This window comes from Vibrio coralliirubri, from assembly GCF_024347375.1.
Taxonomy (GTDB): Bacteria; Pseudomonadota; Gammaproteobacteria; order Enterobacterales; family Vibrionaceae; genus Vibrio; species Vibrio coralliirubri.
In genome coordinates this window covers 748,550-806,220 of record NZ_AP025470.1, presented here as the reverse complement: position 1 = coordinate 806,220, position 57,671 = coordinate 748,550, and the positions used below count along the sequence as shown (strand labels likewise).

Below are 57,671 nucleotides of genomic sequence, written 5' to 3'. Positions count from 1 at the left end.
TGAAGTCGGGCGCGTCGATGCCGACAAAGACATCGGGTGGATTTTGAGTGAAATACTTAACCAGCTCTGCTTTTACTTTTAACAAGCGAGGTAAACGGCCAAGCACTTCAACTAAGCCCATAACGGCCAGCTCTTCCATCTCGAAAAGAGACTCACAATCCAGGGCTTTCATTTTCGGCCCGCCAATGCCAACGAACTCAGCATTCGGGTATTGTGATTTGATCGCTTTGATAAAGCCTTCACCAAGCGTATCGCCAGACAGTTCGCCGACAACAATGCCTACGCGCAATGGTTCATTCGAAACGAAGTCCGAGCTATTGGTTGCTGCTTCTTGCTGTGCCATAGTTTTTCAATTCCCTTGTTGCCTAAAACAAAAAAGACCGCCTAACGAGTAGCGATCTTTTTGTTATACCATTCTGATGAAGTAATTATTGTCATACTCACATTGATTGGTACATAACCACATCGAGTATTAACGAATAATACCGCGCTCAGAGTTCTCTAGCATTTCAAGCATAGGCGCTACCGAAGTAAACTCTTTTGCCATTTCAACTAAAGCCGCTTTCGCTTCTTCAAGTGTTTTACCTGAACGGTATAACTCTTTGTACGCCTTCTGTAGTGCACGAATTTCAGGTTTTTCAAATCCGTTACGCTTCAAACCTACTAGGTTAAGACCGAATGGAGCCGCGTGGTTACCCTGTGCAAGTACGTACGGCAGTACATCTTGAACAACTGCAGAACAGCCACCAATGTATGCGTAAGCACCAATCGAACAGAACGGGTGAATCGCAGAAAGTGCCATAACACCAGCGTAGTCGCCAACCGTTACGTGACCGCCAAGAATAGCGTTGTTACCAATGTGAGTGTGGTTACCAACAATAACATCGTGCGCTACGTGAGCATTAACACAAAGTAAGTTGTCATCACCAATCACTGTGGTTGCTTTATCTTGAACCGTACCACGATGGATTTGAACCGCTTCACGAATTACGTTGCGATCACCGATCACAACTGTTGTGTCTTCGCCGCCGTATTTCTTATCTTGGTTTTCTTCACCGATAACAGCGTGTGGGAAGATACGGTTTTCTTTGCCAATGGTTGTGTGACCTTTGATCACAACGTGCGACATCACTTCAGTGTCGTCACCAATTGTCACGTTACCAGCAATGTAAGTGAAAGGCCCAACCGTCACGTTAGCACCGATAGTTACATCACCTTCGATTACTGCTGCCGGGTGAATTTTCGCTGTTTCATGAATCATATTAAAACTCTCTACGAGCACATTTAAGTTCAGCTGAACATACAACTACGCCGTCAACTTTAGCAACACCGTTAAACGATGCGATGCCGCGACGTTCTTTTAAGAATTCAACTTCGATAACCAGTTGGTCACCTGGTACTACTGGCTTACGGAATTTAGCTTTATCTACGCTAGCAAAGTAGTACAACTCGTTGCCAGAAGGCGCACCGAAAGATTTGAATGCTAGAAGGCCTGTTGCTTGTGCCATTGCTTCTAAGATCAACACGCCTGGGAATACAGGAAGCTGAGGGAAGTGGCCTGTGAACTGAGGTTCGTTAACAGAAACATTCTTAATTGCGGTCAGTGTTTTTTCTTTTTCAAAGCTAGTCACACGATCAACCATTAAGAATGGGTAGCGATGAGGTAATAGTTCCTGAATTTCAGTAATGTTCATCGTTGTCTGTTCAGTAGTCAAAGTCGTATTCCTATGTATATTCTTTATTTAATTAGAAGGATTATAAACGAAAAAGACTCGCTGTACGCGAGCCTTTTATTAGAAATGCTGGAATTATGATTCCGCGCTCTTCTCAATAAGTTTTTCAACGGTTTTCAAACGCTTGTTCATTTCATCAATACGATGAACACGCGTTGCTGTTTTACGCCAATCTTTGTTTGGCTGTAAAGGAATACCCGAAGAGTACATGCCTTTCTCAGTGATGCTGCGCATTACCATTCCCATTCCGGTAATCGTAACGCCGTCAGTAATTTCAATGTGACCATTAATCACACTACCACCACCAATAATACAGTACTTACCTATCGTCGTGCTGCCTGCAATGATAGTACCACCTGCAAGAGCTGAACCATATCCGATGTGAACATTGTGAGCAATCTGAAGTTGGTTATCTAGGATAACGTTGTCTTCAATGATTGTGTCATCTAATGCGCCGCGGTCGATGGTAGTACACGCGCCAATTTCTACGCGGTTACCGATGCGAACCGAGCCGACTTGCGGGATCTTAACCCATTCGCCTTTCTCGTTCGCATAGCCAAAGCCATCAGAGCCAATAACAGTACTTGATTGGATCAGACATGCTTCACCAATCACAACTTCATGGTAAACACTGACGTTAGCCCACAGCTTAGTGCCTGCGCCAATTTTTGCATTTTTACCAATAAAGCAACCAGCACCGATGACCACATCGTCACTAAGTACTACACCAGACTCAATCACAGCGTTCGCGCCAATAGACACATTTTGTCCAATGGTTGCATCGCTAGAGATTGAAGCAGAATCAGCAATAGCCGCTGCGGGAGCAGGAGTAGTATCAAGCGCTTGAGCAACCTTAGCAAAAGCAACGTAAGGGTCACTAACCACAATAACGTTGGTCTTACACAGTTCGCGCTCACTCTCTTTAACCATAATAGCGGATGCTTTACAGTCACCTAGGTGCTTGCTGTACTTCACGTTAGAAAGGAACGTAATGTGACCTTCTTGCGCTTTATCCATAGGAGCGACTGCTGAGACGGTAATCGTACCGTCTCCGTGTAGCTCTCCCCCAGTAATCGTTGCCAATTCGGCTAAAGTCAGGTTCTTCATAAAACTTATTTCAGTGATTTAATTACTTGCTCAGAGATGTTGTATTCAGGCTTACCGTATTGTAGAGCTTGAATATCAACGATCATGTCGTAGCCTTCTTTCTCTGCAACTTTAGTTACAGCATCTTGAATCACTTTGAACAGCTTCTGCTTCTCTTGTGCTTCACGACGTTGACTTGCTTTTTCTAGTGCTTGAGCCTTGATTTTGTACTTGCTGTCTAGTTGGCCTACTTCGATGCGAAGCTTCTCAACTTCTTCAGGACCTAGTAGCTCGCCATCACGCTTAAGCTTTTCAATCTTCGTTTTCGCTTCAGCTTGAATGCTCTGTAGCTCAGCCGCTTTATCTTTGAACTCTTCCTGCATTTTTTGAAGAACAACTTCACGCTGAGGTAGAGCCTGGAATACTTGTGCAGTGTTTACATAACCCACTTTTTGCGCAGCTTCAGCAGCTGTTGCAAAGAAAGAAGAGCTAAGAACTACAAGGCCTAAACCTGCTGCTTTAATCATATTTTTCAAAATATTGTCCTTTAAATATTAGAAAGTTCTACCAATGGTAAATGTGAAGAACTCTTCATCATCACCTTCGTAAACTTTAATTGGTTTCGCTAGAGAGAAAACCAGTGGGCCCATCGGTGACATCCATTGAAGAGCGGCACCATAAGATGAACGGTAATTTGTTGGATCAGAGTAATCGTAATAGTACTGGCTGCCACTGTTAGGTGCGCCGCGGTCTACGAATTCGGTATCCCATACACTCGCCATGTCAAAGAAGACACTGGTACGAATCTGGCTACGCGCTTCATCAGAAGCAAACGGCGTTGGTACAATTAACTCTAAGCTTGCCAAAGCAACCGCGTTACCACCTACTGAGTCATCAGTAGCTGAATCGTATGTAGGGTTGTTACCTGTGCTGCTTCCGTAAACAGCTTTCGGACCTGCCGAGTTAGAGCCAAAACCACGTAGGGTTGTAAAACCACCTGCGTAGTAGTTCTCGTAGAATGGGAACAAATTATCGTTACCATCCGTTTGACCATAACCATTACCATAGCCTAAACGGCCACGCATCAATAGTGTGAACTCATGCTTTTTAGTCAGCGGGATGTAATGTTTTACATCGTACTGCATTTTGAAGTACTGAGCATCAGAACCGGGTACCGTCACCTTAGCAAAAGCACGTTGATGGTTACCTTCAGTAGGGAAGAAACCGCGGTTAAGATTGTTACGAGTCCAAGATATATTGATATCGAAGTCATCAGTTAGGATGTGTTCGTCACCATATTGGTCAATACTTCTCGCGAACTGTTCCACTTGGATATAGGTCGGAACGTTACCGATCTTGTTGTGCGTATAACCAACACCAAACTCAAGACGGTTCAGCTCATCCACAGGGAAACCCCATGTTAGGCTGGTACCATAACTTTGGTTGGTATAGTCGACGATACCCGCTTCAGAGGCTTCAAATTCGTTGTAGAAGATCTTACCGCCTAAGCTCACACCATCCAGGTTCCAGTATGGGTCACGGTAGTCTAAGCTCACGTTCTTTTGGTAATCATTCATCATGGCACTTACGCCAACACGGTTACCAGAGCCCGCAAAGTTGTCTTGCTGTAAACCAACTTGGAAACTAACACCTGATTCAGTACCATAACCAACACCAAAGTTGATGCTGCCTGAGTTAGCTTCCTTAACGTTGTAAACCAAATCAACTTGGTCTTCACTGCCAGGAACACGCACTGTTTGTACATCAACCGTTTCAAAGAAACCTAAACGGTTAAGACGGCTCTTACCAGTATCAATTGACTTAGAGTTAAGCCAGCTGCCTTCCATTTGACGCATTTCACGACGCAGTACTTCGTCTTTCGTTGAGTTGTTACCCGTGAATCGAATATCACGAACATAGATACGGCTGCCCGCTTCTACATTGATAACCAACGACACCTCTTTGGTCTCATCGTCAAATTCAGGAATCGTACGAACTTGTGGGTACGCGTAGCCAGATTCACCAAGAATTCGTTTTACGTTCTCTTCCAAAGACGTTACCGAAGAACCGTTGTACGTATCGCCGTCTTCGAATGGCACTAACGCTTCGAAGTCAGCCTCACGACCGATTAATTCACCACGGAAAGAGACATCTTTAACCGTATAAGCTTCGCCTTCATCAAGACCAAGCGTGATGTAAACACCTTTCTTGTCTGGAGAGATCGCCACCTGCGTAGAGTCGACCTTAAACTTAAGGTAACCACGGTCAAGGTAGTAAGATTTCAGCGCTTCGATATCACCGGCTAATACTTGCTTTTGGTATTTTTCATCCGCAAGGAAATTCCACCATGCAACATCTACATTCAGATTGAAACGACTAAGCAGTTCAGAGTCTGAGAAGACTTCATTACCGATAAAGTTGATTTGCTGAATCTTAGCGGATACGCCCTCAGTAAACACAAACTTAAGGTCAGAACGGTTACGTGGCAGAGGCGTCACAACCGCTTTTACTGTCGCGTTGTACTTACCCACGCTGTAGTAAAAATCTTCAAGGCCTTTCTCAATGTTACTCAGCGTAGTACGGTCAAGAGCTTCACCTTCACGAACACCAGACGCATCTAGGTTCTGCTGAAGCTGCTCTTCTTTGATCGCTTTGTTACCCGAGAATGAAATGCTCGCGATGGTCGGTCGTTCTTTCACTTGAACAACTAAAACACCTTCATCGCGAAGGACTTTAACGTCCTCAAAGTTACCTGAAGCATACAGTGCACGAATGATCTCAGATACATCGCTTTCATCCACTTCATCGCCAATACGCACTGGCATTTTCAGTAGAGCAGCACCAAGTGCAACACGCTGTAAACCTTCGACCTTGATATCTTGAACCACAAAGTTTTGTGCTCCGTTCGCAGCCACACTAGTGGCCAATAGACTTGCGAACAGAATTTGCTTAATCGCCATACTTATTCTAATTATTCCTTGCTACTACCAATGCCTGTGAGAAACCATTCACAGACGAGTAAAATCATTAAATATTGCCAGAGCCATCAAAGAGAAGAGGATTGCACCTCCCACTCTGTATCCCATTTCCTGAACTTTTTCAGGCACCGGTTTACGAGTAACGGCCTCAATAGCGAAAAAGAGCAAATGTCCGCCATCAAGCATAGGCAGCGGAACCAAATTAATAATCCCCAAGTTAACACTAATCAGAGCCAAAAAGCCTAAGAAGTAAACCAAACCGTAATCGGCGGTTGTCCCTGCGCCTTTAGCTATTGAAATCGGGCCACTCAAGTTATTTAAGCCAACATCACCAACGATGAGCTTCTTAAGCATTGTCAGCGTCAAACCAATGATTTGACCTGTTTTATCAAATGCTTTTCCTACAGACTCAATTACACCAAATTGTAACTCAAAGCGATAATCTTCTGGCCATTCTGCGACTTCTGGAGCAATACCTGCATAGCCGATTGTGGAACCATCAGAAAGCTCGCGGCTTTTTGGCGTCATAATTAATGACTGTTCAGTACCATTTCGCAGGACTACAAGGTCCAAGGATGTCATCGGGTTTGAACGGATTAACTCAACAACCGACTGCCACTGTTCAATAGGCTGCCCATAAATCTCAACAATTTTGTCGCCAGCTTCTACCCCTGCATCGTATGCCGCACCGTCATCAATGACTTGAGCGAGCACTGTCGATATCTCTGGAGAATATGGTCTAAAGCCCAGCGTTGTCATTGCAGATTCAGTTTCTGGGTTGAATGACCAGTCTGAAATATCCAATGTCATCTGTTGTTCAAAGCCGATATCGTCTTGAGAAGCAACCGTTACAGTCATGGACTGATCACCAATATGCGATATCAAACCCATATTGACTGATTCCCAATCTGCGGTTTTGATTCCCGAAATAGATTTAAGTTCCATTCCAGTTTCAATTCCGGCTTGTGCAGCAATAGATTGCGGAGTAACTTCACCAATTACGGGTTTAACCGCCGGTACGCCAATCAAAAATACAAGCCAATACGCAAAGACGGCAAAGATAAAGTTAAACGCAGGACCTGCGCCAACTATCGCCGTTCTTTTCCACAATGGCTTCTTATCAAAAGCGTATTGTTGTTCGTCTTCAGAAAGGTCGTCTACACGACCATCAAGCATCTTAACGTAGCCGCCCAATGGAATGACAGACAAGCTGTACTCTGTGCCATCACGGCCAACTTTGCTCCAGATTGATTTACCAAAACCAATCGAGAATTTCTCAACTTTCACACCACAGCGACGAGCAACCCAGAAGTGTCCAAACTCATGAACAGCGACCAGAATACCAAGCGCTACAATAAAGGATGCGAAGTTCCACAGAATTCCACTCATGCTAGCTGCTCTTTAATAAATTGATTGGCTAATTGACGAGACATATTATCGAGCTCGAGGAGGCTTTCCAAGCTATCTAAGCCCTCAGAGTTATGTTGTTCACATACTTTGCTCATAACATGCTCGTTAATGACGGCAATATCGGTAAATTTCACTCGATTGTTCAAGAAAGCATCGACTGCAATTTCGTTTGCTGCATTAATTGCGGTTGTTGCATGCTGACCTAGGTAGCAAGCTTCAATCGCTAATCTTAAACATGGGTAACGGCTAAAGTCTGGTTCTAGGAAAGTAAGCTCGCCCACTTTGGTGAAATCCAGAGGCTTAACACCCGCTTCTGTACGCTCAGGGTAAGACATCGTCAAAGCGATTGGCGTCGCCATATCAGGTTCACCCATTTGAGCAAGCACAGAGCCATCTTTGTACTGGACCATAGAATGAATCACAGACTGAGGATGAATAATCACTTTCAACTGCTCTTGAGAGGCATTAAATAACCATTTCGCCTCAATGTACTCTAATCCCTTATTCATCATAGTCGCTGAATCGACCGAGATCTTAGGACCCATAGACCAGTTAGGGTGTGCGATAGCTTGTTCTGGTGTTACCGACTCTAGCTCAGCAACGTCCGTATAACGGAAAGGACCACCCGAACCAGTCAAAAGAATATGGTTGATACCGTTCTCTTCTAAATCACAACGGCCTAGGTTAGTTTGTACGTTTTGAGGCAAGCATTGAAAGATAGCATTATGTTCACTATCAACTGGAAGTAGTTCAGCACCGTACTTTTCCACGGCGTCTATAAACAACTGTCCAGACATCACCAAGGCTTCTTTATTAGCAAGCAAGATACGCTTACCAGCCTTAACCGCAGACATAGTAGGAAGTAAACCAGCGGCACCAACAATCGCGGCCATTACCGTGTCCACTTCCTCTAGAGAAGCAACCTGACACATGCCTTCAGTGCCTGAAAGAACTTTTACGTTAGAGTAACTCGCGGACAACACTTCAGTCAGTTGAGACGCTGCATCAGGGCAAGCCATAGCAACATAGCTTGGTTGCCACTTTTCAACTAGCGCCAGCATCTTTTCAACATTCGAGCCTGCAGCCAGTGCAACCACTGAATAGAGATCTGGGTTTTGCTCGACGACTTTTAGTGTACTTGCACCAATTGAGCCGGTGGCGCCAAGGATAGTTAGATTTCGCATCACATATGACCGTAGAAATGTAATAAAGGGCAGAATCACTGCCCTTTTTTATTAGAATGCTAAATAAAGCAGAGCAAAGACAGGGAATGCAGCCGTTAAGCTATCTATTCTATCTAGTATACCACCATGACCAGGAATCAGATTACTGCTGTCTTTCACCCCAGAAACACGCTTAAACATGCTTTCAACAAGGTCACCTAGAACAGAAATAACAACGGTCACAAGGGTAATAACAATCATGTGAAGTGGGCTTGTGAATTGGATGTCAAACAAGTCAGCAAAGATCCAAGCCACGATCACTGCAGTAATAATGCCACCAATAAGACCTTCAATCGTCTTATTCGGACTTACCGCTGGTGCCATTTTACGCTTACCAAAACTCTTTCCTGAAAAATAAGCACCGCTGTCCGCCGCCCAAACAAGCAAGCAAACAAACATCACCAGTTTTGCGCCGTGGTAAGGATCAGCATCGATACCGTTAGCACGCAGGATAACCACACTCCAAAAGAATGGCAGCAGAGTCAGCACACCAAAGACGTGACGAAGAAGAGAAGAGTCTTTCCATGCAGGCATAGACTTAGGATAAGTCACCGCCATGCCACTCGCGATTACCCACCAAATCGAGCCAATCGTTAGAATGGCGTAGTGAGCAGTAGACAAGTTATTAAGGCTAAATGCATCAAAAGGGATAAAAGCAAAACTTGCAGCACTAACCACAACCGTTGGAATCAACGCTAAATAACGCGATTTGCTTTCAACAAACTGAGTCCACTCCCAAAAACCCAATAGCGAGATTACCGCTAGTGAAAGAATAAATGTAGGAAGTGATAACTCGAAAATACCTAGAATAACTAGGGGAGCTAAAATCAACGCCGTAATAATTCGTTGTTTCAAACCAAAAAATCCTTATTAACTGTCCATCAGAGCTTTAATTTGCTCACCGGTGCATCCAAAACGACGCTCACGGTTTACAAACCAAGTCACAGCTTCTACTAAGCTGTCTTCATTAAAGTCTGGCCAGAATTGTTCAGTGAAATACATTTCGGCGTAAGCCAACTGCCAAAGCATAAAATTACTAATGCGGCATTCGCCACTGGTACGGATAAGTAGATCGACTTCAGGAATATCTGCCATTGTCAGGTGCTGTGTAATCATAGCTTCATCAATATCATCTACATTAATATCACCAGACTTTACCTGTTGAGCAATAGAGGTCATTGCTTGCTGAATATCCCACTTACCGCCGTAGTTAGCTGCAATATTAATAACCATACCCGTATTGGTGCTAGTCAAAGCTTCCGCTTCTTCTATCTTCTTTTGTAGTCGATCATTGAAACGACTTTTATCACCAATAACACGAAGTTGTAGATTATTTTTATGAAGCTTTTTAACTTCACTCGACAGCACTGAAATAAACAGTTCCATCAAGATACCGACTTCTTCTTCAGGACGACGCCAGTTTTCGCTACTAAATGCAAAAAGAGTAACGGCTTTAATGCCAAGTCTGGCTGCAGAAGAGATGGTTTTACGAACGGCTTGAACACCGTTTTTATGGCCAAAGACGCGAGGCTTGCCCTGAGCTTTTGCCCAGCGACCATTACCATCCATAATGATAGCAATGTGTTTAGGAAGAGAGTCTGTGAACGCTTGAGAATTATGCATAAAAGAGTGAATCAAATTCTAATAGTCGAACAGAGTAGCATAAAAAAACGCTGCACCGTGAGTACAGCGTTTTTCCGGAAAGAAAAGAATATGGAAAATTAAACTTCCATCAACTCTTTTTCTTTAACAGCTAGAACTTCGTCTACGTTCTTAACCGCAGCGTCAGTTAGCTTTTGAATTTCGTCTTGTGCTTTACGATCTTCATCTTCCGAGATTTCTTTATCTTTAAGAAGTGCTTTTAGATCGCCATTCGCGTCACGACGGATATTACGGATAGCAACACGGCCACCTTCAGCTTCGCCACGAACGATTTTAACTAGGTCTTTACGACGCTCTTCCGTTAGCGGTGGAAGTGGAACACGGATAACTGTACCCGCAGACATAGGGTTTAGGCCTAGGTCAGATGTCAGAATTGCTTTTTCAACTAGAGGAGTCAGTGTTTTATCAAACACTGTAATAGCTAGTGTACGTGCATCTTCAGCGATAACGTTAGCTACTTGAGTCAAAGGCGTTGGAGCACCGTAGTACTCAACAGTAAGACCAGAAAGTAGGCTCGGGTGCGCACGGCCTGTACGAATCTTTTGCAGGCTGTTTTTTAGTGCATCAACACTTTTTACCATGCGCTCTTGAGCGTCTTTTTTGATTTCGTTAATCACAATTTCACCTTGATTATGTTCTTTCTTCAAGAAAGCTTTTTATTTGGAGTGATAAGGATAAGCTTACCAAGGTACAACACCTCAGTAAGCCCGAAAAATTAGTCAGCGTCGCTGATTAATGTACCTTCAGTTTCACCCATAACCACGCGACGTAGTGCGCCTGGTTTATTCATGTTAAATACACGGATTGGCATTTTGTGATCACGTGCTAGCGTAAATGCAGCCAAGTCCATTACTTTAAGTTCTTTATCAAGAACCGTGTTGTAAGACAACGTATCATACAACTCTGCGTCTGGGTTTGCTACAGGGTCAGAAGTAAATACACCATCTACTTTTGTCGCTTTTAGAACTACGTCAGCTTCGATTTCGATACCACGTAGACATGCAGCAGAATCCGTAGTGAAGAATGGGTTACCAGTACCAGCAGAGAAGATCACAACGCGACCTTGACGTAGTTGGCTGATTGCGTCTGCCCAGTTGTAGTCGTCACACACACCTTTAAGAGGGATTGCAGACATTACACGTGCGTTTACGTAAGCACGGTGAAGAGCGTCACGCATTGCAAGGCCGTTCATTACCGTTGCAAGCATACCCATGTGGTCACCAACAACGCGGTTCATACCTGCTTCAGCAAGGCCTGCACCACGGAAAAGGTTACCACCACCGATAACAACGCCTACTTGAACACCTAGTTCAACCAATTCTTTCACTTCTTGAGCCATACGATCAAGGATCGTCGGGTCAATACCAAAACCTTCTTCGCCTTGTAGTGCTTCACCGCTAAGTTTTAACAGAATACGTTGATACGCCGGTTTAGGGTTCGTAGTCATGGAGTTTACCTTCCAAAGAGTTGATGATTAACAGTCATGGATAAAAACTGAATAGCTCAGTTTGCATTCATAACAGCTAAAAAATAATTCACTATTCATAAAAAGACCGCAGCATTTGCCACGGTCTCTTTTCAAACAATACGCTAAGGATTAACCTTTTTGTACCGCTGCAACTTCGTCAGCAAAGCTCATTTCAGCTGCTTTCTCGATGCCTTCACCAACTTCTAGACGTACGAAGTTAGATACTGAAGCGCCTTTCTCTTTAAGGATAGCACCAACAGTTTGCTTAGGCTCCATGATGAAAGCTTGACCAGTTAGAGAGATTTCGCCTGTGAATTTCTTCATACGGCCAACAACCATTTTCTCTGCGATTTCAGCTGGTTTGCCTTCGTTCATAGCGATTTCAACTTGAACTGCTTTCTCTTTAGCAACTACGTCTGCTGGTACGTCTTCTGGGTTTAGGAACTCAGGACGTGATGCAGCAACGTGCATTGCAACGTGCTTAAGAGTTTCAGCTTCGCCTTCACCAGCAACAACAACACCGATTTTCTCACCGTGACGGTAAGAAGCTAGTGCAACACCAGAAACGTATTGTACGCGACGGATGTTGATGTTTTCGCCGATTTTTGCAACTAGAGCAACACGAGTCTCTTCGAACTGTGCTTGTAGCTCTTCAACAGTAGCTTGAGAAGCTACTGCAGCAGCTGCAACTTCTTCTGCGAATGCAGTGAAGTTAGCATCTTTTGCTACGAAGTCAGTTTGGCAGTTAACTTCAAGAAGAGCAGCTACGCCGTTCTCTTCTTTGATGATGATTGCGCCTTCAGCAGCAACGTTACCAGCTTTCTTAGCTGCTTTCGCTGCGCCAGACTTACGCATGTTTTCAATTGCTAGTTCGATGTCAGCGTTTGCTTCTACAAGCGCTTTCTTACATTCCATCATGCCAGCGCCAGTGCGCTCGCGAAGTTCTTTAACTAGAGCTGCAGTTACAGTTGCCATTCTCTATTCCTCAGTAAATTCTAAAAAAGATAAAAAACAGGGGCCTAATTAATTGGCCCCTGATATTGACTGTATTCAGTCCGTTAAGCCACCGATTATGACCGCTTAATATGAACTAAATATGGCTCAGAGCCGCTATTATTCAGCTTCTACAAAACCGTCTTTTTCAGCAGCTACAGCAGCAACATCTTTGTTGCGACCTTCTTTAACCGCGTCTGCAGCAGCGTTTAGGTAAAGCTGTACTGCACGGATTGCATCGTCGTTACCTGGGATAACGAAGTCAACACCGTCTGGGTTAGAGTTAGTATCAACTACAGCGTAAACTGGGATACCTAGGTTGTTTGCTTCTTTAACTGCGATGTGTTCGTGATCAGCATCGATTACGAATAGAGCGTCTGGAAGGCCGCCCATGTTCTTGATACCACCAAGAGATTTCTCTAGCTTCTCCATTTCACGAGTACGCATTAGAGCTTCTTTCTTAGTAAGCTTGTCGAAAGTACCGTCTTGAGCTTGCGCTTCAAGTTCTTTCAGACGCTTGATAGACTGACGAACAGTTTTGTAGTTCGTTAGCATACCGCCTAACCAGCGGTTGTTAACGTAGAACTGGTTGCTGTTGATAGCAGCTTCTTTAACAGCTTCAGATGCAGCGCGCTTAGTACCAACAAAAAGAACTTTACCTTTCTTCTCGCCAACTTTAGCGATTTCAGCTAGAGCTTCGTTGAACATTGGTACAGTTTTTTCTAGGTTGATGATATGTACTTTGTTACGAGCACCAAAGATGAATGGCTTCATTTTTGGGTTCCAGTAACGAGTTTGGTGACCGAAGTGAACACCAGCTTTAAGCATATCGCGCATTGATACAGTTGCCATTTTAAAATCCTCTATGGGGTTAGGCCTCCACATCCCCCATGAATCCGACCCCTAACAACTAACCACTTTTCAGCCGTTATCTGTGTTGTTGAGGCACCCCGGAACATGTGTCGGAATGTGTGTGATTTAAAGAAATAAGTTAGTGGACATAAAGCTTGTTTCGCCAATTGGAGAAAACAGTCCTGATGTCCGGCGCGCTTTATACCATATTTTGTCTATCTATGGCTAGAAAAAATTCTAAAAATGGCGACTGCTATACTGATCCCTATCGGCGAATTTCACCTATAAATAGTGTCGCTATTCATTCACTTCAGGCTCAATAAATCGATCACGATTCACTCACGTTGAGCAGTATCCACCAGCAATGTATGGACATGGGAATGTTGCGCTAAAATGCTGCACTGATAGAATAGCCCCAATATGCACACTTAGGTGCTACCAAATTAAGAGATATGCAATGGCTGTAAAAATTAAAACTGCTGAAGAAATTGAAAAAATGCGCGTCGCCGGCAAGCTGGCTTCTGAAATTCTAGAGATGATTGAACCTCATATCCAAGTAGGTACAACGACAGAAGAGCTAAACCAAATCTGTCACGAGTACGCTCTAGAAAGAGGCGCATACTCAGCACCACTTGATTACCACGGTTTCCCTAAGTCAATCTGTACGTCTATCAACCACATTGTGTGTCACGGTATTCCAGCATCACAAGATGAGACTGGCAGCACAGGTCAATTCAAACCGGCTGTATTAAAAGATGGCGACATTCTTAACGTTGATATCACGGTAATCATTCCTGATGACAAAAATGCAGATCTAAGCGTTCGTCCACAAGGTTACCACGGTGACACATCTAAGATGTTCCTAGTGGGTGAGGTTTCACCAGCAAACAAGCGTCTGTGCATGGTTGCTCAAGAAGCACTTTACGAAGGCATGCGCCAAGTTAAGCCAGGTGTTCAACTTGGTCAAATCGGCACTGCTATCGAGAAGTACATCAAAACAAACAACAAGAACAACCCACGCGCTAAGTTCTCTATTGTTAAAGATTACTGTGGTCACGGTATTGGTTCTGAGTTCCACGAAGATCCACAAGTGGTTCACTACAAGAACAGCGATCGCACCGTGCTAAAAGCAGGTATGTGTTTCACTATCGAGCCAATGATCAACGCGGGTAAGTTTGGCTGTCGTCTTGATGACGAAGATAGTTGGACAGTATACACGGCAGACAGCAAGAACTCGGCTCAATGGGAGCACACTCTGGTTGTAACTGATACTGGTTGTGAAGTACTAACACTGCGCAGCGATGATACAATCCCACGTATCATGAAGAACGCTTAGTTCACCGAACTGAACGCATCAGCCTTTTAAAAATATCCTCGCATTGTCGAGGATATTTTTTTATCCGCTCAATTTCGATTTTCCATCAGCTTCTGTTAAATTGTTTACTATTCTCATTTGCTTGCACGGATAGCAGACTATGCCTTATCAATGCCCTCTTACGTTCAATGACGAACAAATTGAAATCTGCGAATTAAAAAATCAGCTCGAAATCTTCACGCAGTATCAAAAAAATGAATTTCTGAACCACCACCCCGTCACCGATTTGGTTCTACTGCGCTCCGAATACATGGATTTACTTCTCAATCGTTTGTGGGAAAATTTCGGATTCAACAAACTGCCTCATATTTCACTTGTCGCAGTGGGTGGTTATGGTCGTGGCGAACTGCACCCTTTGTCTGACATTGATATTCTCATCGTCTCGCAAAAAACATTGCCACCAGCGCTCGGCGAGAAGGTCAGCCAATTCATCACCCTACTCTGGGATCTAAGATTAGAAGTCGGCCACGCCGTGCGCACCATTGCCGAATGTCTTGAGATCGGCATTGATGATTTAACCGTTGCGACCAACCTACAAGAGTCTCGATTGTTGTGTGGCAGTGAAGACACCTTCCAAGAACTAAAACTGAAGATTCACTCCGATTCGTTTTGGCCAAGTGAAACCTTCTACAAGGCTAAGATTCAAGAACAGAGAGAGCGTCACGCTCGCTACCACGACACCACTTACAACCTAGAGCCGGACATTAAATCGACTCCAGGCGGACTCAGAGACATCCATACCCTGAGCTGGGTTGCGCGTCGCCACTTCGGCGCGACCTCTTTGTTAGAGATGAGCAAATACGGCTTTCTAACCGATGCGGAGTATCGTGAATTAGTTGAGTGCCAAGATTTCCTATGGCGAGTTCGTTTTGCACTGCACATTGAACTGCGCCGTTATGACAACCGCCTCACCTTTGCCCATCAAGCTCAAGTCGCTGAACATCTGGGTTATACGGGCGAAGGCAACCGTGGTGTTGAGATGATGATGAAAGAGTTCTACCGAACCCTTCGTCGTGTTGCTGAACTGAATAAGATGCTGCTTAAACTGTTCGATCAAGCGATCATCAATGGCGGTCAGACCCAGGACGCTGAGATTCTCGACGATGACTTCCAACGCCGAGGTTCGTTGATCGAAGCACGCAAGCCAGCACTATTCCAAGCAAGACCAGAAACCATTCTCGATATGTTTATCCATATCGCCAATGACTCGACTATCGAAGGGGTTAGTCCCCCAACATTGCGACAGTTGCGAACGGCACGTCGCCGATTGAACCGATTCCTGCATACCATTCCTGAAGCTCGTGACAAGTTCATGGATCTAATTCGCCACCCAAATGCTCTGCACAAGGCCTTTAGCTTAATGCACAAGTTGGGCGTACTCTCGGCATACTTACCGCAGTGGAGCCAGATCGTTGGTCAGATGCAGTTTGACCTATTCCATGTTTACACTGTGGATGAGCACAGTATCCGCCTTCTCAAGCACATCAACCGCTTTGGTCAAATTGAAAACCACGATAAGCACCCTATCTGCTGTGAAGTGTACCCGCGCGTACAGAAGAAAGAGTTGCTGATCCTTGCCGCTATCTTCCATGACATCGGCAAAGGCCGCGGCGGAGACCACTCTGAGATAGGTGCAGTTGAGGCTTACTCTTTCTGTATTGAACACGGGTTATCGAAACCTGAAGCTAAACAAGTCGCGTGGTTGGTACAAAATCATCTGTTGATGTCAGTAACGGCTCAGCGCCGTGATATCTACGATCCAGATGTGATCACCGAATTCGCCAAAAAAGTGCGTGATGAAGAATCACTCGAGCTACTGGTTTGCTTAACCGTTGCCGATATCTGTGCGACGAACCCTGAGCTATGGAACAGTTGGAAACGCACCCTGTTAGCTGAGCTATTCCACTCTACGCAGCGCGCACTGCGCCGCGGATTGGAAAACCCAGTCGATGTCAGAGACCGTATTCGTCACAACCAACAAATGGCATCAGCACTGCTGCGTAAAGAAGGCTTCACCGCTCGTGAGATTGAACTGTTATGGCAACGCTTTAAGGCCGATTATTTCTTGCGTCACACACATAAACAAATCGCTTGGCACTGTGAGCACTTACTTCGCCTAGAAGACCCAAGCCAACCACTCGTGCTGATCAGCAAAAAAGCGACACGTGGTGGTACTGAGGTGTTCGTTTACTGTAAAGACCAAGCGGCACTGTTTGCGACCGTGGTTGCCGAACTCGACAGACGTAACTTTAACGTTCATGACGCCCAAGTCATGGTCAGCAAAGATGGTCATGTTTTGGATACCTTTATCGTACTAGACCAGCACGGTGAAGCGATTGATGAAGCAAGACACAAAGCCGTTGCTAAGCATCTGACTCATGTATTGGCTGATGGCCGACCAACTAAGATTAAGACACGTCGCACGCCACGTAACTTGCAACACTTTAAGGTCAAAACCTTAGTTGAGTTCCTACCAACCAAGAGCAAGAAACGCACCTTGATGGAGTTAAGAGCCCTTGATACGCCGGGGTTATTGGCTCAAGTCGGTGCAACCTTTGCGGAGCTAGACATCAACTTACACGGTGCCAAAATCACCACCATAGGTGAGCGAGCAGAGGATCTGTTTATTCTGACCAGTGAAGCAGGTGGAAGGCTGTCTGAAGAACAAGAACAGGCACTAAGAGAGCGATTAACCGAGCACGTTTCTGAACTCGCACCTTAGAAAGCGAATTCAGTCTAAAAGCAGGTTTAATAACCAAATAAGTGTGGGTAAAGATAGAGAGCGATCTTGCCCACAACTTACAATCAATTCACAGATATCAACTATCTAGCTCGTCGTTAGGCTGCTACATTGATCAAGTCAATTACATAAAAGTATTACATTCATAACCTAGAGGTCGCTTATGTATCCAAACCTCACTGGCTTAGGTATCCACGAACCTAAACAGATTGAACGTTACTCCCTTCGCCAAGAAGCGCACAAAGATATCCTGAAGATTTACTTTCGTAAGCAGAAAGGTGAACTGTTCGCGAAAAGCGTTAAGTTTAAGTACCCACGACAAGTAAAAAGTGTGCTTGTTAGCGGTGGCAATAATCAATACAAAGAAGTGACTGAGATTAACCGCAACCTCACTCTTGTGATTGATGAGCTCAACAAGATCACCAAACCGACGCCAACGGCTGAGGTGGATGTGAAGCAGAAGATCCTTACCGACTTACGCCATCTAGAGAAAGTGGTATCAAGTAAGATCGCTGAGATCGAAGCCGATCTAGAAAAGCTAAAATGATCCCGCGACTAACTAATAACTAACCAACATTAGTTATGCCGTTAAGGTTATACAGATACAAAAAGGGCTGATATCACTATCAGCCCTTTGTTTTTTATTCTATTTTCTCTATTCACTTAGACTCGCGATTGCTTAAAACACGCGAGACTTACTTAGACAAGCAAGTTTGAGCATCGATTAAGTTAGTATCCCACTCAAAGGTTTCAAACAACCTTAGCCAAGTTTCATCAAGGTTGGCCTTCATAACCAACTCTTCTTTTGTGAAAGGGTGAATAAAGCGAAGCTCTGAAGCGTGCAACAACAAACGGTGCGAATCTAAATCATCACGGAACAGTCGATTGTGCTTACCATCACCATGCGAGGTATCACCCACTATCGGATGTCTTAGGTGAGCCATGTGACGACGCAGCTGATGTTTGCGACCTGTCTTTGGCATCATCTCAACCAAGCAGTAGCGGCTCGTAGGAAAACGCCCTGTTGAATATGGCACTTCTACTTTTGCTAGCGGTTCATAGACTGTCACCGCCTCTTGCGCTTCTTTGTCTTCTTTCGCGAACTTATCTGCGATCTTATCCAGCTCAACCTTAAGTGCATAATCGAGCGTATCGCCCTCTTCTATCCAACCACGAACAATCGCATGATAGGTTTTTTGCATCTCATGATTAGCGAACATTGGCATCACCTGTGAAGCAACCTCACTCGACAACGCAAACACCAACACACCCGATGTCGGTCTGTCTAAACGATGCAATGGAAATACATGCTGACCAATTTGATCACGCAGTGTCTGCATAACAAATTGCGTTTCGTGTTTATCCAGCCATGAACGATGCACTAGCATGCCAGCGGGCTTATTCACCGCGACAAAATACTCATCTTGATAAATGATCTCTAACATTACGCGCATACCTCATCAATGCTCTGAATTGTCACTAGCAGTTCGACCTTGTCTGCCTCATTTTTCCACACTTCACCAAAATAAGGATGGATAGCAAAGCCCTTCGGTAGCGCCATTTTCGCATCCATCATTGCGTTGATCTTAACGATAAAGATCCACTGCAACCACTCTTCTGGCTGTAGAGAATCAATAGCAAAAGGCTCTACGCTCGCCAGAGCTTCATCCGAAGGCGGAAGCGCACTCCATAGGGAACATTGGCGCATTTGTTGTTCTAATTGTTGAAGTAAAAGAGGTAACTTTGTGGCTGCTGTCATTTTTCACCAAGTTATTTATCTAGTGACCTTGAAATTGGGGCATAGAGTACCATCTATTTAGGAAAGAAAGTTAGGAGCTTTATTACTATGGAAACGATTCACACGCTCACTCAGTTACTAAAGAATAGCGGTTGCCAATACGATATCTACGACCTAGGTCGCCGTATTCAGAAGATCGACAACACCTTATTCTCTGATGTTGAGCAAGGGAAACAGCCGTACCCATTTCCACTTCAGAAACAAGCTCACTTAGCGATTAGTTACTGGAACGAACACAAACAACCGTGGATCTGGTTCCTAAAATTCAAACTGGACGAAAGAGGCCTATTACATCAAGGTGATGTCGGCAATTTCCTTAAGTTTGTTATCGAAGCGATGGGCACACGTTTGAACGGTGAGATCAGCGAAGAGCAACAACAAAAGCTGTCTAACAACCCATATACTTTCAAGCCTTCAGAAGACAAAATGGCCGTGTTCCATAGCCAAGTAAGAGCAGGTTTAGACCTTGCAACGAGCCAATACTACGAACACGCTCAACACTATTTCACAGGCGAACTCGGTTGGGACAACTGGAAAACCGTTGGCCTACAAGGCATCACTGATATGTGTGCTCGCTTAGGCAGCCAACAAAATGGTGTCGCGATTCGCAAAGCATTGAACAAACTGCCATCAGAACCTCTATACGCAACACTAGGGGCGCTTGAGCACACGCAAATCAATGACAAGCTGGCTCAACGCTTACAAGAGATGGCAGAAAATGAGATTAACAGCCAAGAGCCGGATCTGTTCTTACTGTCGGCACTGGTACGTGCCCTTTCTGGCGCAGAGCAAAGCACAACGAATTCCGTAATTAACCAAGTACTGGCGAGCCCACGCTTAAGCCATCAAGAGGTGTTAATTGGTTTGGCTGGTCGTAGCTGGCACGCACTGCAAGATCCATCGATTGCTGAGCAATTCTTGTTACGCCTCGCACAAACAGGCAACCAGAACCTGTTCAATCAGTTATTTGCAGATTTAGTGATGATTCCGACACTAAGAATGGTATTTTTGCCGTTGTTGAATTCGAACCCATCACCAGAACTTGCCAATGCACTTGTTGAATTACAACAAGCGGCTAAGTCGCAATAGATACCAGACATAACAGCTCAGTAGCTCATAAGAAAAAGCTCAAATCACGAACGGAATAGAGAGATAAAAGGAAGTATGGATTAAATGATAGATAACTTATTGGCTATTTTGATGCTGTGCTTCTTTTGCTTTCTGTTTTGGCAGCAGCGCAGGCAATCCGAGCTTGCGAAAGCTGCCATTGCGAGAAAATGTAAAGAGCTCGACCTACAGCTATTAAGTGTTGCCTTTAATGGTCATAAACTTAAGATGCGCCATGAGCTCACCACCATTTGGCGCTGGCACACCGTGTATCAATTTGAGTTTTCAGCGTTGGGTGATGACCTGTACCAAGGGAAACTGACCATGGTGGGTTTCCGTTCTATGCGGTTTGAGCTACAGCCTCATAGAATGTAACGTCGCAATACTCGGTATAACGATATTCATGATAAGGGCCAAACTGATCTTGTTTGGTCTCTTTAAATGCAAAGCCTAATTTTTCTAATAGCTTAATCGATGGGTTGTGGCCGACATTCACAGTCGCAACAACATTCGTTAGGCGCTCTTCAAAACGCACTAAACTAAAGAAAGGCTTTAGTACCTCACTAGCAAAACCTTGATTCCAATATTCTTTATCCAAAATAAAGCCAAATTCATGCTTACCCTTTTCCGATGAAACAAAGACATGTCCAAGATATTCACGGGTTTGGTTGTGGATGATCGCGCGGCAAAAGCCTACGTTATCTTGCAGTATTTCTTGAAAAAGATGCTTCGCAGAGGTGATAGAGTGAGGTCCATTCATTTCAGCACGATTAATGGGGCAGCAATTTAACTTGATAAAGTCGAGTTCTAGCTGTTCAGTATAAGGTACCAACAGCGTTCTTGAGGTTGCTATCGTCATAAAACACTCCTTGTGTTGACCATTAGCAGAAAAGCAGATGTTGCGCTCTTAGATGAAAAAGCTCTCGATTAAAAAGAGCCTCCTAGACAGAGAAAGCCTCAGGAAAAGAAAAGCCCCGACACCGAAGTGTCAGGGCTAGGGTCTTACTCGCAGCAGTCCGGCTACTAATTAATGCTCCATGCATCATCCATAATAGTGGCTGTAATCCTTCAGCTCTTTCCTTTACTTCGCCGTCCTAGCGGTGTCCAATCATCCTGAAAGCTAACAATCCTAGTTAGCGCACATCACTTGTTCCGTGAGCGGTGTCCTTTACATCGTCCTGATGCTAATCCAACCCTTTAATCCTAAAGGTGTCCATTGTCATTCCGTTGCAGCTAACTTCCTGTTAACTGACTGTATCCCTACAATGTCCTTACGCTCCATGCTTGATCACTCAATCCTAAGTAACCAAATCTTCATCCTGAAGATAACCAAATCCTTGGTGCTTTCCTGTTCCGTGTCAGAATCCTTCCGACAAGGTTTAATTTACGCGATTTAGGATTTCGGACAATAGATTTGCATCACATTTTGAATTCAAGAAAGTTGTTAATTATATAAAACAAATAAAATTCAATACCTTAACTATATGCACATCAATATCTCTAGCGATGTATTCGTGTTATCTCACAGCCTTTGTAAGAGATCTCTCACAAGTCATGGGCGGTTTTATGATTCGCTATCATTCACCAGAGCGAGTAAAATGACTGAAGACTAAAAATGGAGGTCAACATGCTGACAAAAGATGTTTCTGAAGAGTTGAAATCAGTGCTTGAAGGACTGCAAGCGCAAGGGAAAGAGCCGACAGTTGCTTTAGTTAAGGCTCGTATGAGCACATCCGTTCCGATGCCCGCTTTAATCACGACTATCAAGAGCTGGAAAAGCGCAAATCGCGTTCCTAAAGTTGAAGTCGCGACACAAGAAGAGCCGGCACTTGATCGTGTTAGCCAGCTAGAAAAGCAAATCCTTGAACTCACCGCTCGCGTTGCCATACTTGAAGCTAAACTAACTGAGCAATAAGGCAACTGAGCAATAAGCTAACAGAGAAATAGAACACTATGAAGATATGGGTTGATGCGGACGCTTGTCCAAAGGTTATCCGAGAAACAATCGTACGCGCAGCTGAGCGCACAGGGGTTGAATGTACCTTTGTGGCAAACCATCTGGTTCCCGTTCCTAAACGTAATAACATTCACTCGATTCAAGTGCCAAGCGGATTTGATATTGCTGATGATGAAATCGTAAAACGCACTGAACCTGGCGATCTTGTGATTACATCCGATATCCCTCTGGCTGACGAAGTGATCACCAAAGGTGGGCAAGCCCTCAGCTCTCGTGGTGAGCTTTACACCAAAGAGACCATCAAAGCGCGTCTGAACATTCGTGACTTTATGGATACCATGCGCTCAAGTGGCATCCAAACGGGTGGACCAAGTGCCCTTTCTCAAACCGACCGTCGTGAGTTTGCCAACCACCTCGATCGCCTGCTAGCCAAACGCTAACCACAGTCTTCCTAATTACGACACCTTTGATCGTCGTTTTCGTAATAGCTGTAGTCCCGATGAAATTTTAATCGACATACTCCGTTCTTGATATTTATTACAATAACGGAGTATTGATTATGGTTCGTCGAATCACCCTCTCGCTATCCATTCTTTTTTGCAGCACTCAACCTTCCTTTGCCGATGAAAACTTTGCTGGTGAAGACTTTGCCGATGAACACCTTGCGAATAAAGAGTTCGGAATCATCGGAGGCAGCATTACCTATGGTGAAAGTGTTTTCTCCACTAAAAGTGCCCCTCAATTTGGCGCGACACCCAACCTATTCTACTCAGGCCCAAAAGGCTTTATTGATGGCAGCTTAGCCAATTGGCAACTGCTGCCTTACGTCGGGCTATCTGGAAACTGGCGTTTTGCTGAGGTGTCAGACACTTTTGTCGACCTACCCAACGGCATTCAAGACAGAGATGGTAATGGAGAGCTGGGGATAACATTAGGTACGGTTGGCGCACGCCTCACCTACTTACACGATGTGACTTCAGAACATAACGGCTACGAAGTTCAGCTTCACTTAGGCAGAACATTAGAAACCTGGACGCAGCCATTCACCATTACGCCCTACCTAGAAATCGATTATCGTGACAAGAAACTGTCCAATCACCTTTATGGTATTTCTAACACCGAAGCTTCTGCCTCAGGGTTAAACCAGTTTGATGCAGGGTCGACGTTTGTTTATCAAGCGGGGTTAATCGGGCTCTATGAGTTCACGCCAACTTGGATTGGTATCGCTCGAGCAGACTTAATTCATCACGACAGCGACAGCGCTTTGATACAACGAGATTTAGGCTGGTCATTTGAATTTGGGGTTACCTATCGTTTCGCCGGATTATGAGTTTACTCGTCCAAATAAAATAGCCCATCTATTTTACATGCACCATTTTGAAATCGGTCAAGATGGTGCTCCAAGCCTTATTCCTACAACGATATACACTTAACACATATCAGATATTAAAACGGATCATTACCTCCTCGTAGCGCAGGCATAGATACTCCCTCTTTTAGTGAACACATGAGTGCACCATGCTACGTAAAACAACGACTATTTTTGGCTCGTTGCAATGGATCTGCTCCCTGCTTCTTGGATTCTCTTCTACTTCTTTAGCACAAGAAGATACCGTTCCCCACTCAACACCAGACAACAAAGATAACGGATTATTTTCACTGCTTGGGGGCCCGGCTTACATGCCAGAAACTGGCTTTATGCTTGCCATCGGTGGATTGTACTCATTTAACACGACACCTGAACAACCGAGTAAAACTCAACGATCTTCCATCACATTAGTGGGTATCGCCAATGAAATGGATAGCGGTGTCGGTTTTGGTGTTCGCTCCAAACAAAAAATATTTTCTCCACAGAATAAACTGCGCTACTTCGGCCAATTATCGATGGGCAAACAAAGCTTGTACTATTTCGGTACTGGTTATCAGTCAGGGGCCAATAACGGTAAAGATGAAGAGAACTTAGTCGACTATGACTTCGTCACCTACAACGCTGATCTCGGAATGCACTTGGGTAACAACATTTACCTAGGGCCAATACTTCGCTTGCAGTACAAAAAGGCGATTGAAGAATCTATTTCATCAAACGTCGCTCAAGATACCGATTTTATCTACGGTCAAGATAACTCCTTCACGCTCGGGGTAGGTGTAGCCTTACAATGGGATACCCGCGACATCGCAGTAAATGCTCGTCAAGGTCAGTTTCTGAGCCTTGAATATGCGAGCTACCAAGACAACTTTGGCAGTGACTCCAATTTTGAAAAAGCTGAAGCCGATTACCGTCTGTATTGGACACCAATCAAAGGCTCCACCTTGGCTTTTCTCAATACTGCAAACTTAAGCGCAGGCGATGTTCCCTATTACGAACTGCCAACCTTTGGCGGCCAAGATTCCATGCGTGGCATCTATTACGGACGCTACCGTGATATGCACAGCGTCGAGCACACCATGGAGTATCGCCAGTCATTTATGAGCAATGGTGATTACACCAAACACGGCTTTACGATGTGGGCCGGTCTCGCAACAACGGCTGAAAACATCAATGACCTGTATCAGGATAAAATTTACAGCTACGGCGTTGGCTATCGTTATGAACTCCAACCTCGTATGAACGTTCGTGTCGACCTCGGCTTTGGCTCTAATGATGCACAAGGCCTTTATCTGTCGATCAACGAAGCGTTTTAAGAGGTCAGCATGACAAAGTTTATAACGTTAAGCGCGGTTATCGCATTGGCTATCGGCGCAACGTCAAGTCGGGCAGAAGAAAGTGCACGAGTCGATTTTCCTGATGCCGAAACACAGCAGAAGCTCAATAAGAAGTGGGAACACGCTTTACCTTTTCATGCCCAAAAGGCCATTGATCTCGGTTATGCCCTGCCTCTACCGTTTTCTCTTTCATTCATCGGTAACGCTTCTGAGCAAAATATCGAAATGTATGATTTGGGCGTGCAAGTCGGCGACGTAAATTTAGGAGACAGATACGATCTTTCGCAGGTGTCATTTGGCGAACCTGAAATCGAGAGCAAAAGCATGCAGCTGCGCGCTGCGGCTTGGGTGTTTCCCTTCCTACAAATGGGCGTACATGTCGGGCGTTTCTCGGGTGGTACTCAATTAACAGCCGAAATACCGACCTCACTCTTTAAAGCTTGCGAAAAACACTCAAATTTACCCATTTGCTCTAAAGAATCCATCAACACTCCAGAGTTTTACCCGGATGTGGAAGGCACTAACTGGGGGTTCTCGATGAATATTGTCGGTCAGGTTGGAGATTTCACTTATGTACTTCCGGCCAGTATGACGCACTCTCGTACCGACGATGAGCGCACTAACACTAAAACCATGTTGTTCAGCCCTCGAGTTGGCCAACTTATTCAAACTGAAAACTGGGGTAACATTTTCCCTTATGTGGGTGCCGCTTACATGCACAGCGAAGGGTTAACGCAAGAAAACAACGCGTTGGGTGTAGACGGGTTGTCGTATCAATTATCTCAGCAAAGCGCAGAAGACTACTCTGCGATAATCGGAGCAAATTGGAATATCACAAAAACTTACGGAGCAAACCTTGAGTTCATTGGTGGCCCGGGCAGAAAAATCGTCAATGTCATCATGACTTACTCCTACTAGTTCTCGGTGACATAACGAAAAAAACCTGCGATAAACGCAGGTTTTTGTTCTCTATAAGAGAGCTATCTTCAAGCAAGAGTTATCTATAGGAACAAGTCTTCTACAGACAACTCTGAACCTTAAGACTAAGGCGTGTAGTACGTTGCCGCACCTGGGCCTACTGGTAGACCAAATACGAATACCCAAACGTAGAACATTAAGCTCCAACCAACCAAGAATACGATTGAGTATGGAAGCATAGTTGCAATCAGAGTACCGATACCTAGGTTCTTCATGTAACGCGTCGCTACAGCAAGGATAAGACCGAAGTAGCTCATCATTGGCGTAATGATGTTGGTTGTTGAATCACCGATACGGTAAGCCGCTTGAATCGTTTCAGGCGCGTAACCAACTAGCATTAGCATTGGAACGAAGATTGGCGCTGTTACTGCCCACTGAGCAGAAGCTGAACCGATCATCAGGTTAATGAAGCCACACATTAGGATGAATGCGAAGAACAACATTGGACCCGTTAGGCCGATATCTTGTAGGAAAGTAGCACCTGCAACTGCGAATACTTGGCCGAAGTTAGTCCACTTGAAGAAAGCAACAAACTGAGCAGCGAAGAACACAAGTACGATGTACATGCCCATTGAAGACATAGACTTAGACATTGCATTGATTACATCACGGTCTGTTTTCATTGTGCCGGTAACTTTACCGTAAACAAAACCAGGAACTGCGAAGAATACGAAGATGAACGCTACGATACTTTTCAGGAATGGAGAACCTGAAACCGTACCTGCTGCTGAACGTAGAACACCATCAGCTGGAACAATCGTCCAAGCAAGAAGCGCTGAAACCGCTAGCACTGCGATACCCGCAAGCTTAAGGCCTTTCTTTTCAACGTCTGTTAGCTTGCCCATTGAATCATTTGATAAATCTTCAGACGCTTCTTCGTCATTGTATTGACCCAGTTTTGGTTCAACAATCTTCTCAGTTACAAATGCACCTGTAATCGCGATGAAGAAAGTAGAAACAAACATGAAGTACCAGTTTGATTCAGGACCAACGCTGTAAGTCGGGTCGATCATTTGTGCTGCTGTTTCTGTGATACCAGAAAGCAGTGGGTCAACCGTACCAATTAGAAGGTTTGCAGAGTAACCACCAGATACACCAGCAAATGCTGCCGCTAGACCTGCTAATGGGTGACGACCCAAAGAGTGGAAAAGCATTGCTGCAAGCGGGATAAGTACTACATAACCAAGCTCTGAAGCCGTGTTAGAGATAATACCGGCGAAAACTACGGTTACCGTAACCATGCGCTTAGATGCGCCCATTACCATGCCACGCATCGCCGCAGATAATAGACCTGAGTGCTCAGCAATCGCTACACCTAGCATTGCAACAAGCACGGTACCTAATGGCGCAAAGCCAACAAAGTTTGTCACTAGATTAGTAACAATGAGCTGTAAGCCTTCAGCATTAAGTAAGCTTACAACGTAGATCATGCCGTCAGCAGCACGACCTGGAGCACCTTCTGGACGAGGGTCCATAACAGACACATCAAAATATCCTGCGATACCTGAAGTAACTAGAATAGCGACACAGAAGATTGCGAAAAGAGTGATCGGGTGGGGTAATAGGTTCCCCAAATATTCAACACCATCGAGAAAACGGGTAAAAATAGGTTTCTTTGGCGAGTTGTTTTTTATTGAAGCTGATGAACTCATCAGTTCCCTCCTTGTAGTGATTCCTATGCAATTGTGACAAAAATGTTCAAATTGCCAGCGAAGGGTACGCGACAAAATTATCAATTAGAAATTCAAAATGTTACAAAATGTGTAACAATCGATGACTTTTAACTCTATTTGAACAATTAATTAGCAAATAAATCTACATTAAATACAAAATATAGATTTATAATTCACAAATACACATTCACTACAAATATAACTGATAATATAACCTATTGATTCACTTGAAAATAAAACACGCCATACTCTAAGTTAATACGCAATATTCTGTCAGGTTCTTCTCGAGGGAAAAGAAAAACAGACAAATGAATGAAGTTTGACTTTCCCCTCGTTTTTACACTCGCGTCACATCAATTTGACTGACTATTTCTGAACCGCTTTGAATCTCGGATTGGTTTTGCAGATAACATAATGACGACCTCTGCGCTTTACTATCTGGCAATCAGGATGGCGGCTTTTCGCGCTTTTAAGTGATTTCACAACTTTCATTCTATTTCGCTCCCTTGCCTAATTGACCAAAACGACGAGTGAAGTTCGCAACACGTCCCTCTTTATGTAGCACTCGTTGTTTACCTGTATAGAAAGGATGCGACTTTGACGACACCTCAATCGTGAAGTAAGGATAAGTATTGCCGTCTTCCCATTCTATAGTACGGTCTGTTTTTAGCGTTGAGCCGATTAAGAAGTACTCATCGACACTGGTGTCATGAAAAACCACGGGACGGTAATCTGGATGGATATTCGGTTTCATTGTATTTCCCTTAAATAACTAACTTGATATGTTATAACATTGCAAATGATAATTATTATCAAAAGAAAAACAAGCGATTTTATGATATTTTTCCGTCTTAATCGTAATCAGAGAACACCCAACTATGTACACCATTGAACCTGTTGGCTTTATTGAGTCTCCTTATAAAGAGAAGTTCGCTGTGCCAAGGCAGCCTAGGTTGGTACCCACATCCACCTCAAGAGTCAGGTTGGTTGATGCAGCAAACTGCCTTGAGTCTGTTCGTGATATCGAGCAATTTAGCCATGTTTGGTTACTATTTCTGTTCGACAAGAACCTTGAAGCAGGCTGGAAACCAACTGTGAGGCCACCTCGCCTTGGCGGGAATGAACGTATTGGTGTATTCGCGTCTCGTGCCACATTCAGACCGAATGGAATTGGCATGTCTGCGGTTGAACTAAAAGGTGTGTCTCAAGAAAAAGGACAAACTTGGTTGGATCTCGGCAGCGTCGACTTAGTAGACGGTACACCGATCATCGACATCAAGCCTTATATCCCCTACTCAGATTCGATTCCGGATGCATTGGGAGGGTTCGCCGCCGATGAACCAGAAGTGCTCGACGTTAACTTTTCGCAGCAAGCGCAAAGTAAGCTCGCAAGCCATCCACAAGCGCGCCATATCATTCAGGTGATCAAAGAAGTATTAGGCCAAGATCCTCGCCCTGCCTATAAGAAAGGTAAGCCTGACAACAAGGAATATGCGGTAAATTTGTTCGATCTTAACGTGAAATTCGTGGTTGAAACGCTTTTCATCAATGTAACTGACATTGAACGCTTTTGAGATCCCAAATAGGCTGATATTATATGCGGCTATATCAGATTTGCTGTGGTCACGAACGACAGCAAGTTTTCTTTTATCAATGATGAAACGGATACCATAGAATGCGTACCAGTAACTACCTTCTTTCTACTCTGAAAGAGACTCCAAACGACGCAGAAGTTATCAGCCACCAGCTGATGCTACGTGCAGGTATGATCCGTAAGCTAGCTTCAGGTTTATATACTTGGCTACCTACTGGTCTACGTGTACTGCGTAAAGTCGAAAATATCGTTCGCCAAGAGATCGATAATGCAGGTGCCGTTGAAATCTTGATGCCCGTAGTTCAACCGTTTGAGCTTTGGGAAGAGACTGGCCGTTCTGAAAAGATGGGTCCTGAGCTACTTCGTTTCACAGACCGTCACTCTCGCCCGTTTGTTCTTAGCCCAACAGCTGAAGAAGTGGTAACGAGCCTAGTACGTAACGAGATCAGCTCTTACAAACAGCTACCTCTAAACCTGTACCAAATCCAGACTAAATTCCGTGATGAGCGCCGCCCTCGTTTTGGCGTAATGCGTGCACGTGAATTCTCTATGATGGATGCGTACAGCTTTGATATCGATAAAGAAGGCTTAGAAAAGTCTTACCAAGCGATGCACGATGCTTACTGTAAAGCATTCGACCGCATGGGCCTTGAGTACCGTCCAGTATTGGCAGACTCTGGCGCAATCGGCGGCAGCGGCTCTCAAGAATTCCACGTTCTTGCTGAAAGCGGCGAAGACCTAATCGCATTCTCTTCAGAATCTGATTACGCAGCGAACATTGAGAAAGCAGAAGCACTAGCTCCAACGACTGAAGCGGCAGCGCCAACTCAAGAGATGGAACTGGTTGATACGCCAAACGCAAAAACAATCGCAGAATTGGTAGAGCAACACGGTCTAGCAATCGAGAAGACTGTTAAGACTCTATTCGTTAAAGCATCTGATGAGGTAGAAGCAGATATCATTGCTCTTATCATCCGTGGTGACCACGAACTGAACGAAGTGAAAGCAGAAAACCTTCCACAGGTTGCTTCTCCACTAGAGATGGCTTCTGAAGAAGAAATCCGTGCACTTGTTGGCGCTGGTCCTGGTTCACTAGGCCCTGTTGGCCTAGAGCTACCATTCATCGTTGACCGTTCTGTTGCTGTAATGAGTGACTTCGGCGCTGGCGCAAACGTAGACGGTAAGCACTACTTCGGCATCAACTGGGGTCGTGACGTTGAACTTGCTCAAGTTGAAGACCTACGTAACGTTGTTGAAGGCGACCTTAGCCCATGTGGTCAAGGTACTATTCAGCTTAAGCGTGGTATCGAAGTTGGTCACATCTTCCAACTAGGTAATACTTACTCTAAAGCAATGAACTGTAACGTGCTTGGTCCTGATGGTAAGAGCGTAATCCTAGAAATGGGTTGTTACGGTATCGGTGTTTCACGTGTTGTTGCATCTGCTATCGAGCAAAACCACGATAAATTCGGTATCACTTGGCCAGACGCACTAGCGCCGTTCCAAGTTGCTATCGTACCAATGAACATGCACAAATCTGAGCGCGTTAAAGAAGCAGCTGAGAAGCTATACGCTGAATTAACAGCTATGGGTATCGAAGTACTATTCGATGACCGTAAAGAACGCCCAGGTGTTATGTTTAAAGATATCGAGCTAGTGGGTATCCCTCACACTATCGTTATCGGCGATCGCAGCATGGACGAAGGTAACTTCGAATACAAAAACCGTCGTACTGGTGATAAAGAAGCTATCGCAATGGACACGGTTATCGAGCACCTTAAGGCTCAACTAGCTTAGTAATCCGATTGCTGACTAGATAAACATTGAAAGGCTGCCATTAGGTGGCCTTTTTTATGCCTGTCGTTTCCCTTCAAACTCCCTTCTATTTATCCCTAGAGTAAATAACGTAAGTTAATCCCCTGTTCATCTTCAAATCCGTATATTGGTGTCATCAACTTTTTGGACATGCTCACCATTGGAGGTATCGATGGATATCAAAAGCTTACTGAACCAAGCACTTAAATCAGATCTCGTAAAACAAGGCACTCAGAAACTTTCACAAGGGTCTTCAAGTTTAAGTGGCCTTTCTCAAGGCAGCAATGGCAAGAGTAGCAGTAAAAGTACGCTCGGAGCCTTCGGTGCAGGCGCAGTTGGCGGCGGACTGTTAGGTGCGTTAATGGGCTCTAAGAAAACCAAGAAAATGGGTAAGAAAGCCGCTGGTATTGGTGGCGCAGCAGCACTTGGCGCTCTCGCTTATAAGGTCTACAACGACTATCAGTCTAAACAAGGCCAAGCACCTAATGCCGAACAAGCTCAATTTGATGAGAACGACTCAAACCATAGCGTGCTGATTCTCAGATCGATGATTGCAGCGTCCAAAGCCGATGGTCATGTTGATGAAGAAGAGATGGCCAAGATTGAGCAAGCCGTCGAAAACATGGGTGCCGATTATCAACTGACTAAATTGGTCTCTGAAGAACTGCACAAACCGCTCGATCCAAGCGAAATCGCTCAGCTCGCGACCTCACCTCAACAAGCGAGTGAGATCTATTTAGCGTCTTTGATTGTAGCGGATGAACAAAACTTCATGGAGAAGGCCTACCTCAAAGAGTTAGCCAAGCAACTCAACCTTGCTGATGAAGTTACTTATCAACTTGAACAGCAAATATCAGGTTAAGCAGTCAATATCCAGCTAATCGGCAAGCTAACAAGTGATACGTTGAGCATCAACAGAATGAGATATTGAGCAAGAACAAACTAACTCTGAACTTAATCAGATCCACTTTGTTTTTGCTTATCTCTATGTGTATATTGAGATCAGTTATCATTTGGTTAGGTATAAAAATGAAAGTATACGATTGTTGTGATTTGGTGCGTGAACTGTATTCTCAAATTGGCAGTGGCGACCAAGGCTATATCCCTAAAGCGATCACCTGCGCGGTAAAAACATTGAATGACCTTGCTGCAGATGAATCTCTTCCTAAAGAAGCGCGTGAGCGTGCAGCATTTGCCGCTGCAAACCTACTGATCTCAGATTTCGAGGACTAATATGAACCTCGCTAATTTTGAAAAAATGGATCCTGTAATGTTGATGAGTATCGTCAACATGAAGCTACGTGACGACTTCGGTGGTGATTTGGATCGAGTGGTCAACTTCTACGAGATCGACAAAGCAGCATTGATCGCTAAACTTGCGTCTGCTGGTTTTGAGTTCCTTCCAGAAGCCAAACAGTTTCGATAGTTATTTAGAACACGCTTGATTTTGAAAGGCCAACCTCAGTGTTGGTCTTTTTTATTGGTGATACGTATTGGATAAACATGTAGTTAGCCAGTTATAAATTATCTGTCTACATCTATACTTTTATATCTTAGAGTCAACGAACGCTCCTTGAACCAAAGCGTATTGTTGTATAGGCTACCTGAAATAGCATATAAAACTCATCACCCAATCTGATGATAGCGAAGGATTAACAATGAAAAGACTCGGACTTTTGGCAGTTTTCGCTGCAACACTGACTGCAGGTTGCGCTTCAAATACACAGCAAGACAATTTTCGTGAAGCCTCTTTTGAGCTGTGTAACACCGAAGTCGATATTTACTCAGTAAGCCATGATGAAAGAGTACGCATTGTCTGCTCTGATGGCTCTAAATTCGCTTTAAACAACGAAGACACGCTAGAAGTGATGCGTGATATCAATATCGATTACTGTGACGGCGAAGGCTTAGGCAAATTCAACGAGAGCCGCCATTATTACTCTTTCAAGTGTAAGTCTGGCACCCTGCTTAGCATCCGAAAGTAAAACCAACATTAGAAAACCACAAAGGGTTGATGTGCAAGCATCAGCCCTTTTTAGTACCCGCCTTTCTGTATTCTCAGATCACTCAACTCTCATACCGACAAATACAAAAAAGGCCCCAAAAGGGACCTTTTAAACTCTTTTTCAAAGTAGATGAGCGAAGTTCAAGGAGCTCACACGGATTTTGCGCTAGCAAATGAGTATGTCCGACACAGAAATTCATTCATTCTCTGAGAATTACCAGACCAATAAAAAAGGCTCCCAACAGGAGCCTTCAAATTCATCGTTTTTCAAAGTAGTCGTTTGAAATTCTAGGAGAGCACGCGGAGCTTACGGATGTAAGTGAGCATGCTCGACAACGAAGTTCAAATTACTACGCAGAAAAATTAAGCGTAAACCGGTAGACGCTTACAAATTTCTAATACTTTTGCTTTCGTTGCTTCGATAACAGACTCATCGCCCATGTTATCAAGGATGTCACAGATCCAACCTGCTAGCTCTTTCGCGTCTGCTTCTGAGAAACCGCGACGAGTAATAGAAGGAGAACCGATACGGATACCTGAAGTAACGAACGGGCTACGTGGATCGTTTGGTACTGAGTTCTTATTCACAGTGATGTTCGCTGCACCTAGTGCTGCATCTGCTTCTTTACCTGTGATGTCTTTGTCGATTAGGTCAACTAGGAACAGGTGGTTCTCTGTAGAACCTGAAACGATGTTGTAACCGCGTGCTAGGAATTCAGCAACCATTGCTTTTGCGTTAGCAACTACGCGAGCTTGATATTCTTTGAACTCTGGCTCTAGAGCTTCTTTGAACGCTACTGCTTTACCAGCGATAACGTGCATTAGAGGACCACCTTGGCCGCCTGGGAATACTGCTGAGTTTAGTTTCTTGTAAAGATCTTCGCCTTCGTTAGAAAGGATAAGACCACCACGAGGACCAGCAAGCGTTTTGTGCGTTGTCGTTGTTACAACGTGAGCATGTGGAACTGGGTTCGGGTAAACACCTGCAGCGATTAGACCAGCAACGTGAGCCATATCTACGAAGAAGTAAGCACCTACTTTGTCAGCGATTTCACGCATGCGCTTCCAATCACAAACTTGAGAGTAAGCTGAGAAACCACCGATGATCATCTTAGGTTTGTGCTCGATAGCTAACGCTTCCATCTCTTCGTAATCGATTTGACCTGCTTCATCGATACCGTAAGGGATGATGTTGTATAGCTTACCAGAGAAGTTTACTGGAGAGCCGTGAGTTAGGTGACCACCGTGTGCAAGGCTCATGCCTAAAACAGTATCGCCAGCATTCAGTAGTGCCATGTATACAGCGTTGTTTGCTTGAGAACCTGAGTGAGGTTGTACGTTTGCGTATTGAGCGCCAAACAGTTCACATGCACGTTCGATTGCTAGAGTTTCAACTTTATCTACGTACTCACAACCACCGTAGTAACGCTTACCTGGGTAGCCTTCAGCGTATTTGTTTGTAAGTTGAGAACCTTGAGCTTCCATTACACGTGGGCTTGTGTAGTTTTCTGAAGCGATAAGTTCGATGTGCTCTTCCTGACGAAGAGTTTCTTCTTGGATAGCTGCGAATAGATCCGCATCGTAATCAGCAATGTTCATGTCACGCTTAAGCATCTGTATCTCCTGACTCAGATTGTACTGAAAGTTTCAAAAAAACCACACAACGACCGAAAGCAAACGTTTCCGTCACCGTTTTGATGTGACGCATTCTACATAATTTGATCTAGGTCATAAAGAGCTAATTGCAATTTTATCATGCAGTTTTTTCATAATCACATATAAGATTCATCATGGTTATTTGGCTTATCCAACCAAAGATGACGCTTACTGTCAATTTTACGCTTTACACCCTGTAAAACGCAGATTACATAGGTTTACCTTAATTTTGCACCTCAAGCTACCGAAAGCTAAGGTTTTTCTCTACTATGCACGCCTTTATTGGTTAGGTAATTATAAAAACGATGGAAAAACACTCACGTAAAGAAGATTGGGTAGCGATTCTCACTGGCACGTTTTTAGTGGCGTTAGGCGTCTTCTTTTTACAGTCAGCGAACTTGCTTACCGGTGGTACTACTGGCTTGGCTCTGCTTTTGAGTCAATTTTTGCCTGTAACCTTTGGTATTTTGTACTTTGTTGCCAATTGCCCGTTCTACTTATTAGCATGGAAACGATTTGGCCGTAGCTTTGCTATTAGCAGTGCGATTTCTGGTGCTTTAGTATCTGTGTTTGCCGATCATTTATACTTAGTTATCTCGCTAGAAGTTCATAACGAGATCTATTGTGCTGTTGCCGGCGGCTTATTAATGGGCTTAGGTATGCTAATCCTATTCCGTCACCGCTCAAGTCTGGGTGGCTTCAACGTACTGTGCTTGTTTATCCAAGACCGCTACGGTATCTCGGTAGGCAAAACTCAAATGGGTATTGATGCGTGTATTCTGTTTGCATCGTTCTTCTTTGTGTCACCTTGGGTCATTGCCGTATCTGTATTAGGCACCGCAGTATTGAACATCGTATTGGCAATGAACCACAAACCAACTCGCTACTCAGTGAATTACGCGTCTTAATACCAATCACCCTGTGAATTACTAGCTGTTTTTAATAACAAAAACAGCTAGAATTTAGGTTTTATAAACCGTCGCCTCTTCTATGCAAGATTACCTCTCTAGCGCCAAAGACCAACAAGCCTCTATTTATATTGAAGGCTTGGAATTCAACCCCAACACACGAGTCTTAAGTTGCGACGAGCAGGTCATCGATTTAGAACCTCGTTCTATTGAATTACTCGAACTGTTTCTGACTAGCGTGGGTGAACCGCTCGCTGCTGAGCACATCATTGAATCTGTATGGCAAAGTAACTTCATTTCTAAAAATGTTCTGACAAACCGAATCAGTACCTTACGTTCAGTACTTCAAAAACACCTACCAAATAGCGACGCGACCAAAATACTGGTGACTTACCCACGCAAGGGTTACTTCCTTAACCCAAGTTCGGTTAGCTTTGCTGCGGCTTCCCCTGATACCGAAGCGGATGATACCGCCATAGAATCTCCAACCAGTCAAAAAGGATTTAGCTCCAATCTAGTTAATCCTTGGCTTGTTGTGGTGTCTTTGGTTTTGCTGATCAGCACAGCGGTATTGGGCTACATGCTTTGGCAATCTTCGACTCGTGCTTCTGAAGTCGAACGCGATCAACGATTGATTCCTAAGGTCGAACTTCTCCTGAATCGAGTGGATGCCATTGGCGATAATTCCAGAAAATACCGAAAAGTCGTAAAAGCATTAATACTTCAACAGCAGATTGAGTACGCCTACACCGATCTTGCTAACCAAGATGCGCCAAGCTACTTCCTTGACCCTATAGATAGCTCTCCCTTCTTTCCGGGCGCAAAGAACATGCGTACCAGTGATTACCTGCTTAACATTCAGCTGAAGGATCAAGAAGTAGATAAACGCCTTGTCGCTAAAATAAGCCTGATTTACCCAAACTCAGGGAAGTTGGCGTTTGGTGGGGTTTACTCTATTGATGTTAATAACATCAGCAGCAGCGTTATGGAGATCAACCGAGAGTTGGCTAACTACTTTGCTCTGCCCGCACCATTGTCGCCAGAATGGTCCGTCGACAATACCGAAGTCAGTGAATTGCTGAGTGGAAAAACCATCACGTTTGATGGCATCAAGCTCAACACCATGACGTCTACTCTGATTGCACGACAACTTGCTCTATTTGAAACGGATCAAAAGAAGCTCATTGCGTTCACCAATCTTGTTCAAACTCGATTTAAGTTACTACCGGACGAACTCAAACTTTGGGTTGGTATCATTCATTTCAAACTGAGAGACCTGCAAACCGCAAAAGAACTTCTGACCAATACCTCAGGAAACTCTACGATCGAAAATGCGTTGGTTTATATGATGGTTTCTCACATTGCTTATAAGCAAGGCAACATGGAGAAGTTCCGCCTTAACTACATGGAGTCTCTGGTTGCGTTATTGAGAGTGGTTCCATCCGAAGATCTATTCGCTCGACTATCTAAACCTGAATCCAAATCGACCTGCCTACAACCTTGGAAGAGCTTAAAGCTAAGCGTTAAAGAGCCTTTAATCATAAAGCAGTGGGAAAAGTTAATGCTTAACTACTGCACCGCTGTCGGGCAACAGTTCTCAAAGGGTAAAGAAAAACCCTTTAAAATAAACAACTTAAATATAAATTAAGATCTTATGTGACTTCGTTTTTTGCCCTATTTACTCCTCAAACAATAGCATTCCTAAAAACATCGGGCCCACCAAGGGCTTCCAACTTTAGGAATGTTCAACATGAAAAAAACAATGACGCTACTAGCGACCTCTCTCTTTGCTCTCTATGGTTGTGGCGGCGGAGGCGGCTCTTCTTCTGGTTCTACAGATGGTAATAAAGGTCCAAGCAGTCAGGTTGATTACCCGATTGCGAGCTCTGCATTTTCCCCTAAACCAGAAACAACATTGGGCTACTCGTTTACCAAAGATGGTGAGACTGAAGGCGTGATGACAATGAACTTCACTCCTTTAAGCGGTGAACTCATTATTGTAGGGTTACAAGAAGAGGCCGGCAATGAAGCGGTCGTTCAAGTTATCAATGATCTGATCAATTACGGCATCACCGAATTTTATGTATCTGAAGACATCATGACGAATATTGAAGGTACACAAGAAGACGGCAGCATTTATTTTGCAGGCCCTGACCGCGGTCTACATGAAATCACCAATGCCTACTTTATTGGTAGCCAATACATCACAGCAGTTATGTACAGCAGCCCTCTTTTCCGTTTGAAAGGAACTGACGTAAAAGAGAGTAACCCAATCATTGATATCAGTGAGGAAACCGTTTCATTGCAAGTGACGTTAGATGGCGAAGCAGTCGCTAACTTGCTGAATGATTTTGAAGATAGCTCGTGGGTATCAAGCCTGCCAACTAATGCCTCATGCCTAGTCACATGGCAACAACAGGTTAAAGAAACAGGCGTACGTAAGAGTTTCAAGATCTCTGATAAATCAATCGAAGCTGCGAACCTAACAGAGAAAAACACCTACTACATTAACTGTGAAGGTATGGATTCGACAGAATTTGGCACATCATCAGAGCGTTGGTTCAACCCTAGCATCGGTTTGATTGAACAGATTGAATTGATGTCTGTAGAGCAATCTACGATCGAAGAATCAGCAGCGGTACTAACCTCAATTAGCTAGCCGTGACTTAGATTCACTAAGCTTAACCGCGAGCTAACTGCAAACAATAAAAAAGGCTTTGGGGAGCACTCCAAAGCCTTTGTAGAAGCCTAATCCTTTAAGGGGAATTAGAATTAGGCTTATTGAAATGAAACAAGGTTAACCTTCAATCAAGAGAATACGAGTCTCGTAAGGACGTAACACTTGATGATGTAATGCAACTGAAGTGTTCGCTTGTTGATAGTTAGACAACAAACTCTTCGCCTTAGTCATATCAAAACGTTCCGGTAAAACGCATTCTGCCTCTTCACCATAATAGTTGTTAATACACAGCAAAGTCTGCCCTTCGTTCTGACGTGCATACGCAAAAATTGATGAGTGCTCAGGCAGTAGGTCTTGATAACTGCCATCCGTAATCACTGGCACTTGTTTACGTAACTCAATCAAACTCTTATAGAAATAGAAAACAGAGTCTTTGTCTTCCAGTGCTTGCTCGGCGTTGATCTCAGTGTAGTTATTCGCAACATCCAACCATGGCTGTGATTGTGAAAAGCCTGCGTAAGGCTCACTGTTCCATTGCATTGGCGTACGAGAATTATCACGAGATTTCTGCGCCAAAATCGCCATCATATCTTGATGAGCTACACCATCACGGTTCACCATGATGTCGTACATATTGGTACTCTCAACATCACGATACTGGCTAATTTCAGTGTAGCCAGGGTTGGTCATGCCAATCTCTTCACCTTGGTAGATATAAGGTGTGCCTTGCATCATGTGAACAGAAGCGGCAAGCATCTTGGCTGATTCAACGCGATATTGCTGATCGTCGCCTAAGCGACTCACGACTCTTGGTTGGTCGTGGTTACACCAGAATAGTGCGCCCCAACCTTTTCCGTTCAATCCCGTTTGCCAGTGATTGAAGATCGATTTGAGCTGTAAGAAGTCAAACGGAGCATTAGTCCACTTCTCACCATTGGTGTAATCGACCTTAAGGTGGTGGAAGTTAAACACCATCGATAGCTCGCTGTTATCAACGTTTGAATATTGCTGACAATGCTCCAACGTGGTTGAAGACATCTCGCCTACGGTCACGCTACCGTACTTCTGAAATACTGCTTCGCTGACCTCTTTCAGGTATTCGTGCACACGTGGACCATCGGTATAGAAACGACGACCATCACCGATATCATCATTAGGGAAGTCTTGCTGCTTCGAAATCAGGTTGATCACATCTAAGCGGAAACCATCAACGCCCTTCTCTGCCCAAAAGCTGATAACGTCTTTCACTTCTTCACGTACAACCGGGTTCTCCCAGTTGAGGTCAGCCTGTTCTTTGGCGAATAAGTGTAGAAAGTATTGCCCAGTCGCCTCATCTAGTTCCCACGCATTACCACCGAACTTAGACTGCCAGTTAGTTGGTGCTTGGCCATCTACGGGATCTTTCCAGATATAGTAATCGCGGTACGGGCTGTTTTTGTCGCCCAAAGCAGATTGAAACCATGCATGCTCTGTCGAGGTATGGTTTACCACGATATCCATCACGATACGGATACCACGTTGGTGCGCTTCAGACAGCAATAAGTCGAAGTCTTCCATAGTGCCGAATTGAGGATTAATCGCGTAGTAGTCTGAGATATCGTAACCATTATCGATCATAGGAGATGCGTAAACCGGGGTTAGCCAAATCGCATCGACACTCAAATGTTTGAGGTAATCCAGTTTCGAAATGATCCCTTTGATGTCGCCAGTACCTTTACTGCCACTGTCGCAGAAGCTCTTTGGGTAGATTTGATAGATGGTTGCGGTTTTCCACCAGCTTTCATCATGTTCAGTCATCGCCATCTCTAACACTCACTTACCAGAAAATATAAAATAAAAATCACCATGTGAATCATGGTCGAATAGCCGTTATAACTAAAAGAAAAAGCGATGGCTCACTTTGGAGTCATCGCTTATTAAATGCATTACGCGTTCGCGGTTTCTAACTCACCCTTGGATTGGGCTCGCTTGTAAAAGAACAGGGTTAGCGTGATAGGCAATACTATCGCCACCAGCATCGCGACTAGGTAAATCGACCAATATTGCGGTTGAATCGATAGGATGCCCGGCAAGCCGCCGACACCGATACCATTCGCCATCACACCCGCGCTACCACAGATTGCGGCTGCAACAGCACTACCAATCATTGCGCTGAGCATTGGGAATTTGTATTTAAGGTTAATACCGTACATCGCAGGCTCTGTTACACCTAAGTAGGCTGAGATTGCCGCAGGAACCGAGATGTCTCGTTCACCTTCACGCTTACTCAAGATAATGATGCCGACTACTGCCGATGCTTGTGCAATGTTTGATAGTGCAATCAAAGGCCAGATTGGTGTGCCGCCTAAGTCTTGCATCAGTTGCAGATCCACGGCGTTGGTTGTGTGGTGAATACCCGTGATAACCAAAGGTGCATAAAGGAAGCCAAATACCACTGAACCAAGAATCGCAAAGTCACCTGTCATTGCCGCTTTAGCTGCAAATGCCACACCATCGCCTAACATACGACCGAATGGGCCAATGAAAGCGTGCGCTAGAATCACAGACAAAATAATCGATACAAATGGCACAACCACTAGGTACAAGTAAGCTGGGACGATGCGCTTAAGATTGGTTTCAATGAACGCCAAAGCCACACCCGCTAACATTGCAGGGATCACCTGAGCCTGGTAACCGACCTTCTCAATCACGAACAGTCCAAAATCCCATACCTCAGGTACCGATTTACCTATCATGTATGCGTTCATCAGTTGTGGTGAAACTAAGGTCACACCGAGCGTGATACCCAAAATAGGGGTTCCGCCGAGTTTCTTAACCGTTGCCCAACACACCCCAACCGGTAGGAAGAAGAAAATAGCTTCGCCGATCAACCATAAGAAAGAGTGAACGGTTGCCCAGAATTGACTGATTTCAACGAGGGTTTTGCCGTCGAACATGCGAATGTCGCCAATCACATTACGGAAACCAAGAATCAAACCACCAGTAATGATGGCAGGCAGCAGTGGTACGAAAATTTCGGCTAAATGGGAGATACCACGTTCAAGGAAGTTCATGTTTTGACGAGCAGCCAGCTTCGCCTCATCTTTTGATGATGCCTCTTTACCTGTCTGTTCAATCAGAAGTGCGTACACTTCATCAACTTCAGTGCCAATCACAACTTGGAATTGGCCTGCGTTAGTAAAACAGCCTTTTACTAGCTTCAGTTTTTCGAGTTCAGCTTTGTTGGCCTGCTCTGTATCGTTCAATACAAAACGCAGTCGAGTCAGACAGTGGCTGACACTCGCAATGTTTTCTTTACCACCGACTAACTCGATAAGACGCGCAACGTCTTGCTTCGCTATCTTACTCATACTACCCCACCCTGGTTTCATTCAATTACTCATCTAAACCATGCAGCTATAACCGCTCAGATTTAGACTTATGGGAACATTCCCAATCTCGGTTATTATAATGCCCGCATGAATGATAAATTAAAATGGGAACAGTCCCATTAATTGAAAGAGATCACACTCTAATTTTAATCTAAGCAGTTCAATTTCGCTTAATTGAGTGGATTATAGAATAGGAGATTGGGTGTGATGAGAGATCTCTGAATTACCTAAAAGCTGAGAGATCAATAGGTTAGCAGCCAACTTACCTGCAGATTGGTAACCAGGATCAATGCTAAATACTCGCGGGAACAAGAAAGAGAGAAGATCATTGCCACCAACGCCCGTGACGACCACATCTTCACGCTGTAACTCTTGCAGACGTTTTATAACGCCAAGGGCCAGCGTGTCACTGGCACAAACGATCGCTTGAGTCTCGGGAGTTAAAACCTCATCCACCAGCTGATAAGCACTTTCATGGTGAAGCTGACCAGTACGATAGTTCGCAATCACTCCAGTGCTTTCGCACCAATCGAGATAAGCCTTAAGACGCAGCTCACCGGTTGATTTATCGCTAGGATCAACACCAATAAAGCCGACATCTGAGATCCCCTGATCCGATAAATGCGCCAACGCACTATTGATCACCTGCTGGTTATCATAGTTAATCGACGTCACGTTCTCGGTATCCAGAGCAATCACCACCGCTTTGTGCTCCCACGCTTCGATTGCAGGTATATCGCAGTCAGTAAAACCAAATACAATAATGCCATCAACGTTACGACGCTTTAGAACTTGCAGGTGCTCATTGGCTTTATCTCTATCAAGTTGGCTTTCCATGATCACGACATCGTAATCCGCTCGATACAACTCAGCCAGCATAGTGCTAACGGCTTTGTTTTCTGAGGGAGAGTCCAAACGAGAGATGATCACGCCGATGACTTTTTGGCTGCCACCGCGCATCGATTGCGCAGACTTTGAAGGCGTGTACCCAGATTCTTGAATTACTCTTTCCACCCTTTCACGGGTTTCAGGTTTCACTTTTGGATCATTGGTCAGAACGCGTGATACGGTTGACTTACCAACACCGGATAGCTTTGCAATATCAAGAATAGTGAGTTTTTTGCTCATAAAAAGTCTAACGTTAAAGGGGAGAGAAGAAAAAGTGAGGGTAGATTCCCTCACTTAACTGTTTGTAAATCCTAGCAGTTCTTACTATGACTTACTTTTGGCAATTTCGATAGACTACGCGACCAAGTTCTAGACGTGCATTGTCACCTTTGGTGCGCAAAGTGATGCTGTTAATCATCTCTGATGTGCCATCATCTAAGATGTATTTGGTTCCTGAGCCCGCTGGAACTTGAGTCAGGCGGTATTCATTATCAGGCAAGCGTAATACCGCTTTTTCATTATCAAGGTAAGACACATCAAACGAAACGTCAGACTCACATTGATAAGTCACGAATTGATCATCCGATGTTGCGCTATCAGTCTCAGGGGCTGCTGATTTAGAGCACCCAACCAATGCTACCGTACATAGAGATGCTACCAACATAGCTTTCATAATTCGTTCCTCATCTTTATATAGTCAACGACACTTAGCGTATTCACAGGTTCGAAAAAACCGAATATAAGTGCCTAATGATAGATCCATACCTTGGTGATAAATAAAACGTTTAGCCTTTTAAGAAAGCAGGTACGTCTTTAATGCTATCAAGTACCACGCTAGCCAACGCTTCACCTTTTTCAGTGATTGGTTTACCGGTTCTTACCAAGACTTTAGTACCAACACCTGCCGCTTCTGCAGCCATCATGTCTTCCGCTTTATCGCCGATCATGACCGAGTTAGCCATATCAATCTTCAGAAAGTCACGAGCAGAAATGAACATGCCTGGCTTTGGTTTACGACATTCACAATCTTGCTTGTAGTCTCCAATACCGTGTTCCGCGTGGTGCGGGCAGTAATAGATGCCATCAAGCTCAACGCCGTTATCGACAAAGTTCCAATCCATCCACTGCGTCAGAGAAAGAAAACGGTCTTCACTAAACATGCCGCGAGCAATACCAGATTGGTTGGTCACTAGCACCAATAAATAACCCATATCTTTAAACGCTTTCGCCGCTTCAAACACACCATCGATGTATTCAAAGTCATGCTCATCATGTACGTAGCCGTGATCAACGTTAATCACACCATCACGATCTAAAAAAACAGCAGGTTTAGACAAAATTTTGTTCTCTATCAACTCTCTATTAATCATTAATTATTACACGCTTTATTTGCTTCATCACTATCTATTTAGTTTTGCGTTCGTTAACGATTTGTTTCAAGCTTAACCATACAATCGACGTTTAGCCGTCTAGACGTAAAAATATCTATTGACTTAGATCATAGAACACCATAGCATCGTCTGTAAATCGAGCGAGCTATCGACATATTATTCTGTTCTACCTGCACGGGTTTCTCTATGATTAAAGTGAATCAAGTCAACAAGGTTTTTTATCAAGGCACTAAAGAAATCAATGCCTTAATTGATATCAACCTCCACATTCCTCAAGGTCAAATCTTTGGAGTCATCGGCTCTTCTGGTGCAGGCAAAAGTACCCTGATCCGTTGTGTAAATATGTTGGAAGCTCCAACCTCTGGTGAAGTGATTGTTGACGGTATCGACCTAACAAAACTCAGCAAATCAGAACTTAGCGAAGCGCGCCGTAACATCGGCATGATATTCCAGCACTTCAACCTGCTGTCTTCTCGTACTGTATTTAACAATGTAGCACTGCCTCTAGAACTTGCTGGTAAAGATAAAGCGAACATTGAAGCGAAAGTCAGCGAGTTACTTGAACTGGTTGGCCTTGCTGATAAGCGTGACACCTACCCGGCAAACCTAAGTGGTGGTCAAAAGCAGCGTGTAGCGATTGCTCGCGCACTGGCCTCTGACCCGAAAGTACTGCTATGTGATGAAGCCACCAGCGCATTGGATCCAGCGACAACGCAATCTATCCTTGAGCTGCTGCGTGAAATCAACCGCAAGCTGAACATCACTATCCTGCTTATTACTCATGAGATGGATGTAGTGAAAAGCATTTGTCATGAAGTTGCGATCATTGGCGGCGGTGAATTGGTAGAGAAAGGCACAGTCGGTGACATCTTTGCTCATCCGAAGACAGAGTTAGCACATCAGTTTATTCGCTCAACTTTGGATCTAACAATCCCTGAAGATTACCAAGCGCGTTTGCAAGAAACTCGCGTAAACAGCAGCTACCCGCTGGTGCGTCTTGAGTTTACTGGTGCAACGGTTGATGCTCCGCTGATGACGCAAATCGCACGTAAATTCAATATCGATGTCAGCATCTTAAGCTCTGACCTTGATTACGCCGGCGGCGTGAAGTTCGGCATGATGGTCGCTGAACTGTTCGGTAATGAAGCAGATGATAATGCTGCTATCCAATTCCTACGCGACAACAATGTAAAAGTAGAGGTGCTTGGTTATGTCCTTTAGTTTCAACGAGATTGCTGACTGGATCAGCCTTAACGGTAACCTTCTATTAGGCGCAACAGGCGAAACGCTTTACATGGTTGCTGTCGCAGGCATTGTTGGCTTCGCGGTCGGTATCCCATTAGGCGTGATTCTACACACAACTAAACGAGGTGGTCTGCTAGAGAACACCAAGGTAAATAAAATTCTCGGTGCGATTGTAAACGTGGGCCGTTCAGTACCTTTCTTAGTACTGATGGTTGCGATTATCCCACTGACTAAGATGCTGATTGGTACCTTCATCGGTACAACAGCAGCGATTGTTCCACTGACGATTGGCGCTATCCCATTCGTGGCTCGACTGATCGAAAGTGCACTACTTGAAGTACCAACAGGTCTAGTGGAAGCGGCTCAATCAATGGGCGCAACACCAACACAAATCATCAATAAGGTTCTGCTCCCAGAAGCACTACCGACTATCATCAACTCAGTAACGATTACGCTAGTGACTTTAGTGAGCTACTCAGCAATGGCCGGTACTGTGGGCGGTGGTGGCCTAGGTGATGTCGCGATTCGTTACGGATTCCACCGCTACGATGTGACCATCATGGCTGTAACAGTAGTGATGTTGATTGTGCTGGTACAAATTATTCAATCAATCGGTGATTCATTAGTTCGCCGCGTTGACCACAGATAAAGACTCGCGCATAAAGATTAGAGTCGTCTGAACCAAATTAAATAGATTTATTAAAAGGAGATTATTATGAAATTTAGCCTTAAAGGTTTACTAACTATCGCAGCAGCAGCTTCAGCGCTAGTTCTAGCAGGTTGTGGTGATAAAGAAGTGGATACTTCTAAAGTAAAAGTTGGCGTAATGGCAGGTGCAGAAGCTCAAGTTGCTGAAGTGGCAGCTAAAGTAGCGAAAGAGAAATACGGCCTAGATGTTGAGCTAGTAACGTTCACAGATTACGTAACACCAAACGCAGCTCTAGATGACGGTTCTATCGACATCAACGCATTCCAACACGCACCGTACCTAGATCAGCAAGTGGCTGACCGTGGCTACAAGCTAACTATCGCTGGTAACACGTTTGTTTACCCAATTGCAGGTTACTCTAAAGAAGTGAAATCGGTAGACGAAATCCAAGACGGTGCGCGTATTGCTGTACCAAACGACCCTACAAACCTAGGTCGCTCTCTACTTCTTCTTGAGCAACAAGGTCTTCTTGAACTTCGTGAAGGCGCTGGTCTTCTAGCTACAGTTCGCGACATCGTGGGTAACCCTAAGAACCTAACGATTGTTGAACTAGACGCAGCTCAACTGCCACGTTCTCTTGATGATGTTGCTCTATCTATCATCAACACAACTTACGCGAGCTCTATCAACCTGACTCCACAAAAAGATGGCGTATTCGTTGAAGACAAAGATTCTCCTTACGTAAACCTAATCGTTTCTCGTGAAGACAACCTAAACGCTGAGAATGTACAAAACTTCGTTAAAGCTTACCAAACTGAAGAAGTGTACAACGCAGCTTCTGACATCTTCCAAGGTGGCGTCGTTAAAGGTTGGTAATCAACTAAACAACAGCACTGTATAGATACCCGAAGGGGCTGACATAACGTCAGCCCCTTTTTATTGGTTAAGATTTACCAGAAAGTTCGACTTACCACCAAGCTTCCACTTGCATGCCAACGCTCATTTCACTGTTTTTACCTTCACCGAAGGCATTGTCGTTTTCAGCATCATTCAGGTAAGTGGCGAAGATACGGAACTCAGGACGAGACCAGAAACCCACTTGTGGAACCCAAGCCTGAGCGATTGTGAATTTACCACCTGCCCCATCTTTGTTATCAATCGTTTCTACAAAACCACCAATTTCAAGGATGGTACGCATGCGCTTATCCCACTTATAAAGCGGACGAATGACGGCACTGAAAGAGTCATCATCGCTATTATTAGCACCCACACCGGTTGACGCGGCATAACGCACAGTGTGGCCAAACTCAATATTCTCGCCAATCGCAAGCACGCCCCAGTTAATCAAACGGAAGCCATCGGCGTCGTTGTTGTTTGCATCTCGAACGATGCCTTTACCCGTACCAAAAGTCGTCATCTGCTCGGCATAACCGGAGTTAGCGACTTGTAGAATAGTTTTGTTGAAACCGCCTGATAGGTTTTGATTCAAGCTCGCGGTTAGCATTACGCTGTCATCCGCATCCACCGTTTGACCTTGTTTTTCATTGGCGAAGTTCATATCAATACCGACCTCAAGATCAGCATTGTTCCACAATGGAATGCCGGCATAACGTATATCAGCAATCATGGCTGTGGTTTCTTTGCCATCAAACACATCGCCAGTCACCGTGTCTTGAATCAAAGCCACCGATAATTTACCCGGCCCCATATTGATGTGTTCAACGCCGGCACCAATACCACTGACATCCCAGTAGTAATTATCAACGATGTGTACATCATGACGTTGGTAGTAACGCTCACCCGCCCAAATACCAATGTCCTTATCTTCAAAAAGCCCCACCGCTTGAACATTCAATTGCACCACATCCACGCTTTTATCCGCGGCATTCTCATCTTGGCCTTGCCAGTACGACAACATGGAATCAACTAAAAATGAAACGTCGTCCTCAGCATACACCTCTTTCTTAAAGCCAAACTCACCATACAGGTCATTTTCGTTGCCGAGTCGGCCAACTTTACTCACCTCCCACTTACTGTTTGAGCCGCCTTCATTACTCAGGCCAACGCCGCCGCGCATGTAGCCATTGAACTCCAATGGCGTGGTTTCATCAGCGTATAAATTAGGGGCAAGTAAAGCAGTAGAGAGTGCAGCAGCAATAGGTAACAGTTTCATCGTCCATTCCTTTCAGATCTAGAATCAGGTTATTATTTATAAATGGGAACATTCCCATGGGATCGATCCCATTTATATTGAGCAGAATATAAATTGAAAGAGAACTGATTGATTATTGTGATCAGGCTAACTATTGGGGTAACTAAAAGTTGATGGGTGTTGGATTATTTCAATGAATACATTGGCGCTACAGAAAGAGCTGAATATCACGTTCTGTGCGTATTTAAAGGGGAAAAGGGTAACGATAAGAGAGTAATAAAGATCGAGCTAAGACAGGTAACGAAGTCACGGCATCGGGGATGATACAAGGTACTAAGTGTTTAATATAAAGGGGAAAAATATCGAAGCATTAAATTAGTACTCCGATATCTAAAGGATGACGCTTAAATAACCACAAGAAGACTACTTCAGGTGATCCCAAGAGATGTTTGACACCAATCGGCAGTCATCACACTTGAAATAGAAAATATCATGGATAGGCGCATCTAGCAGCCATTCACCACCACATTGCGGGCATTTGCGCTCTTTTTCATCTTTCAGGCTGATCCCACCGACACGGTATAAGTAGTAGTAGGTTGGAACCTTAGTCAGATATTCAATGCGCCCTCTTAGACCCCAACCGCGTTTAAACAGCACACTCTTAGTGTCACTGATCTCGGTTAGCGTTGCATGTTCAGCGCGACAACCACCACCCATTTGTACTTCATCACAGGCTTGCCATTCGGTCTGCCATTTCAATACGGCTTTATGGTCGCCATTGAAGGTAGGTGGATTACGATACAAAGGGATTGGTAGCAAGCTATCGCCACTACGTAGCGGCGAACAGGTATGTACGAATGTCGTGTATAGCACCTGCCAGCTCGGCGTTTCATCTTCTGCCACTTCTTCTGAGTTCAGATCTCGACCTAGCAAACGCATTTTAGGCGCTAGCAGGCTCGCGTTAGACAAGCGATCAAAACACACTTTTACAAAGTCTGAGTGATTACGCGGGTGCAAGCTGTCTTGCTCCGGGCACACAACGCGAACATAGAATTCACCATCGCCCATCACGATTGGGAACTCACGACCTAACACTTGTCCGTTATAACGAAGTGCATCCATTAAGCCATTAACAGCCTTGTCGACAGCGCTTACCGTTGTGTTATCAAAACACTCAAATTGAAGTTCTAGTACGTACATCTATTTATACCGCTGGTTGTAGCTTTTCTAAAAATTCTGCCAATGTCTCGGCGAGTACATCACGATTTTTGGTACCTAAACGCTCCAAAATCACGTTACCCGTTAGGTTACAGATAGAGATAACATCCAGCTCTGCATCGGTCGCGGCAATGAAAACCGTTGGTTTTAGCTTCAAGCGACGCTGAGTTACTAGGTGACCCAAAATGTTTTCTTGTAGGCATTCGAAGTCTTCATCACTCCAAATCTGTAACAGAGTCAAATCGTTACCATCAAAAGTTGCATTCATATCTGCGCTGAATTGTGCGCCGTAGAAAGTCTTGATGTCTTCATGCAGAGTCAACTCAATACCGGTTTCAACGTTGGTGAAATCCGCGAATTGCTCACGTGGATAGTGCTTCCACAACACGGCATCGCCACTCTTTTCTTCTACGCATGGCGATACGATGTCCACCAACTCCTCATTACGAGGTAAGCTTTGGTGTTGCTGCTGCCACGCGTCAACGTATCGCTGACTGAAAGAAAGTAGTGCGTCTTGAGCACGTTGAGTCATGAAAATCTCCTAAACACAAAATAATAAATAGAATCCGAGCCCTTTCCGCGCCGATTAAGCGATGACTTAATGACAGGGTAAGGGGGATTCAGTAAAATCGACCCCATTCTAATCGAATTTGAAACGAAAGTATGAGCAAATATTCTGACGCAAAAGAGCTAGCGGGTTTAACCCTTGGCCAAAAAACTGAGTACTCTAACCAATACGATGCAAGTTTATTGCAACCAGTGCCTCGTAGCCTTAATCGCGATGATCTTGCGCTAAACGGCGAGCTGCCTTTTGTCGGTCATGATATTTGGACGATGTACGAGCTTTCGTGGCTAAACACCAATGGCCTGCCACAAGTGGCTGTCGGAGAAGTTTTCATCCCAGCAACCAGCCCTAATTTAATTGAATCAAAATCTTTCAAGCTGTACCTGAACAGCTACAACCAGACTCAATTTGAAAACTGGGATCAAGTAACCGAGCGCCTGACCCAAGATTTGTCGGCATGTGCAGGCGAAACGGTGATTGTGAATGTAAACTCAGTAACCGACTACACAAACCAACCTATCGTGACGATGGAAGGTGACTGTATCGATAACCAAGACATCCAAATCACTAGCTACGACTTTGAAGCGTCACTGCTTGAAGGCGCTGCTGGCGAACAAGACGTTGAAGAAACAGTGCATAGCCACCTGTTGAAGTCGAACTGTTTGATCACCAATCAACCGGATTGGGGCAGCGTTGAGATCGCATATTCTGGTAAGCAAATTGACCGTGAAGCTCTGCTACGTTATTTAGTTTCTTTCCGTGAGCACAATGAATTCCACGAACAATGTGTTGAGCGTATCTTCACTGATATCATGAAATACTGTGCACCTTCGAAGCTAACTGTGTTCGCACGTTACACGCGTCGTGGTGGTCTGGATATCAACCCATACCGTTCAACAGAGCAAGATAGACCAAGCCACAATAAGCGTATGGCTCGCCAATAATCAGGCGAGAACCACCCACACTTATTTGAACCTACCAAATCTTTAAAGGGACATTGAAATGCGTTGGTTATACGTTGTTAGTCTATTTATTTTAAGCTTAAGCACATCGGTCAATGCGTCGGTTTATTCGTCGGCGCTACTCAATGAAGCCAATAACTTGGTTGAGATCGAGCCGAGCCAAGCAAAACAAATGGCCAACAGCTACCTAACGCTTCGTGTCCTTTCTGATCAACGCGAGAAAAGCCCTTCAGCTATTTCTCGCGAAGAGACAGACTCCTCGATTCGAACACCAAACAGCAGTATCGATGCGTATAAGATCTTAGCCAAAGCAGAATACAACCTTGGCAATATGCGTATTGCAATTCAACACATCGACAAAGCCTCTGAGCTAGCGAAAACCTATAAGCTTGATTACCTAAAACTGGATCTTCAGATCCTAAAAGTTCGTTTACTTTGGCTGAGTGATAGAAAATCAGCCAAAGCAAAAACAGAGCTAGCGGGTATTGAAGCAAATCTAGAGTCGGTGAATAAAACCTTACGCTTGACGGAAGGCATCACCTATCGCCTGATCATGTTGAAAGCCGATATCGCCTCTTACGACAACAAGGTCGATGAAGCCGAGAAGTTCTATCAAGAAGCGAAAACCTATCTCGATCAACGTTACTCTGAAAAAGTCACCATCGACTACCACATCTCAGTCGGCGAGTTTTATCTGACTCACAAAGAGTACAATCACGCGTTATCTGAGTTGTTGTATGGCTACTGGAAATCAGTAGAGGGCAATCTAAGTTCACGTTTGGCCAAGGTCAACCGCCTGCTTGCACAGCTTTTCTTTGAGCGCCAAGTTTTAGATAAAGCGCTAGAACACCTATCTCAAGCTGCTGACTTTTATGACAACTTTGAAAACTCTCCGGTCTTAGCACAAGTGCTTAAGAAAATGGGTGATGTGTACTTCTATCAAGGGAAATATAACCTTGCCTTGGTGCACTTCTTCAACGTTCTTGATCACGAGAGTACTGACCGAGATATCCACCAAGTCATTGATATCCGACTAAGTCTATCGGCGACTTACCTACGTCTGTATAACTACCCTCTAGCAGAACAGTACCTGACCCGTGCCCTTGAACTGCTGGAATATACCGACATTCCAAAGCTGGAAGGTCGTGCTGCGCTGCTATCGGCAGGGTTGGCGTATCACCTGCAAGAAAGCGAAGACGTGATAAAGCATGCGACACGTGCACTTGAGATCTCACGTCAGATAGAGAACATGCGCCTTTCACAACGCTCGTACTACTTACTCTCTTTAGGTTATGAGCAGGCTGGTCGCCCACAGCAGGCGTTGGCAAACCTTAAGCAGTACAACAGCCTTGTCTCTTTAGAGCAGCAAAAACTGAACCGTGTTGGCGAAGATGCATTCCGTCAACAGAAAGAATTTGCCGAACAAACCCTGCACTACGCAGGCCAAGCTCAAGAGCTAGAAAAATACAAACTGGAGCATCGCAAGTTCCAAAAGATATCGTTCGCCCTATTCTTGTTCAGCATTGTCTTGTTCTTCTTTGTGCTGCGCCGAGGCTACATCATTCAAACCTTAGCCAAAGAAGTGGACTCACTGCGCACCGACCTATTTACGCACTCTCGTTCAAAGCTTCCGAACTTAAGAATGCTCAATGCAAAACTATCGAACTCGCTGGAACAAACCAGCCAAACCTTTGAACAATGGCAACTTGGCGAGCTCATTCATGAACCACTCAACGACCGTCTACGCTTCGTGATGATTGATTTACCGTTCCTACGCAATATGTATACGCAGAACGGTTACAAAGCCGGTTTAGAACTGGAAGACGCTTTCGGTGAGTTCCTAAAATCTAAGCTTGAAGGCCCAGCGCGTGTCTACCACTTCTCGGATGCGAACCTGCTTTATATTGAACCAAACGCGGACCGTGATTTGTCGCCGGAAGCCATGTTCAGAAAGATTCAATCTTGGGTGAATGACTTCGAAACAGAGCGAAACATCAACCGAACGGTCCGTATGGGCATCGCTGACTACCCGTTTTTACCACGCGCATACACCGCAATTAACGATCAAGAACTGCTCGACGTATTGTTGATGTCGACCAATCTAGCTCGTGAGATCAGTCTCAAAGAGCGCAGTAGCCAATGGGTCTATCTAAAAGCTATCGATAATGCACCAGCAGCGAGCCTTGCAACTGGTAACATAAGAGAAGCGTGTAAACATGCGATTAATCAAGGGTTAATAAAAATACAATCCTCGTACCAGAATGAGGACAACATCAAAAAAATGCTAAAAGATGACTGATTTGCGAGCGGTTAAGAGCAGCAAGTCGTGACCTTATTTTTAGTTTTGTTATTATCGATGTAACGGAATTTCATCAAAATGATCGAGATCGGTCTACGCGGCGCTAATAAATACATCTATGGGCATTCTTGAAAAAGACATTCAGGCGCAACTCCACCAGCTGAAATCTCAGTTGGAGCAGGTCCGTTTGACGCAAAGAGACACCTCGTTCAAGTTTATTAGAGAACAGAAAGTTCTAAAGCGTATCGTCACGTCTTTAAGTGATGCATGTGTTGGCAGTAACAGCCATTTAGATGAAAACCTCATTGCCCTTAGGGAAGAGCTAGAAAAGCAAAAAGACATTAGCTCGATGATCCCAAAGCTGGCAGTATTAGAAAGGATGCTTAAGCAGAAAACGTTGGCTATGGATAAACAGAACGGATATCTGGACGATAGCATTAAGCACAGTGGGGAAACGCTGCAGCGCATAACTGGCCTTCCAGCACAGCTCAAACGCGACCTACGAAACTTACTTAGCTTCTCCGAATGCAATGGCAGTCAGAAAGTCGACCATGCCATGAAACTTCTCGGTATTTATGAGCGTGCCATAAAGATTATGGCGAATAACTCACGCACCCATTTTGCTGACGCTGCGCACTCTCCGGAACAAGAGCTCCTTTCCGACCTATCAAACGAACTACAACATCTGATCACTGAACTCGACTTCGAGGGTGAATCGGGTGATCTGCTTACCGATATTCGAGCAAAACTGCTGCTTGGTGTTTCTACACAAAACCTACTTGAGCTAACACTTCAGATACTCAAACTGGTTATAGAAGGCACCAACCTAGAACGTAAGAAGTCTGAACAATTCATCGATCAGCTTAATGCTTCTCTGGCATCCAGCATCAAAACGGCAGATCAAAATGCCGACCAGAGCCAGAGCTACTTTGAGCACCGCCAAGGTCTGAACTCTGAGTTAAATGAACTTGTCACTAGAAGCCAAAGCTCAGTAGATAAAGCAAAAGATATTGATAGTTTAAAGCTGTCGATTAATCCGCTACTCAGTGAAATCGCCTCTCTTTCGGAAAGACTGAACCACGCGGAGCAGAAAGAACAAGCTCTGATAGAGAGAATGAGTTACGGAAAGACTCAGTTAGATTCACTGTATGAAGTGACCCAAGATTACCGTAAGCGCTTGGAAGATCAGGCTCAGCGTATGCTGCTTGATCCTCTAACCAAGGTTTACAATCGCACTGCCTTTACTGATCGCTTAGAGCTTGAGTATCGCCGCTGGATCCGCGCGCAACACTCGCTACGCGTAGTACTCCTCGACATCGACAACTTCAAAGCAATTAACGATAGCTTTGGTTATACCGCGGGCGACAAAGCACTCAAGATCATCGCAAGAACCATCACCAAAGAAGCAGGCACCACCGATACTGTGGCTCGTTTTTCAGGTGAAGAGTTTGTCTTATTACTACCAGAGCAAACCGATGAATATTGCCATCAGGTGATTCAAAACATTCAAACTCAAGTAAGCCGCTTACCCTTTAAGTTCCGTGACCAACAAATCACTATTACTTTATGCGCGGCAAGTACTCAGTTTAAAGAGTCAGATACACCGGAAGAAGTGTTAGAGCGACTCAATACAACGCTAAATAAAGCAAAACAACGCGGTAACAACCAACTTGTTTGGCACTAGGCCAGCCCTAGATTTAATTTATTTCATTTTTTCAAATACTTATCACATACCATTTCCCTCAATGTTTGCTAAGCTAATGATTAACATTCGCTTAACAAGCATTCTTGGCAAGCAACGCTGTCGTATCCGTTTCGTCTGGTTAACTCTCTCCTACCTTTAACCAAACACTTTCAACGTTTGCTTCTCACTCTCGAGCCAGAGGGTCACTTCAACGTCCCCTGCTCTTTTCAACAAGGAGGCACTATGATCACTCATATCAGCCCTGCCGGTAGCATGGATTTACTCTCTCAACTTGAGGTTGAGCGTCTTAAGAAAACCGCGTCTAGTGATCTGTACCAACTGTATCGTAACTGTACGTTAGCGGTCCTGAACTCGGGGAGCCATACAGACAACTCCAAAGAGTTGCTCGACAAATATCTGTCGTTCGATGTCGAAGTCGTGCGCCGTGAGCGTGGTATTAAGCTCGAACTAAGCAACCCACCAGAGCATGCCTTTGTCGATGGTGAAATCATCAAGGGTATTCAAGAACACCTATTCTCAGTGTTGCGTGACATTGTTTACGTCAACATGCATTTAGCCGATAACCAAAGGCTCAACCTGACTAATGCCACTCACATTACCAACCTTGTGTTTGGTATCTTGAGAAATGCAGGAGCGCTGACGCCGGGCATCGAGCCTAACCTGATTGTATGTTGGGGTGGTCATTCTATTAATGCCAGCGAGTACCAGTACACTCGTGAAGTCGGTAATGAGCTCGGCCTGCGTGAACTGAATATCTGTACGGGTTGTGGACCGGGTGCAATGGAAGGCCCAATGAAAGGGGCAGCCATTGGTCACGCGAAGCAGCGTTACACCGATCATCGTTATTTGGGGCTTACCGAGCCTTCGATCATTGCGGCTGAGCCACCAAACCCAATCGTGAACGAACTGGTGATCATGCCAGATATTGAGAAGCGTCTTGAGGCGTTTGTTCGTATGGCGCATGGCATCATCATTTTCCCAGGCGGCCCCGGCACGGCGGAAGAGCTGCTGTACATTTTAGGGATAATGATGCACCCGAATAACGCTGAGCAGCCAATGCCGATTGTCCTAACTGGTTCGAAAGAGAGTGAGGCTTACTTCCGCTCAATCGATAAGTTCATTGGTGAAACTCTAGGGCCTGATGCTCAGAAACATTACGAGATCGTGATTGATGACCCAGCACGCGCTGCGAAAATCATGAAACAAGCGATGCCAGATGTGCGCTCTCATCGTAAAGAAACCGGTGATGCCTACAGCTACAACTGGTCACTGCATATTGAACCTGAGTTCCAACTGCCATTCGACCCAACACACGAATCTATGGCGGCGCTTGATCTTCATATGGACCAAAAAACCGAGAGCCTAGCCGCTAATTTACGCAAAGCGTTTTCTGGTATTGTCGCAGGTAACGTCAAAGCTGAGGGTATTCTAGAGATAGAGAAACACGGCCCATTCCTAATTGATGGCGACAAAGAGCTAATGACCAAGATGGACCAACTGCTGAATGACTTTGTTGAGCAACATCGAATGAAGCTACCGGGAGGTACCGACTACGTGCCTTGCTATAAAATCGCACCGAGCGAATAGGTACACTCATTAACGAGTAACTAAGTGAGTGATAACCAATTGGTAGGCATAAAGTTAATCAGGTTATGACGTTTACGTCGCTAACGTTCCAACTCACCAAGTGATACGTTACTATAAGGGGCTAGCAGCCCCTTTTTTATTGCCTATTTAGTGGAAACTTATGTCTATCCATCTTGTTATTATCGATGCCTTAAACCTCATCCGACGCGTGCACTCTGTTCAGCCGGATCCAACCGATATAGCAAGAACCATCACCACCACTACTCGCACTCTCAATAAGATTCTGAATGAATCAAAGCCCACCCACATCATCGCGGTATTTGATCACCATTTACAAGACCGTGGCTGGCGCGCAGATGTGCTCCCTGCTTATAAGCAGAACCGTAAACCGATGCCAGAGCCACTGATGAAAGGCCTTGATGCGATTCAACAAGCTTGGTGGGAGTTAGGCATTGATTCACTGCTGTCTGATGGCGATGAAGCGGACGATCTAGTCGCAACACTGGCAAAGAAAGTGGCAGACCACGGAGAAACGGTCACCATCATCTCGACAGACAAAGGGTATTGCCAGCTGCTATCACCCACTCTGCAGATCCGAGATTACTTCCAGCACCGTTGGTTAGACAAACCCTTTATCGAAGCTGAGTTTGGCGTAAAACCTGAACAACTGGCGGATTACTGGGGATTAACGGGCGTAAGCTCTAGTCAAGTACCGGGGATTCCAGGTGTCGGACCAAAGGCAGCCAAAGAGATATTAACCACATACCCAGATATTGAAGCGGCCTATCAAGCAGAAGATCTACCGAAAAAATATCGTAAGAAGTTCGACGAACACATAGAATCCGCTCGTGTATGTAAACAAGTATCGGCACTCAAAACAGACATTGATTTAGGGTTCAATCTGCAAGATATTCGCTACGAAGCAAACTCTTAGAGCCCTACTCTCGATACACAAAGCTTCTGAAGCAGAAAAGCCTTAGTTCACACTGAACTGACCCCCAATAGTTGGACACCAATTATTGGGGGTCTTTTTATGTCCAAATATAGCCGAGAGCTAAAATGTATCATTGCTAAGCAATACTTAGATGGCACGTCATCTCTCTACTTAGCAAAACAATATTCAATTTCTTCAAGGCAGATACGGTATTGGGCTCAAGTCTTTGCCATCCATGGTACTGATTCATTTTTACCAACTAATCATGCCGCGACTGCTCAAACAAAACGAAAAGCATTGAATTTAATGTG

The 57,671-nt window shown here is 44.6% G+C and carries 57 protein-coding genes (2 of these 57 running past the window's edge); 28 read left to right on the top strand and 29 right to left on the bottom strand.

Annotated elements, in window-relative coordinates; genetic code table 11:
• The 14 genes from lpxB to rpsB all read right to left on the bottom strand — a co-directional run.
• On the bottom strand, positions 1 to 343 hold the beginning of the coding sequence (lpxB, locus tag OCV20_RS03910; protein WP_086774700.1) for a lipid-A-disaccharide synthase. Its footprint begins 854 nt before the window's first position; only the first 343 of its 1,197 coding nucleotides appear in the window; the start codon lies at positions 341 to 343; its stop codon lies off the left edge, out of view.
• 129 nt (positions 344 to 472) lie between these two features.
• Positions 473 to 1,261 carry an acyl-ACP--UDP-N-acetylglucosamine O-acyltransferase gene (gene lpxA, locus OCV20_RS03905; RefSeq protein WP_050644950.1) on the bottom strand — a complete coding sequence of 263 codons (789 nt, stop codon included), beginning with the start codon at positions 1,259 to 1,261 and terminating at the stop codon, positions 473 to 475.
• Between the two features lies 1 nt (position 1,262).
• Complete coding sequence (fabZ, locus tag OCV20_RS03900; RefSeq protein WP_009847408.1) at positions 1,263 to 1,715, bottom strand: 3-hydroxyacyl-ACP dehydratase FabZ; 453 nt, start codon at positions 1,713 to 1,715, stop codon at positions 1,263 to 1,265.
• 93 nt (positions 1,716 to 1,808) lie between these two features.
• Entirely contained in the window at positions 1,809 to 2,840 is a 1,032-nt protein-coding gene (gene lpxD, locus OCV20_RS03895) for a UDP-3-O-(3-hydroxymyristoyl)glucosamine N-acyltransferase (protein WP_086774701.1), read from the bottom strand.
• Positions 2,841 to 2,845: 5 nt separating this feature from the next.
• A complete protein-coding gene (locus OCV20_RS03890; RefSeq protein WP_017063367.1) occupies positions 2,846 to 3,346 on the bottom strand; it encodes an OmpH family outer membrane protein in 501 nt (166 codons plus the stop codon).
• A gap of 27 nt (positions 3,347 to 3,373) precedes the next feature.
• Positions 3,374 to 5,779, bottom strand: coding sequence for an outer membrane protein assembly factor BamA (gene bamA, locus OCV20_RS03885; RefSeq protein WP_086774702.1), 2,406 nt, complete (start codon positions 5,777 to 5,779; stop codon positions 3,374 to 3,376).
• A gap of 48 nt (positions 5,780 to 5,827) precedes the next feature.
• Positions 5,828 to 7,186: a sigma E protease regulator RseP gene (gene rseP, locus OCV20_RS03880; RefSeq protein WP_086774703.1), complete on the bottom strand. Its 1,359-nt coding sequence runs from the start codon at positions 7,184 to 7,186 to the stop codon at positions 5,828 to 5,830.
• Positions 7,183 to 8,391 carry a 1-deoxy-D-xylulose-5-phosphate reductoisomerase gene (gene ispC / locus OCV20_RS03875; RefSeq protein WP_086774704.1) on the bottom strand — a complete coding sequence of 403 codons (1,209 nt, stop codon included), beginning with the start codon at positions 8,389 to 8,391 and terminating at the stop codon, positions 7,183 to 7,185. The genes rseP and ispC overlap by 4 nt, the downstream gene beginning before the upstream one ends.
• Before the next feature lie 51 nt (positions 8,392 to 8,442).
• On the bottom strand, positions 8,443 to 9,285 hold the full coding sequence (locus tag OCV20_RS03870) for a phosphatidate cytidylyltransferase (protein WP_086774705.1): 843 nt from the start codon (positions 9,283 to 9,285) through the stop codon (positions 8,443 to 8,445).
• A gap of 15 nt (positions 9,286 to 9,300) precedes the next feature.
• On the bottom strand, positions 9,301 to 10,053 hold the full coding sequence (locus OCV20_RS03865; RefSeq protein ID WP_017063364.1) for an isoprenyl transferase: 753 nt from the start codon (positions 10,051 to 10,053) through the stop codon (positions 9,301 to 9,303).
• Between the two features lie 98 nt (positions 10,054 to 10,151).
• The gene (gene frr, locus OCV20_RS03860; RefSeq protein ID WP_017060741.1) at positions 10,152 to 10,709 is read right to left on the bottom strand and encodes a ribosome recycling factor; all 558 of its coding nucleotides are present in this window, start codon (positions 10,707 to 10,709) and stop codon (positions 10,152 to 10,154) included.
• 98 nt (positions 10,710 to 10,807) lie between these two features.
• The gene (gene pyrH, locus OCV20_RS03855) at positions 10,808 to 11,539 is read right to left on the bottom strand and encodes a UMP kinase (RefSeq protein WP_017630771.1); all 732 of its coding nucleotides are present in this window, start codon (positions 11,537 to 11,539) and stop codon (positions 10,808 to 10,810) included.
• Between the two features lie 150 nt (positions 11,540 to 11,689).
• Positions 11,690 to 12,535, bottom strand: a complete 846-nt coding sequence (gene tsf, locus OCV20_RS03850; protein WP_017630772.1) for a translation elongation factor Ts — start codon at positions 12,533 to 12,535, stop codon at positions 11,690 to 11,692.
• Between the two features lie 138 nt (positions 12,536 to 12,673).
• Positions 12,674 to 13,405: a 30S ribosomal protein S2 gene (gene rpsB, locus OCV20_RS03845; RefSeq protein ID WP_032547152.1), complete on the bottom strand. Its 732-nt coding sequence runs from the start codon at positions 13,403 to 13,405 to the stop codon at positions 12,674 to 12,676.
• A gap of 457 nt (positions 13,406 to 13,862) precedes the next feature.
• On the opposite strand from rpsB, the gene map reads away from it, so the two are divergent.
• The 3 genes from map (at position 13,863) to OCV20_RS03830 (ending at position 18,067) form a co-directional block, all read left to right on the top strand.
• Positions 13,863 to 14,741, top strand: coding sequence for a type I methionyl aminopeptidase (map, locus tag OCV20_RS03840; RefSeq protein ID WP_048606681.1), 879 nt, complete (start codon positions 13,863 to 13,865; stop codon positions 14,739 to 14,741).
• 139 nt (positions 14,742 to 14,880) lie between these two features.
• Positions 14,881 to 17,502 carry a bifunctional uridylyltransferase/uridylyl-removing protein GlnD gene (gene glnD, locus OCV20_RS03835; protein WP_086774706.1) on the top strand — a complete coding sequence of 874 codons (2,622 nt, stop codon included), beginning with the start codon at positions 14,881 to 14,883 and terminating at the stop codon, positions 17,500 to 17,502.
• A 181-nt stretch (positions 17,503 to 17,683) separates the two neighbouring features.
• Positions 17,684 to 18,067, top strand: coding sequence for a DUF3461 family protein (locus OCV20_RS03830; protein ID WP_004734354.1), 384 nt, complete (start codon positions 17,684 to 17,686; stop codon positions 18,065 to 18,067).
• A gap of 148 nt (positions 18,068 to 18,215) precedes the next feature.
• Here OCV20_RS03830 and truC read toward each other — a convergent pair whose 3' ends face one another.
• Together truC and OCV20_RS03820 are read right to left on the bottom strand one after the other, a co-directional pair.
• Complete coding sequence (gene truC / locus OCV20_RS03825) at positions 18,216 to 18,965, bottom strand: tRNA pseudouridine(65) synthase TruC (protein WP_017060745.1); 750 nt, start codon at positions 18,963 to 18,965, stop codon at positions 18,216 to 18,218.
• On the bottom strand, positions 18,965 to 19,279 hold the full coding sequence (locus tag OCV20_RS03820; RefSeq protein ID WP_050619944.1) for a YqcC family protein: 315 nt from the start codon (positions 19,277 to 19,279) through the stop codon (positions 18,965 to 18,967). The genes truC and OCV20_RS03820 overlap by 1 nt, the downstream gene beginning before the upstream one ends.
• A gap of 87 nt (positions 19,280 to 19,366) precedes the next feature.
• Here OCV20_RS03820 and OCV20_RS03815 point away from each other — a divergent pair, with 87 nt between their 5' ends.
• Together OCV20_RS03815 and OCV20_RS03810 are read left to right on the top strand one after the other, a co-directional pair.
• Entirely contained in the window at positions 19,367 to 20,407 is a 1,041-nt protein-coding gene (locus OCV20_RS03815; protein ID WP_048616184.1) for a DUF3549 family protein, read from the top strand.
• Positions 20,408 to 20,491: 84 nt separating this feature from the next.
• Positions 20,492 to 20,800 (top strand): DUF3301 domain-containing protein, encoded by a 309-nt coding sequence (locus OCV20_RS03810; RefSeq protein ID WP_050647925.1) that lies wholly within the window; start codon positions 20,492 to 20,494, stop codon positions 20,798 to 20,800.
• Here OCV20_RS03810 and OCV20_RS03805 read toward each other — a convergent pair.
• Positions 20,766 to 21,284, bottom strand: coding sequence for a GNAT family N-acetyltransferase (locus tag OCV20_RS03805; protein ID WP_086774707.1), 519 nt, complete (start codon positions 21,282 to 21,284; stop codon positions 20,766 to 20,768). The genes OCV20_RS03810 and OCV20_RS03805 overlap by 35 nt on opposite strands.
• Positions 21,285 to 22,052: 768 nt before the next feature.
• On the opposite strand from OCV20_RS03805, the gene OCV20_RS03800 reads away from it, so the two are divergent.
• The 5 genes from OCV20_RS03800 to OCV20_RS03780 all read left to right on the top strand — a co-directional run bounded on the left by OCV20_RS03800 (position 22,053) and on the right by OCV20_RS03780 (position 26,003).
• Positions 22,053 to 22,340, top strand: coding sequence for a hypothetical protein (locus tag OCV20_RS03800; RefSeq protein ID WP_086774708.1), 288 nt, complete (start codon positions 22,053 to 22,055; stop codon positions 22,338 to 22,340).
• A 38-nt stretch (positions 22,341 to 22,378) separates the two neighbouring features.
• The gene (locus tag OCV20_RS03795; RefSeq protein WP_009847429.1) at positions 22,379 to 22,822 is read left to right on the top strand and encodes a YaiI/YqxD family protein; all 444 of its coding nucleotides are present in this window, start codon (positions 22,379 to 22,381) and stop codon (positions 22,820 to 22,822) included.
• 119 nt (positions 22,823 to 22,941) lie between these two features.
• A complete protein-coding gene (locus tag OCV20_RS03790) occupies positions 22,942 to 23,712 on the top strand; it encodes a MipA/OmpV family protein (protein ID WP_086774709.1) in 771 nt (256 codons plus the stop codon).
• Between the two features lie 188 nt (positions 23,713 to 23,900).
• Positions 23,901 to 25,064 (top strand): BamA/TamA family outer membrane protein, encoded by a 1,164-nt coding sequence (locus OCV20_RS03785; protein WP_086774710.1) that lies wholly within the window; start codon positions 23,901 to 23,903, stop codon positions 25,062 to 25,064.
• A 9-nt stretch (positions 25,065 to 25,073) separates the two neighbouring features.
• Positions 25,074 to 26,003 carry a hypothetical protein gene (locus tag OCV20_RS03780; RefSeq protein WP_086774711.1) on the top strand — a complete coding sequence of 310 codons (930 nt, stop codon included), beginning with the start codon at positions 25,074 to 25,076 and terminating at the stop codon, positions 26,001 to 26,003.
• 125 nt (positions 26,004 to 26,128) lie between these two features.
• On the opposite strand, the gene OCV20_RS03775 is transcribed toward OCV20_RS03780, so the two are convergent.
• The 3 genes from OCV20_RS03775 to OCV20_RS03765 all read right to left on the bottom strand — a co-directional run bounded on the left by OCV20_RS03775 (position 26,129) and on the right by OCV20_RS03765 (position 28,490).
• A complete protein-coding gene (locus OCV20_RS03775) occupies positions 26,129 to 27,715 on the bottom strand; it encodes an AbgT family transporter (RefSeq protein WP_086774712.1) in 1,587 nt (528 codons plus the stop codon).
• 387 nt (positions 27,716 to 28,102) lie between these two features.
• On the bottom strand, positions 28,103 to 28,228 hold the full coding sequence (ykgO, locus tag OCV20_RS03770) for a type B 50S ribosomal protein L36 (RefSeq protein ID WP_004734365.1): 126 nt from the start codon (positions 28,226 to 28,228) through the stop codon (positions 28,103 to 28,105).
• A 1-nt stretch (position 28,229) separates the two neighbouring features.
• Positions 28,230 to 28,490 (bottom strand): type B 50S ribosomal protein L31, encoded by a 261-nt coding sequence (locus OCV20_RS03765; RefSeq protein ID WP_009847432.1) that lies wholly within the window; start codon positions 28,488 to 28,490, stop codon positions 28,230 to 28,232.
• 124 nt (positions 28,491 to 28,614) lie between these two features.
• On the opposite strand from OCV20_RS03765, the gene tsaA reads away from it, so the two are divergent.
• The 6 genes from tsaA (at position 28,615) to OCV20_RS03735 (ending at position 33,130) form a co-directional block, all read left to right on the top strand.
• Positions 28,615 to 29,310 (top strand): tRNA (N6-threonylcarbamoyladenosine(37)-N6)-methyltransferase TrmO, encoded by a 696-nt coding sequence (tsaA, locus tag OCV20_RS03760; protein ID WP_050619947.1) that lies wholly within the window; start codon positions 28,615 to 28,617, stop codon positions 29,308 to 29,310.
• Positions 29,311 to 29,411: 101 nt separating this feature from the next.
• Entirely contained in the window at positions 29,412 to 31,127 is a 1,716-nt protein-coding gene (locus tag OCV20_RS03755; RefSeq protein ID WP_086774713.1) for a proline--tRNA ligase, read from the top strand.
• Positions 31,128 to 31,317: 190 nt separating this feature from the next.
• The gene (locus tag OCV20_RS03750) at positions 31,318 to 32,007 is read left to right on the top strand and encodes a tellurite resistance TerB family protein (protein ID WP_086774714.1); all 690 of its coding nucleotides are present in this window, start codon (positions 31,318 to 31,320) and stop codon (positions 32,005 to 32,007) included.
• A gap of 167 nt (positions 32,008 to 32,174) precedes the next feature.
• Positions 32,175 to 32,378 (top strand): YaeP family protein, encoded by a 204-nt coding sequence (locus tag OCV20_RS03745; RefSeq protein ID WP_008222923.1) that lies wholly within the window; start codon positions 32,175 to 32,177, stop codon positions 32,376 to 32,378.
• 1 nt (position 32,379) lies between these two features.
• Entirely contained in the window at positions 32,380 to 32,571 is a 192-nt protein-coding gene (locus tag OCV20_RS03740; RefSeq protein ID WP_010436438.1) for a DUF4250 domain-containing protein, read from the top strand.
• 232 nt (positions 32,572 to 32,803) lie between these two features.
• On the top strand, positions 32,804 to 33,130 hold the full coding sequence (locus OCV20_RS03735) for a hypothetical protein (protein WP_019819867.1): 327 nt from the start codon (positions 32,804 to 32,806) through the stop codon (positions 33,128 to 33,130).
• 383 nt (positions 33,131 to 33,513) lie between these two features.
• On the opposite strand, the gene glyA is transcribed toward OCV20_RS03735, so the two are convergent.
• Positions 33,514 to 34,764, bottom strand: a complete 1,251-nt coding sequence (glyA, locus tag OCV20_RS03730) for a serine hydroxymethyltransferase (RefSeq protein WP_048612231.1) — start codon at positions 34,762 to 34,764, stop codon at positions 33,514 to 33,516.
• A gap of 347 nt (positions 34,765 to 35,111) precedes the next feature.
• Between glyA and OCV20_RS03725 the strand changes: the two genes are divergently transcribed.
• The 3 genes from OCV20_RS03725 (at position 35,112) to OCV20_RS03715 (ending at position 38,373) form a co-directional block, all read left to right on the top strand.
• Positions 35,112 to 35,714 (top strand): YitT family protein, encoded by a 603-nt coding sequence (locus tag OCV20_RS03725; RefSeq protein ID WP_017060757.1) that lies wholly within the window; start codon positions 35,112 to 35,114, stop codon positions 35,712 to 35,714.
• A gap of 82 nt (positions 35,715 to 35,796) precedes the next feature.
• On the top strand, positions 35,797 to 37,362 hold the full coding sequence (locus OCV20_RS03720; RefSeq protein WP_086774715.1) for a winged helix-turn-helix domain-containing protein: 1,566 nt from the start codon (positions 35,797 to 35,799) through the stop codon (positions 37,360 to 37,362).
• Between the two features lie 102 nt (positions 37,363 to 37,464).
• The gene (locus OCV20_RS03715; protein ID WP_086774716.1) at positions 37,465 to 38,373 is read left to right on the top strand and encodes a hypothetical protein; all 909 of its coding nucleotides are present in this window, start codon (positions 37,465 to 37,467) and stop codon (positions 38,371 to 38,373) included.
• Between the two features lie 138 nt (positions 38,374 to 38,511).
• Here OCV20_RS03715 and treC read toward each other — a convergent pair whose 3' ends face one another.
• The 5 genes from treC to gmhB form a co-directional block, all read right to left on the bottom strand.
• Positions 38,512 to 40,197, bottom strand: a complete 1,686-nt coding sequence (gene treC / locus OCV20_RS03710; RefSeq protein WP_086774717.1) for an alpha,alpha-phosphotrehalase — start codon at positions 40,195 to 40,197, stop codon at positions 38,512 to 38,514.
• A gap of 122 nt (positions 40,198 to 40,319) precedes the next feature.
• Positions 40,320 to 41,744, bottom strand: coding sequence for a PTS trehalose transporter subunit IIBC (gene treB / locus OCV20_RS03705; protein ID WP_017063347.1), 1,425 nt, complete (start codon positions 41,742 to 41,744; stop codon positions 40,320 to 40,322).
• Positions 41,745 to 41,948: 204 nt separating this feature from the next.
• Complete coding sequence (gene treR, locus OCV20_RS03700) at positions 41,949 to 42,893, bottom strand: trehalose operon repressor TreR (protein ID WP_050647933.1); 945 nt, start codon at positions 42,891 to 42,893, stop codon at positions 41,949 to 41,951.
• Between the two features lie 91 nt (positions 42,894 to 42,984).
• On the bottom strand, positions 42,985 to 43,326 hold the full coding sequence (locus OCV20_RS03695; RefSeq protein WP_048612235.1) for an MliC family protein: 342 nt from the start codon (positions 43,324 to 43,326) through the stop codon (positions 42,985 to 42,987).
• Positions 43,327 to 43,438: 112 nt separating this feature from the next.
• Positions 43,439 to 44,023, bottom strand: coding sequence for a D-glycero-beta-D-manno-heptose 1,7-bisphosphate 7-phosphatase (gmhB, locus tag OCV20_RS03690; RefSeq protein ID WP_017060762.1), 585 nt, complete (start codon positions 44,021 to 44,023; stop codon positions 43,439 to 43,441).
• Positions 44,024 to 44,230: 207 nt separating this feature from the next.
• Here gmhB and metN point away from each other — a divergent pair, with 207 nt between their 5' ends.
• The 3 genes from metN (at position 44,231) to OCV20_RS03675 (ending at position 46,814) form a co-directional block, all read left to right on the top strand.
• Complete coding sequence (gene metN / locus OCV20_RS03685) at positions 44,231 to 45,265, top strand: methionine ABC transporter ATP-binding protein MetN (protein ID WP_086774718.1); 1,035 nt, start codon at positions 44,231 to 44,233, stop codon at positions 45,263 to 45,265.
• On the top strand, positions 45,255 to 45,938 hold the full coding sequence (locus tag OCV20_RS03680) for a methionine ABC transporter permease (RefSeq protein WP_048612236.1): 684 nt from the start codon (positions 45,255 to 45,257) through the stop codon (positions 45,936 to 45,938). Before metN ends, OCV20_RS03680 begins: the two co-directional genes overlap by 11 nt.
• Before the next feature lie 66 nt (positions 45,939 to 46,004).
• A complete protein-coding gene (locus OCV20_RS03675; RefSeq protein ID WP_019824947.1) occupies positions 46,005 to 46,814 on the top strand; it encodes a MetQ/NlpA family lipoprotein in 810 nt (269 codons plus the stop codon).
• Between the two features lie 91 nt (positions 46,815 to 46,905).
• On the opposite strand, the gene OCV20_RS03670 is transcribed toward OCV20_RS03675, so the two are convergent.
• The 3 genes from OCV20_RS03670 to syd form a co-directional block, all read right to left on the bottom strand.
• Positions 46,906 to 48,111, bottom strand: a complete 1,206-nt coding sequence (locus OCV20_RS03670; RefSeq protein ID WP_052878893.1) for a carbohydrate porin — start codon at positions 48,109 to 48,111, stop codon at positions 46,906 to 46,908.
• Between the two features lie 402 nt (positions 48,112 to 48,513).
• A complete protein-coding gene (locus tag OCV20_RS03665) occupies positions 48,514 to 49,290 on the bottom strand; it encodes a Zn-ribbon-containing protein (protein WP_017060766.1) in 777 nt (258 codons plus the stop codon).
• A 4-nt stretch (positions 49,291 to 49,294) separates the two neighbouring features.
• Positions 49,295 to 49,840, bottom strand: coding sequence for a SecY-interacting protein (syd, locus tag OCV20_RS03660; protein WP_017095527.1), 546 nt, complete (start codon positions 49,838 to 49,840; stop codon positions 49,295 to 49,297).
• A gap of 131 nt (positions 49,841 to 49,971) precedes the next feature.
• Here syd and queF point away from each other — a divergent pair, with 131 nt between their 5' ends.
• The 6 genes from queF to OCV20_RS03630 form a co-directional block, all read left to right on the top strand.
• Positions 49,972 to 50,817, top strand: a complete 846-nt coding sequence (queF, locus tag OCV20_RS03655) for an NADPH-dependent 7-cyano-7-deazaguanine reductase QueF (RefSeq protein ID WP_081229490.1) — start codon at positions 49,972 to 49,974, stop codon at positions 50,815 to 50,817.
• Between the two features lie 58 nt (positions 50,818 to 50,875).
• Positions 50,876 to 53,134 carry a tetratricopeptide repeat protein gene (locus OCV20_RS03650; RefSeq protein ID WP_048612239.1) on the top strand — a complete coding sequence of 753 codons (2,259 nt, stop codon included), beginning with the start codon at positions 50,876 to 50,878 and terminating at the stop codon, positions 53,132 to 53,134.
• Between the two features lie 118 nt (positions 53,135 to 53,252).
• On the top strand, positions 53,253 to 54,818 hold the full coding sequence (locus OCV20_RS03645; protein WP_048612240.1) for a sensor domain-containing diguanylate cyclase: 1,566 nt from the start codon (positions 53,253 to 53,255) through the stop codon (positions 54,816 to 54,818).
• Between the two features lie 243 nt (positions 54,819 to 55,061).
• The gene (gene ppnN, locus OCV20_RS03640) at positions 55,062 to 56,426 is read left to right on the top strand and encodes a nucleotide 5'-monophosphate nucleosidase PpnN (RefSeq protein ID WP_086774719.1); all 1,365 of its coding nucleotides are present in this window, start codon (positions 55,062 to 55,064) and stop codon (positions 56,424 to 56,426) included.
• A 160-nt stretch (positions 56,427 to 56,586) separates the two neighbouring features.
• Positions 56,587 to 57,360, top strand: a complete 774-nt coding sequence (xni, locus tag OCV20_RS03635) for a flap endonuclease Xni (protein WP_048612242.1) — start codon at positions 56,587 to 56,589, stop codon at positions 57,358 to 57,360.
• Between the two features lie 99 nt (positions 57,361 to 57,459).
• A protein-coding gene (locus tag OCV20_RS03630) for a helix-turn-helix domain-containing protein (RefSeq protein WP_086774936.1) crosses the window boundary here: on the top strand, positions 57,460 to 57,671 show its beginning. Its footprint extends 298 nt past the window's final position; only the first 212 of its 510 coding nucleotides appear in the window; it begins with the start codon at positions 57,460 to 57,462; its stop codon lies beyond the right edge, outside the window.

Excerpts from the sequence above, each read along its gene's own strand:
- lpxA (WP_050644950.1), bottom strand. The coding sequence starts at position 1,261 with ATGATTCATGAAACAGCGAAAATTCACCCGGCAGCAGTAATCGAAGGT.
- lpxD (WP_086774701.1), bottom strand. The coding sequence starts at position 2,840 with ATGAAGAACCTGACTTTAGCCGAATTGGCAACGATTACTGGGGGAGAG.
- OCV20_RS03890 (WP_017063367.1), bottom strand. The coding sequence starts at position 3,346 with ATGATTAAAGCAGCAGGTTTAGGCCTTGTAGTTCTTAGCTCTTCTTTC.
- bamA (WP_086774702.1), bottom strand. The coding sequence starts at position 5,779 with ATGGCGATTAAGCAAATTCTGTTCGCAAGTCTATTGGCCACTAGTGTG.
- rseP (WP_086774703.1), bottom strand. The coding sequence starts at position 7,186 with ATGAGTGGAATTCTGTGGAACTTCGCATCCTTTATTGTAGCGCTTGGT.
- ispC (WP_086774704.1), bottom strand. The coding sequence starts at position 8,391 with ATGCGAAATCTAACTATCCTTGGCGCCACCGGCTCAATTGGTGCAAGT.
- OCV20_RS03865 (WP_017063364.1), bottom strand. The coding sequence starts at position 10,053 with ATGCATAATTCTCAAGCGTTCACAGACTCTCTTCCTAAACACATTGCT.
- pyrH (WP_017630771.1), bottom strand. The coding sequence starts at position 11,539 with ATGACTACGAACCCTAAACCGGCGTATCAACGTATTCTGTTAAAACTT.
- tsf (WP_017630772.1), bottom strand. The coding sequence starts at position 12,535 with ATGGCAACTGTAACTGCAGCTCTAGTTAAAGAACTTCGCGAGCGCACT.
- rpsB (WP_032547152.1), bottom strand. The coding sequence starts at position 13,405 with ATGGCAACTGTATCAATGCGCGATATGCTTAAAGCTGGTGTTCACTTC.
- map (WP_048606681.1), top strand. The coding sequence starts at position 13,863 with ATGGCTGTAAAAATTAAAACTGCTGAAGAAATTGAAAAAATGCGCGTC.
- glnD (WP_086774706.1), top strand. The coding sequence starts at position 14,881 with ATGCCTTATCAATGCCCTCTTACGTTCAATGACGAACAAATTGAAATC.
- OCV20_RS03830 (WP_004734354.1), top strand. The coding sequence starts at position 17,684 with ATGTATCCAAACCTCACTGGCTTAGGTATCCACGAACCTAAACAGATT.
- truC (WP_017060745.1), bottom strand. The coding sequence starts at position 18,965 with ATGTTAGAGATCATTTATCAAGATGAGTATTTTGTCGCGGTGAATAAG.
- OCV20_RS03820 (WP_050619944.1), bottom strand. The coding sequence starts at position 19,279 with ATGACAGCAGCCACAAAGTTACCTCTTTTACTTCAACAATTAGAACAA.
- OCV20_RS03815 (WP_048616184.1), top strand. The coding sequence starts at position 19,367 with ATGGAAACGATTCACACGCTCACTCAGTTACTAAAGAATAGCGGTTGC.
- OCV20_RS03810 (WP_050647925.1), top strand. The coding sequence starts at position 20,492 with ATGATAGATAACTTATTGGCTATTTTGATGCTGTGCTTCTTTTGCTTT.
- OCV20_RS03805 (WP_086774707.1), bottom strand. The coding sequence starts at position 21,284 with ATGACGATAGCAACCTCAAGAACGCTGTTGGTACCTTATACTGAACAG.
- OCV20_RS03800 (WP_086774708.1), top strand. The coding sequence starts at position 22,053 with ATGCTGACAAAAGATGTTTCTGAAGAGTTGAAATCAGTGCTTGAAGGA.
- OCV20_RS03795 (WP_009847429.1), top strand. The coding sequence starts at position 22,379 with ATGAAGATATGGGTTGATGCGGACGCTTGTCCAAAGGTTATCCGAGAA.
- OCV20_RS03790 (WP_086774709.1), top strand. The coding sequence starts at position 22,942 with ATGGTTCGTCGAATCACCCTCTCGCTATCCATTCTTTTTTGCAGCACT.
- OCV20_RS03785 (WP_086774710.1), top strand. The coding sequence starts at position 23,901 with ATGCTACGTAAAACAACGACTATTTTTGGCTCGTTGCAATGGATCTGC.
- OCV20_RS03780 (WP_086774711.1), top strand. The coding sequence starts at position 25,074 with ATGACAAAGTTTATAACGTTAAGCGCGGTTATCGCATTGGCTATCGGC.
- OCV20_RS03775 (WP_086774712.1), bottom strand. The coding sequence starts at position 27,715 with ATGAGTTCATCAGCTTCAATAAAAAACAACTCGCCAAAGAAACCTATT.
- ykgO (WP_004734365.1), bottom strand. The coding sequence starts at position 28,228 with ATGAAAGTTGTGAAATCACTTAAAAGCGCGAAAAGCCGCCATCCTGAT.
- OCV20_RS03765 (WP_009847432.1), bottom strand. The coding sequence starts at position 28,490 with ATGAAACCGAATATCCATCCAGATTACCGTCCCGTGGTTTTTCATGAC.
- tsaA (WP_050619947.1), top strand. The coding sequence starts at position 28,615 with ATGTACACCATTGAACCTGTTGGCTTTATTGAGTCTCCTTATAAAGAG.
- OCV20_RS03755 (WP_086774713.1), top strand. The coding sequence starts at position 29,412 with ATGCGTACCAGTAACTACCTTCTTTCTACTCTGAAAGAGACTCCAAAC.
- OCV20_RS03750 (WP_086774714.1), top strand. The coding sequence starts at position 31,318 with ATGGATATCAAAAGCTTACTGAACCAAGCACTTAAATCAGATCTCGTA.
- OCV20_RS03745 (WP_008222923.1), top strand. The coding sequence starts at position 32,175 with ATGAAAGTATACGATTGTTGTGATTTGGTGCGTGAACTGTATTCTCAA.
- OCV20_RS03740 (WP_010436438.1), top strand. The coding sequence starts at position 32,380 with ATGAACCTCGCTAATTTTGAAAAAATGGATCCTGTAATGTTGATGAGT.
- OCV20_RS03735 (WP_019819867.1), top strand. The coding sequence starts at position 32,804 with ATGAAAAGACTCGGACTTTTGGCAGTTTTCGCTGCAACACTGACTGCA.
- glyA (WP_048612231.1), bottom strand. The coding sequence starts at position 34,764 with ATGCTTAAGCGTGACATGAACATTGCTGATTACGATGCGGATCTATTC.
- OCV20_RS03725 (WP_017060757.1), top strand. The coding sequence starts at position 35,112 with ATGGAAAAACACTCACGTAAAGAAGATTGGGTAGCGATTCTCACTGGC.
- OCV20_RS03720 (WP_086774715.1), top strand. The coding sequence starts at position 35,797 with ATGCAAGATTACCTCTCTAGCGCCAAAGACCAACAAGCCTCTATTTAT.
- OCV20_RS03715 (WP_086774716.1), top strand. The coding sequence starts at position 37,465 with ATGAAAAAAACAATGACGCTACTAGCGACCTCTCTCTTTGCTCTCTAT.
- treC (WP_086774717.1), bottom strand. The coding sequence starts at position 40,197 with ATGGCGATGACTGAACATGATGAAAGCTGGTGGAAAACCGCAACCATC.
- treB (WP_017063347.1), bottom strand. The coding sequence starts at position 41,744 with ATGAGTAAGATAGCGAAGCAAGACGTTGCGCGTCTTATCGAGTTAGTC.
- treR (WP_050647933.1), bottom strand. The coding sequence starts at position 42,893 with ATGAGCAAAAAACTCACTATTCTTGATATTGCAAAGCTATCCGGTGTT.
- OCV20_RS03695 (WP_048612235.1), bottom strand. The coding sequence starts at position 43,326 with ATGAAAGCTATGTTGGTAGCATCTCTATGTACGGTAGCATTGGTTGGG.
- gmhB (WP_017060762.1), bottom strand. The coding sequence starts at position 44,023 with ATGATTAATAGAGAGTTGATAGAGAACAAAATTTTGTCTAAACCTGCT.
- metN (WP_086774718.1), top strand. The coding sequence starts at position 44,231 with ATGATTAAAGTGAATCAAGTCAACAAGGTTTTTTATCAAGGCACTAAA.
- OCV20_RS03680 (WP_048612236.1), top strand. The coding sequence starts at position 45,255 with ATGTCCTTTAGTTTCAACGAGATTGCTGACTGGATCAGCCTTAACGGT.
- OCV20_RS03675 (WP_019824947.1), top strand. The coding sequence starts at position 46,005 with ATGAAATTTAGCCTTAAAGGTTTACTAACTATCGCAGCAGCAGCTTCA.
- OCV20_RS03670 (WP_052878893.1), bottom strand. The coding sequence starts at position 48,111 with ATGAAACTGTTACCTATTGCTGCTGCACTCTCTACTGCTTTACTTGCC.
- OCV20_RS03665 (WP_017060766.1), bottom strand. The coding sequence starts at position 49,290 with ATGTACGTACTAGAACTTCAATTTGAGTGTTTTGATAACACAACGGTA.
- syd (WP_017095527.1), bottom strand. The coding sequence starts at position 49,840 with ATGACTCAACGTGCTCAAGACGCACTACTTTCTTTCAGTCAGCGATAC.
- queF (WP_081229490.1), top strand. The coding sequence starts at position 49,972 with ATGAGCAAATATTCTGACGCAAAAGAGCTAGCGGGTTTAACCCTTGGC.
- OCV20_RS03650 (WP_048612239.1), top strand. The coding sequence starts at position 50,876 with ATGCGTTGGTTATACGTTGTTAGTCTATTTATTTTAAGCTTAAGCACA.
- OCV20_RS03645 (WP_048612240.1), top strand. The coding sequence starts at position 53,253 with ATGGGCATTCTTGAAAAAGACATTCAGGCGCAACTCCACCAGCTGAAA.
- ppnN (WP_086774719.1), top strand. The coding sequence starts at position 55,062 with ATGATCACTCATATCAGCCCTGCCGGTAGCATGGATTTACTCTCTCAA.
- xni (WP_048612242.1), top strand. The coding sequence starts at position 56,587 with ATGTCTATCCATCTTGTTATTATCGATGCCTTAAACCTCATCCGACGC.